At 65.1% G+C, this 57,111-nt stretch carries 48 protein-coding genes (1 of these 48 only partly in view); 15 read left to right on the forward strand and 33 right to left on the reverse strand.

Annotated elements, in window-relative coordinates:
• Positions 1–202: 202 nt before the first annotated feature.
• Both acnD and prpF read left to right on the forward strand, forming a co-directional pair.
• Positions 203–2,800, forward strand: coding sequence for a Fe/S-dependent 2-methylisocitrate dehydratase AcnD (gene acnD, locus AC1RWI_RS03625; RefSeq protein WP_043346710.1), 2,598 nt, complete (start codon positions 203–205; stop codon positions 2,798–2,800).
• An 80-nt stretch (positions 2,801–2,880) separates the two neighbouring features.
• Positions 2,881–4,071: a 2-methylaconitate cis-trans isomerase PrpF gene (prpF, locus tag AC1RWI_RS03630; RefSeq protein ID WP_492864604.1), complete on the forward strand. Its 1,191-nt coding sequence runs from the start codon at positions 2,881–2,883 to the stop codon at positions 4,069–4,071.
• A gap of 382 nt (positions 4,072–4,453) precedes the next feature.
• Here prpF and AC1RWI_RS03635 read toward each other — a convergent pair whose 3' ends face one another.
• Both AC1RWI_RS03635 and AC1RWI_RS03640 read right to left on the reverse strand, forming a co-directional pair.
• Positions 4,454–4,957 (reverse strand): PaaI family thioesterase, encoded by a 504-nt coding sequence (locus tag AC1RWI_RS03635; protein ID WP_492864606.1) that lies wholly within the window; start codon positions 4,955–4,957, stop codon positions 4,454–4,456.
• A gap of 37 nt (positions 4,958–4,994) precedes the next feature.
• Positions 4,995–5,432, reverse strand: coding sequence for a PaaI family thioesterase (locus tag AC1RWI_RS03640; RefSeq protein WP_043346715.1), 438 nt, complete (start codon positions 5,430–5,432; stop codon positions 4,995–4,997).
• A 120-nt stretch (positions 5,433–5,552) separates the two neighbouring features.
• Here AC1RWI_RS03640 and AC1RWI_RS03645 point away from each other — a divergent pair, with 120 nt between their 5' ends.
• Positions 5,553–6,155: a TetR/AcrR family transcriptional regulator gene (locus tag AC1RWI_RS03645; protein WP_043346717.1), complete on the forward strand. Its 603-nt coding sequence runs from the start codon at positions 5,553–5,555 to the stop codon at positions 6,153–6,155.
• 268 nt (positions 6,156–6,423) lie between these two features.
• On the opposite strand, the gene AC1RWI_RS03650 is transcribed toward AC1RWI_RS03645, so the two are convergent.
• Positions 6,424–7,182, reverse strand: a complete 759-nt coding sequence (locus AC1RWI_RS03650) for a FadR/GntR family transcriptional regulator (protein ID WP_330218475.1) — start codon at positions 7,180–7,182, stop codon at positions 6,424–6,426.
• 312 nt (positions 7,183–7,494) lie between these two features.
• Between AC1RWI_RS03650 and AC1RWI_RS03655 the strand changes: the two genes are divergently transcribed.
• The 4 genes from AC1RWI_RS03655 (at position 7,495) to AC1RWI_RS03670 (ending at position 11,469) form a co-directional block, all read left to right on the forward strand.
• The gene (locus AC1RWI_RS03655) at positions 7,495–8,313 is read left to right on the forward strand and encodes an NAD-dependent epimerase/dehydratase family protein (RefSeq protein ID WP_492864609.1); all 819 of its coding nucleotides are present in this window, start codon (positions 7,495–7,497) and stop codon (positions 8,311–8,313) included.
• A gap of 169 nt (positions 8,314–8,482) precedes the next feature.
• Positions 8,483–9,781 (forward strand): MFS transporter, encoded by a 1,299-nt coding sequence (locus AC1RWI_RS03660; protein ID WP_492864806.1) that lies wholly within the window; start codon positions 8,483–8,485, stop codon positions 9,779–9,781.
• A 201-nt stretch (positions 9,782–9,982) separates the two neighbouring features.
• Entirely contained in the window at positions 9,983–11,071 is a 1,089-nt protein-coding gene (locus AC1RWI_RS03665) for a porin (RefSeq protein ID WP_043346725.1), read from the forward strand.
• Between the two features lie 107 nt (positions 11,072–11,178).
• Complete coding sequence (locus AC1RWI_RS03670) at positions 11,179–11,469, forward strand: DUF1289 domain-containing protein (protein ID WP_492864611.1); 291 nt, start codon at positions 11,179–11,181, stop codon at positions 11,467–11,469.
• 46 nt (positions 11,470–11,515) lie between these two features.
• Here the strand turns inward: AC1RWI_RS03670 and AC1RWI_RS03675 are convergent, their stop codons facing one another.
• The 3 genes from AC1RWI_RS03675 to AC1RWI_RS03685 all read right to left on the reverse strand — a co-directional run bounded on the left by AC1RWI_RS03675 (position 11,516) and on the right by AC1RWI_RS03685 (position 16,359).
• Entirely contained in the window at positions 11,516–12,223 is a 708-nt protein-coding gene (locus tag AC1RWI_RS03675) for an MOSC domain-containing protein (RefSeq protein WP_492864613.1), read from the reverse strand.
• A 2-nt stretch (positions 12,224–12,225) separates the two neighbouring features.
• The gene (locus tag AC1RWI_RS03680; RefSeq protein ID WP_492864615.1) at positions 12,226–14,688 is read right to left on the reverse strand and encodes a penicillin acylase family protein; all 2,463 of its coding nucleotides are present in this window, start codon (positions 14,686–14,688) and stop codon (positions 12,226–12,228) included.
• Positions 14,689–14,925: 237 nt separating this feature from the next.
• Entirely contained in the window at positions 14,926–16,359 is a 1,434-nt protein-coding gene (locus AC1RWI_RS03685) for an aldehyde dehydrogenase family protein (protein ID WP_492864617.1), read from the reverse strand.
• A 205-nt stretch (positions 16,360–16,564) separates the two neighbouring features.
• On the opposite strand from AC1RWI_RS03685, the gene AC1RWI_RS03690 reads away from it, so the two are divergent.
• Positions 16,565–17,179, forward strand: a complete 615-nt coding sequence (locus tag AC1RWI_RS03690) for a hypothetical protein (RefSeq protein WP_492864619.1) — start codon at positions 16,565–16,567, stop codon at positions 17,177–17,179.
• Between the two features lie 173 nt (positions 17,180–17,352).
• Here AC1RWI_RS03690 and AC1RWI_RS03695 read toward each other — a convergent pair whose 3' ends face one another.
• From AC1RWI_RS03695 to AC1RWI_RS03715, 5 genes are all read right to left on the reverse strand, one after another.
• Positions 17,353–18,996, reverse strand: a complete 1,644-nt coding sequence (locus AC1RWI_RS03695) for a long-chain-fatty-acid--CoA ligase (protein ID WP_043346744.1) — start codon at positions 18,994–18,996, stop codon at positions 17,353–17,355.
• 134 nt (positions 18,997–19,130) lie between these two features.
• Positions 19,131–20,267, reverse strand: coding sequence for an acyl-CoA dehydrogenase family protein (locus AC1RWI_RS03700; RefSeq protein ID WP_492864621.1), 1,137 nt, complete (start codon positions 20,265–20,267; stop codon positions 19,131–19,133).
• A gap of 165 nt (positions 20,268–20,432) precedes the next feature.
• Entirely contained in the window at positions 20,433–21,356 is a 924-nt protein-coding gene (locus AC1RWI_RS03705) for a TauD/TfdA dioxygenase family protein (RefSeq protein WP_492864623.1), read from the reverse strand.
• 113 nt (positions 21,357–21,469) lie between these two features.
• Positions 21,470–22,771 carry an MFS transporter gene (locus AC1RWI_RS03710; RefSeq protein ID WP_492864625.1) on the reverse strand — a complete coding sequence of 434 codons (1,302 nt, stop codon included), beginning with the start codon at positions 22,769–22,771 and terminating at the stop codon, positions 21,470–21,472.
• Between the two features lie 121 nt (positions 22,772–22,892).
• Positions 22,893–24,317: an aldehyde dehydrogenase family protein gene (locus tag AC1RWI_RS03715; protein WP_492864627.1), complete on the reverse strand. Its 1,425-nt coding sequence runs from the start codon at positions 24,315–24,317 to the stop codon at positions 22,893–22,895.
• A gap of 153 nt (positions 24,318–24,470) precedes the next feature.
• Between AC1RWI_RS03715 and AC1RWI_RS03720 the strand changes: the two genes are divergently transcribed.
• Positions 24,471–25,391 (forward strand): LysR family transcriptional regulator, encoded by a 921-nt coding sequence (locus AC1RWI_RS03720; protein ID WP_043346755.1) that lies wholly within the window; start codon positions 24,471–24,473, stop codon positions 25,389–25,391.
• Between the two features lie 148 nt (positions 25,392–25,539).
• On the opposite strand, the gene AC1RWI_RS03725 is transcribed toward AC1RWI_RS03720, so the two are convergent.
• The 6 genes from AC1RWI_RS03725 to AC1RWI_RS03750 form a co-directional block, all read right to left on the reverse strand.
• A complete protein-coding gene (locus AC1RWI_RS03725) occupies positions 25,540–27,150 on the reverse strand; it encodes an ABC-F family ATPase (protein ID WP_043346757.1) in 1,611 nt (536 codons plus the stop codon).
• A 244-nt stretch (positions 27,151–27,394) separates the two neighbouring features.
• Positions 27,395–28,369, reverse strand: a complete 975-nt coding sequence (ldcA, locus tag AC1RWI_RS03730) for a muramoyltetrapeptide carboxypeptidase (RefSeq protein WP_492864630.1) — start codon at positions 28,367–28,369, stop codon at positions 27,395–27,397.
• Entirely contained in the window at positions 28,366–29,046 is a 681-nt protein-coding gene (gene tadA, locus AC1RWI_RS03735; protein WP_082054877.1) for a tRNA adenosine(34) deaminase TadA, read from the reverse strand. The genes ldcA and tadA overlap by 4 nt, the downstream gene beginning before the upstream one ends.
• 22 nt (positions 29,047–29,068) lie before the next feature.
• Positions 29,069–29,545: a 6-carboxytetrahydropterin synthase QueD gene (queD, locus tag AC1RWI_RS03740; protein WP_006159634.1), complete on the reverse strand. Its 477-nt coding sequence runs from the start codon at positions 29,543–29,545 to the stop codon at positions 29,069–29,071.
• Between the two features lie 67 nt (positions 29,546–29,612).
• The gene (gene queE / locus AC1RWI_RS03745) at positions 29,613–30,260 is read right to left on the reverse strand and encodes a 7-carboxy-7-deazaguanine synthase (protein WP_492864632.1); all 648 of its coding nucleotides are present in this window, start codon (positions 30,258–30,260) and stop codon (positions 29,613–29,615) included.
• A gap of 250 nt (positions 30,261–30,510) precedes the next feature.
• Positions 30,511–31,416 (reverse strand): LysR substrate-binding domain-containing protein, encoded by a 906-nt coding sequence (locus AC1RWI_RS03750; protein WP_492864634.1) that lies wholly within the window; start codon positions 31,414–31,416, stop codon positions 30,511–30,513.
• Positions 31,417–31,630: 214 nt separating this feature from the next.
• Between AC1RWI_RS03750 and AC1RWI_RS03755 the strand changes: the two genes are divergently transcribed.
• Positions 31,631–32,833 (forward strand): MFS transporter, encoded by a 1,203-nt coding sequence (locus AC1RWI_RS03755; protein ID WP_492864636.1) that lies wholly within the window; start codon positions 31,631–31,633, stop codon positions 32,831–32,833.
• A gap of 94 nt (positions 32,834–32,927) precedes the next feature.
• On the opposite strand, the gene AC1RWI_RS03760 is transcribed toward AC1RWI_RS03755, so the two are convergent.
• Positions 32,928–33,434 carry a DUF1993 domain-containing protein gene (locus tag AC1RWI_RS03760; RefSeq protein ID WP_492864638.1) on the reverse strand — a complete coding sequence of 169 codons (507 nt, stop codon included), beginning with the start codon at positions 33,432–33,434 and terminating at the stop codon, positions 32,928–32,930.
• A gap of 209 nt (positions 33,435–33,643) precedes the next feature.
• Between AC1RWI_RS03760 and AC1RWI_RS03765 the strand changes: the two genes are divergently transcribed.
• Positions 33,644–34,045 (forward strand): hypothetical protein, encoded by a 402-nt coding sequence (locus tag AC1RWI_RS03765; RefSeq protein WP_043346777.1) that lies wholly within the window; start codon positions 33,644–33,646, stop codon positions 34,043–34,045.
• Between the two features lie 468 nt (positions 34,046–34,513).
• Here the strand turns inward: AC1RWI_RS03765 and AC1RWI_RS03770 are convergent, their stop codons facing one another.
• The 11 genes from AC1RWI_RS03770 to AC1RWI_RS03820 all read right to left on the reverse strand — a co-directional run bounded on the left by AC1RWI_RS03770 (position 34,514) and on the right by AC1RWI_RS03820 (position 49,867).
• Positions 34,514–34,792, reverse strand: a complete 279-nt coding sequence (locus AC1RWI_RS03770) for a PAAR domain-containing protein (protein ID WP_459371012.1) — start codon at positions 34,790–34,792, stop codon at positions 34,514–34,516.
• Between the two features lie 18 nt (positions 34,793–34,810).
• Positions 34,811–35,467, reverse strand: coding sequence for a hypothetical protein (locus AC1RWI_RS03775; RefSeq protein ID WP_492864641.1), 657 nt, complete (start codon positions 35,465–35,467; stop codon positions 34,811–34,813).
• Positions 35,464–36,579 carry a DUF6708 domain-containing protein gene (locus AC1RWI_RS03780; protein WP_492864643.1) on the reverse strand — a complete coding sequence of 372 codons (1,116 nt, stop codon included), beginning with the start codon at positions 36,577–36,579 and terminating at the stop codon, positions 35,464–35,466. The genes AC1RWI_RS03775 and AC1RWI_RS03780 overlap by 4 nt, the downstream gene beginning before the upstream one ends.
• Positions 36,580–36,589: 10 nt before the next feature.
• Positions 36,590–39,190 carry a T6SS effector BTH_I2691 family protein gene (locus AC1RWI_RS03785; RefSeq protein ID WP_492864645.1) on the reverse strand — a complete coding sequence of 867 codons (2,601 nt, stop codon included), beginning with the start codon at positions 39,188–39,190 and terminating at the stop codon, positions 36,590–36,592.
• Positions 39,183–40,094, reverse strand: coding sequence for a DUF4123 domain-containing protein (locus AC1RWI_RS03790; protein WP_492864647.1), 912 nt, complete (start codon positions 40,092–40,094; stop codon positions 39,183–39,185). The genes AC1RWI_RS03785 and AC1RWI_RS03790 overlap by 8 nt, the downstream gene beginning before the upstream one ends.
• 9 nt (positions 40,095–40,103) lie before the next feature.
• Positions 40,104–42,578, reverse strand: a complete 2,475-nt coding sequence (locus tag AC1RWI_RS03795; RefSeq protein ID WP_492864649.1) for a type VI secretion system Vgr family protein — start codon at positions 42,576–42,578, stop codon at positions 40,104–40,106.
• Positions 42,579–42,813: 235 nt separating this feature from the next.
• Positions 42,814–42,990 (reverse strand): hypothetical protein, encoded by a 177-nt coding sequence (locus AC1RWI_RS03800; protein WP_492864808.1) that lies wholly within the window; start codon positions 42,988–42,990, stop codon positions 42,814–42,816.
• 67 nt (positions 42,991–43,057) lie between these two features.
• Entirely contained in the window at positions 43,058–45,217 is a 2,160-nt protein-coding gene (locus AC1RWI_RS03805; protein WP_492864651.1) for a PQQ-dependent dehydrogenase, methanol/ethanol family, read from the reverse strand.
• 25 nt (positions 45,218–45,242) lie between these two features.
• Positions 45,243–46,148 carry a transporter gene (locus AC1RWI_RS03810; RefSeq protein WP_492864653.1) on the reverse strand — a complete coding sequence of 302 codons (906 nt, stop codon included), beginning with the start codon at positions 46,146–46,148 and terminating at the stop codon, positions 45,243–45,245.
• A gap of 86 nt (positions 46,149–46,234) precedes the next feature.
• Positions 46,235–47,653 carry an aldehyde dehydrogenase family protein gene (locus AC1RWI_RS03815; protein ID WP_492864655.1) on the reverse strand — a complete coding sequence of 473 codons (1,419 nt, stop codon included), beginning with the start codon at positions 47,651–47,653 and terminating at the stop codon, positions 46,235–46,237.
• Positions 47,654–47,953: 300 nt separating this feature from the next.
• Positions 47,954–49,867 carry a sigma-54-dependent Fis family transcriptional regulator gene (locus tag AC1RWI_RS03820; protein ID WP_492864657.1) on the reverse strand — a complete coding sequence of 638 codons (1,914 nt, stop codon included), beginning with the start codon at positions 49,865–49,867 and terminating at the stop codon, positions 47,954–47,956.
• A 419-nt stretch (positions 49,868–50,286) separates the two neighbouring features.
• Here AC1RWI_RS03820 and AC1RWI_RS03825 point away from each other — a divergent pair, with 419 nt between their 5' ends.
• A complete protein-coding gene (locus tag AC1RWI_RS03825) occupies positions 50,287–50,493 on the forward strand; it encodes a DUF6494 family protein (RefSeq protein ID WP_492864659.1) in 207 nt (68 codons plus the stop codon).
• A gap of 146 nt (positions 50,494–50,639) precedes the next feature.
• Here AC1RWI_RS03825 and AC1RWI_RS03830 read toward each other — a convergent pair whose 3' ends face one another.
• Both AC1RWI_RS03830 and pedF read right to left on the reverse strand, forming a co-directional pair.
• Positions 50,640–51,533: a substrate-binding periplasmic protein gene (locus AC1RWI_RS03830; RefSeq protein ID WP_492864661.1), complete on the reverse strand. Its 894-nt coding sequence runs from the start codon at positions 51,531–51,533 to the stop codon at positions 50,640–50,642.
• 87 nt (positions 51,534–51,620) lie between these two features.
• Positions 51,621–52,100 carry a cytochrome c-550 PedF gene (gene pedF, locus AC1RWI_RS03835; protein WP_043346793.1) on the reverse strand — a complete coding sequence of 160 codons (480 nt, stop codon included), beginning with the start codon at positions 52,098–52,100 and terminating at the stop codon, positions 51,621–51,623.
• 261 nt (positions 52,101–52,361) lie between these two features.
• Here pedF and AC1RWI_RS03840 point away from each other — a divergent pair, with 261 nt between their 5' ends.
• Positions 52,362–54,401, forward strand: a complete 2,040-nt coding sequence (locus AC1RWI_RS03840) for a sigma-54-dependent Fis family transcriptional regulator (protein ID WP_492864663.1) — start codon at positions 52,362–52,364, stop codon at positions 54,399–54,401.
• Positions 54,402–54,429: 28 nt separating this feature from the next.
• Here AC1RWI_RS03840 and AC1RWI_RS03845 read toward each other — a convergent pair whose 3' ends face one another.
• Both AC1RWI_RS03845 and AC1RWI_RS03850 read right to left on the reverse strand, forming a co-directional pair.
• A complete protein-coding gene (locus AC1RWI_RS03845) occupies positions 54,430–55,365 on the reverse strand; it encodes an MBL fold metallo-hydrolase (RefSeq protein WP_492864665.1) in 936 nt (311 codons plus the stop codon).
• Positions 55,366–55,388: 23 nt separating this feature from the next.
• Positions 55,389–56,318, reverse strand: a complete 930-nt coding sequence (locus AC1RWI_RS03850; RefSeq protein ID WP_043346799.1) for an alpha/beta fold hydrolase — start codon at positions 56,316–56,318, stop codon at positions 55,389–55,391.
• Between the two features lie 85 nt (positions 56,319–56,403).
• Here AC1RWI_RS03850 and pqqA point away from each other — a divergent pair, with 85 nt between their 5' ends.
• Positions 56,404–56,478 carry a pyrroloquinoline quinone precursor peptide PqqA gene (gene pqqA / locus AC1RWI_RS03855; protein ID WP_006161450.1) on the forward strand — a complete coding sequence of 25 codons (75 nt, stop codon included), beginning with the start codon at positions 56,404–56,406 and terminating at the stop codon, positions 56,476–56,478.
• Positions 56,479–56,590: 112 nt separating this feature from the next.
• On the forward strand, positions 56,591–57,111 hold the 5' portion of the coding sequence (gene pqqB, locus AC1RWI_RS03860; RefSeq protein ID WP_043346801.1) for a pyrroloquinoline quinone biosynthesis protein PqqB. It continues 397 nt past the right edge of the window; the window shows 521 of its 918 coding nt (coding positions 1–521); it begins with the start codon at positions 56,591–56,593; its stop codon lies beyond the right edge, outside the window.

The following is a 57,111-nucleotide window of genomic DNA, read 5'->3' on the forward strand; positions in this document are numbered from 1 at the left end:
AGCAACGCATCGACAACAAGATCATCCGCCCCAGCGCCAACTACACGGGCCCGGAAAACCTGAAGTTCGTGCCGATCAAGGATCGCAAGTAATCTAGCCGGCTGCCGGTTTGCTCCCCTGCATCGCCCGTGGGAGAAGGGGGTAGTTGGCCGCAAAGCTGGGCCACTACCCCCTGATCATGACTCTCTTTCGTCCCTAAAAAATGAACACTGCAAACCGCAAACCGCTGCCCGGCACCCAGCTGGATTTCTTCGACACGCGTGCCGCGGTCGACGCCATCCAGCCGGGCGCTTATGACAAGCTGCCGTACACGTCGCGCGTGCTGGCCGAGAACCTCGTGCGCCGCTGCGACCCGGCTACGCTGACCGATTCCCTCAAGCAGATCATCGAACGCAAGCAGGAACTGGATTTTCCCTGGTTCCCGGCGCGCGTGGTCTGCCATGACATCCTGGGCCAGACCGCGCTGGTCGACCTCGCCGGGCTGCGCGACGCCATTGCCGCCCAGGGCGGCGACCCGGTCATGGTCAACCCGGTCGTGCCGACCCAGCTGGTGGTGGACCACTCGCTGGCCGTCGAGTGCGGCGGTTTCGATCCCGATGCGTTCGCGAAGAACCGCGCCATCGAAGACCGCCGCAACGAAGACCGCTTCGACTTCATCAACTGGACCAAGAAGGCCTTCAAGAACGTCGACGTGATTCCGCCGGGCAACGGCATCCTGCACCAGATCAACCTCGAGCGCATGAGCCCGGTGGTGCAGGTGAAAGACGGCGTGGCCTTCCCCGACACGCTGGTCGGCACCGACTCCCACACCCCCATGGTGGACGCGCTGGGCGTGATCGCCATCGGCGTGGGCGGCCTGGAAGCCGAAAGCGTGATGCTGGGCCGCGCTTCCTGGATGCGCCTGCCGGACATCATCGGCGTGGAGCTGACCGGCAAGCCGCAGCCGGGCATCACCGCGACCGACACCGTGCTGGCCCTGACCGAATTCCTGCGCAAGGAAAAGGTCGTGTCGTCCTACCTCGAATTCTTCGGCGAAGGCACCACCCACCTGACGCTGGGCGACCGCGCCACCATTTCCAACATGGCGCCGGAGTTTGGCTCCACTGCCGCGATGTTCTACATCGACGAGCAGACCATCAAGTACCTCAAGCTCACCGGCCGCGACGATGCGCTGGTCAAGCTGGTGGAAACCTACGCCAAGGAAGCCGGCCTCTGGGCGGACAGCCTGAAAAACGCCGAGTACCCGCGCGTGCTCAGGTTCGACCTGTCCACCGTGGTGCGCAACATCGCCGGCCCATCCAACCCGCACAAGCGCGTGCCCACCTCCGAGCTGGCCGCGCGCGGCATCAGCGGCAAGGTCGAGAACGAGCCCGGCCTGATGCCGGACGGTGCGGTGATCATCGCCGCCGTCACCAGCTGCACCAACACCAACAACCCGCGCAACATGGTGGCCGCCGGGCTGCTGGCGCGCAACGCCAACAAGCTTGGCCTCACCCGCAAGCCGTGGGTGAAGAGCTCGCTGGCGCCGGGTTCCAAGGCGGTGACGCTCTACCTGGAAGAAGCCAACCTGCTGCCGGAACTGGAGCAGTTGGGCTTCGGGGTGGTGGCGTATGCCTGCACCTCCTGCAACGGCATGTCCGGCGCACTGGACCCGGTGATCCAGAAGGAAGTCGTGGACCGCGACCTGTACGCCACCGCCGTGCTGTCCGGCAACCGCAACTTCGACGGCCGCATCCATCCGTATGCCAAGCAGGCCTTCCTGGCCTCGCCGCCGCTGGTGGTGGCCTACGCCATTGCCGGCACCATCCGCTTCGATATCGAGAAGGATGTGCTGGGCACCGATGCCGATGGCAAGCCGGTGACGTTGAAGGACATCTGGCCGTCCGACGAAGAGATCGACGCGGTGGTTGCCGCCAGCGTGAAGCCAGCGCAGTTCCGCAAGGTCTACGAGCCAATGTTCGCCGTGACCGCCGACACCGGCGAAAAGGCCAGCCCGCTGTACGACTGGCGCGAGATGAGCACCTACATCCGCCGCCCGCCCTACTGGGAAGGCGCGTTGGCTGGCGAACGCGCGCTCACCGGCATGCGGCCCCTGGCCGTGCTGGGCGACAACATCACCACCGACCACCTGTCGCCGTCCAACGCCATCATGCTCGATAGCGCCGCCGGCGAGTACCTGGCCAAAATGGGCCTGCCGGAAGAAGACTTCAACTCCTACGCGACCCACCGCGGCGACCACCTGACCGCGCAGCGCGCCACCTTTGCCAACCCCACCCTGAAGAACGAAATGGTGGTGGTGGACGGCAAGGTCAAGCCGGGCTCGCTTGCCCGCATCGAGCCGGAGGGCAAGGTCACCCGCATGTGGGAAGCCATCGAGACCTACATGGCCCGCAAGCAGCCGCTGATCGTTGTGGCCGGCGCCGACTACGGCCAGGGTTCCTCGCGCGACTGGGCCGCCAAGGGCGTGCGCCTGGCCGGCGTGGAGGCGATCGTGGCCGAAGGCTTCGAGCGCATCCACCGCACCAACCTGGTCGGCATGGGCGTGCTGCCGCTGGAGTTCAAGCCTGGTGTCAACCGCGCCACGCTGGGCATCGACGGCACCGAGACCTACGACGTGATCGGCGACCGCACGCCGCGCTGCGATCTCACCCTGGTGATGCATCGCAAGAACGGCGAGCGCGTGGAAGTGCCGGTGACCTGCCGCCTCGATACCGCGGAAGAAGTGTCGATCTACGAAGCCGGCGGCGTGCTGCAGCGCTTCGCGCAGGACTTCCTCGAATCGTCGAAGGCCGCTGCGTAAGCGCGCACAGGCGCATCGACCAGCAACGTGTTCGGGCGGTATGGCGACGTACCGCCCGCTTTCATCAGGACGAATTTTCCATGGCCCACGTACCCCAGATCAAGATCCCCGCCACCTACATCCGTGGCGGGACCAGCAAAGGCGTGTTCTTCCGCCTGCAGGATCTGCCCGAAGCCGCGCAGGTGCCGGGCGCCGCCCGCGACGCGCTGCTGATGCGCGTCATCGGCAGCCCCGATCCCTACGGCAAGCAGATCGATGGCATGGGTGCCGCCACCTCCAGCACCAGCAAGACCGTCATCCTCTCAAAAAGCAGCAAGCCCGATCACGACGTCGACTACCTGTTCGGCCAGGTCTCCATCGACCAGCCGTTTGTCGACTGGAGCGGCAACTGCGGCAACCTCTCCGCCGCCGTCGGCCCCTTCGCCATCAGTGCCGGCCTGGTCGACCCCAGCCGCATCCCGCACAACGGCGTGGCCATCGTGCGCATCTGGCAGGCCAATATCGGCAAGACCATCATTGGGCACGTACCCATCACCAATGGCGCCGTGCAGGAAACCGGTGACTTCGAACTCGACGGCGTGACCTTCCCCGCCGCCGAAGTCCAGCTCGAGTTCATGGATCCGGCGGCCGAGGAAGACGGCGCCGGCGGTGCCATGTTCCCCACCGGCAACCTGATCGACGATCTCGAGGTTCCCGGCGTTGGCACGCTGAAGGCCACCATGATCAATGCGGGCATTCCGACCATCTTCCTGGACGCGGAGTCCATCGGCTACAAAGGCACCGAGCTGCAGGACGCCATCAACGGCGACCCCAAGGCGCTGGCGATGTTCGAGACCATTCGCGCCCACGGCGCGGTGCGCATGGGCCTGATCAAACATATCGATGAGGCCGCCACCCGGCAGCACACGCCGAAGGTCGCCTTTGTCGCCAAGCCGGCCGACTATGTGGCCTCCAGCGGCAAACAGGTTGCCGCCGGCGACGTCGACCTGCTCGTGCGCGCCTTGTCCATGGGCAAGCTGCATCACGCCATGATGGGCACGGCCGCGGTCGCCATCGGCACCGCGGCGGCCATCACCGGCACACTGGTGAACCTGGCGGCCGGCGGCGGCGAGCGCAACGCAGTGCGCTTCGGCCATCCCTCGGGCACCTTGCGGGTGGGCGCCGAAGCCAGCCAGGTCGATGGCGAATGGACCGTGACCAAGGCCATCATGAGCCGCAGCGCCCGGGTGCTGATGGAAGGATGGGTGCGCGTGCCCGGCGACGCGTTCTGAGGCACGCTGACGTGGCGGCATGGGTTTCACGCTGGATTGCGCTTGACCGGGTGAGCCGTGCCCTTGGCTGCGTAGTTGCGTAGCTGCGTAGTTCCAGCCACGGCGCCGGCCACCGGGACTTGTTCGAAGCCACCTCCATCTGCAACGAGCCAGAGTGGACCAGCATCTCCCGCCCTGTCCGCGCCGCTTGAATGGCAGTCCGGTCGCGTAGCGAGCGGACTGCCATTTTCCATTCAAGCCTTACCGCTCGCCCTGCAGGCTCGCCTGGCCTGCCGAAGCCACGCGTGGCCCGAATTGCGGCACCCCATGAGACGGCACCGGTTGGGTCGTAGGGCGCAAATATCTGGCCGTTAATTGCACTAATGATGCCGAGCCAGGAATCTCAATCGTGGGGCACAGGCAGCTTGGCGGTCTGCGGCTCGACAGGCACGAAGATGACCTCGCCCGAGGCCACCAGCCGAAGCGCGCCGCCGGCCTGCTCCGCGAACACTTCCGCCCTGGCAAACACCTGCCGCTTGCCGGCCTTGGTCACGCTGGCCCGCGCCACGAACGCCTGCCCCACGGCCGGCGCCATGCAGTTCACCGAATAGTGGGAAGCCATCACCGGCCCCCCTACCGTGGTGGCCGCGAATCCACAGGCGGTATCGACCAGGGCGCCGATCACGCCCGCATGGAGGAATCCCGCGTATTGCGTGGCTTGGTCGTGCCAGGCCATGCGCAGCTCCGCCGCCCCGCCCTGCGCGCTGATCACCTCGAAGCCCAGCCACCGGTTGAAGGCGGCGCTCTGGTTGACACGCTTGACCGTGTCCAGCGAATAGGCGCCGTTGGTGTTCGCGCTGGTGGTCGCGCTGGTGGCCGCGCTGGTGCTGCTCGTATCTGCTGTCATTGCATTAGCCTGCCTGATCAAGATCCAAGGAAAAAACTCACTGCATGGCCCGGAACGTCGCGTTGGCCCTGGCGCAAGCCACGCCGTCGGCGGTGACGAAAGCCTGGGCAAAGCACAGCGTGCCGCCGACCTTGGTGAATGACGTTTCGAACATCAGCCACTGCCCGATCCTTGCGACGTTAAGGAAGTCGATCGACAGGTTCACGGTGACCAGGCTGCGCGGCTCGGTGAATTGCATGCCGCACGACAGCCCCATGGCGTTGTCCGCCAGGGCCGTGATCAGTCCGCCATGGGCAAAGCCGCGTGCGTTGGTGTGAGCCCGGGCGAGCTTTACCGCCAGCACGATGGCCTGGTCCGTGCGTCTCGAGTACAGCGGCTCCCAGGGGTCGGTCAGCGGACTATGGCGAAAATGTGGCACGAAGCCCGCGGGAAGGTCGGCGGGAAGGTCGGCACGTTCGGCCGTGGCGCTGGTCATCGTGGTGTCTCCTGGTTGCATCGTTGAGGCTGTGATGGCTCAACCACTATTTTTAATGTAGACCAGTCTATATAATTCCAGCAGGATATCAACCCCTCCCACGACCGAGGACTTCATCACATGGCCGCTCAAGCCAAACATCGGGACAAGATCGTCCGCGCCGCTGCCGTGCTCTTTCGCCGCTATGGCTACGCCGCCAGCGGCACCAATGACATCGTTGCGTTGAGCGGCGCGCCAAAGGGCTCGCTCTATCACTACTTCCCGAAAGGCAAGGAGCAGATCGCCGAGGAAGTCATCGTGTACGCCGGTGAACTGGTGCGCGCGACGCTCGCGCAGCTATGCGCGGAACACGACTCGCCGGGGGCGATCGTGCGGGCCTATGGCGTCTTGATGGCCGGCTGGATGGCCCAGTCCGACTATCGTGATGGCTGCCCGATCTCCACCATCCTGCTGGAAATCGCCCCGGAGGCCGAGGGCGTGGCATCGGCAGGCAACGCGGCCTTTGCCGCATGGGAAGCCGTGCTGGCCGATGCCTTCGCGGCGCGCGGGATCCCACGGGTACGCGCCACCGAGCTCGCGGGGCTGGTGATCTGCGGCTGGCAAGGGGCACTGACGCTTGCCAAAGTGGCCAGGAGCGGCCAGCCAATCCGGCGCGCGGTGGATGAGCTGGCGCGACAACTCGACGCCGAGCCGCGGAACATCGCCCAGGGGCAGCCCGGCTGATGCGGCTTTCGCGATCGGCGCGTCACTCTTCAGCCCAAGACACATGATGTCCTACAACATAGGGAGCATCGAGAACCTCATTTGTGCCAGCCTGCCATCTGAAATTGGTGCCGAAGCACCGTGATTCGTGACGGCACCTACGAAAGACGACCGAGCTGCCGGACTTAGGCAAAGTTGCCATACAACATCGAGCGAGCGAGCGCCCCAACATGGGTCAGCACGGCCCTGCCGCACCTGGACAGGACGCGCGCCGGCTCACGACCATGAGTCAGGCGCCCTCGAAGATTCGACGCCTGGCATTCTCGATATGCCGGCGCATCGCGATCGAGGCTTGAGTCGGCGAGCGCTGCGCAATCGCCTCGATGATCGCCAGATGCTCGGCCTGGACCTGCTCGAAGCGCGTGGGATTGCGCGTCTGCCCCAGGTTACGGGCCAGTTCCATGCACTGGCGAATCGGGCCGAGCGCATGCTCGACCGTGGGCACGAAGAACGGATTGTGAGATGCCCGCGCAATGGCCAGATGCAACTGCAGATCCTCCTCCACGCCCGACGTCTCGCTTTCCTGCGTGCGGTCCAGCGCGGCGTAGGCGGCGCGAATGGCGTCGATGTCGGCATCGGTGCGCATCTGCGCTGAAATCTCAGCCACGCCGACTTCCACACAAAGGCGGAATGCATAGTAGTGCTCGATGTCGGCGATGCTGGAGATCTGGGGCGTGACCGGCTGCCCGCGTACCGGCATGCGCTGGATATAGCTTCCGGATCCCCGCCGCGAGACCACGATGCCTTCGGATCGCAAGCGCGACAGCGCCTCCCGCACGGTTGTCCGGGATACCGCGTAACGGCTGGCCAGATCGGCTTCCGTCGGCAGCTTCTGGTCTGCGGAAAACTCTCCCCGCAGGATCGCTCCGATGATCAGCTTGCAAACCTGCTCCGAAAGACTGGCGCTGTCGGTTGCCGTCAATACCAATTCGTCCACACCTTGCTCCTGCTGCTCCGCCGGCTGGCCGGCGTATGGGTTGTTGCGCAAGCTGTCAGACTAACATACTGGATGTGGGGTCCATCAACCGTTCGGCACGCCAATTTCCTTTTTAAATATGGTCATTACGTCATCTACGGTTGGGGGTAAACCCGATTTCCCCATCGTTGTCGTTGACAAGCCTTTGAAATCCTAAGAAAGTTGTCCTACTTTACTTGCACTTGTCGGACAAATAAATTTAACTCATGTTGTATGACATCCCATGAATGATTGCGATGCCAGTTCCGCTGGCACTCTTCATGGGATCAGAGCGCGAGCGCTCCATACGCCAGGCCAAACCAAACAAGACGGAGATTTCATATCGTGACCAAGATTGCATTAAGCGGCGCCGGTGGCCAGTTGGGCACCGTGCTGCGGACCGCCCTGCTGGCGCGAGGCTATGACCTGCGTTCGTCGGGCAACTCGCAGTCGCTCGCACCGGTCGCCGAGGGCGAAGAGGTAATGCGTGGCGACTTGTGCGACCCGGCCGTGGTCGACCGCCTGCTGGACGGTGTCGACGTGTTGATCCATATGGCTGGAACGAGTGTCGAACGCCCCCTGCCGGAGATCATCGACAACAACCTGCGGGCGCTCGTCGAGGTCTATGAGGGCGCGCGGCGCCAGAAAGTCGGCCGCATCGTGTTCGCCAGCTCCAATCACGCCATCGGCATGTATCCGGTGGACCAGCAACTCTCGACCGACTGCGAGTTTCGCCCGGATGGCTTTTACGGCTTGAGCAAGATGTGGGGCGAAGGGCTTGCCCGTCTGTACTGGGACAAGCACGGCATCGAGAGCGTCTGCGTGCGCATCGGCAGCTGCGTGGAAAGGCCGCAAGAGTTTCGGCATCTGAGTACCTGGCTGGGACACGAAGATCTCGTGCATCTCATCGAGCAGGGCATCACGGTTCCTGACCTTGGCTTCCTCGTCGTCTGGGGCGTCTCCGCCAATGCGCGCAGCTGCTGGAACAACGATGGCGCGGCGCGCCTGCGCTACCGGCCCAAGCAGAATGCCGAAGATTTCGCCGAAGAGATTCTCGCCGGCCCGAACCCGCTCGATGCCATCGGCCGCCAGTACCAGGGCGGCAGTTTCGCGAGCATCGATTTCACGCCAGAGGCGCGGCGCCATGGCGGCGCGCACAGGTAACGCGTAAGCCAGGAAGCTTGATTTCCAGCCCCTGCCCCACGCCGAGGATCAATGGCCGCTTGCTTTGGCCGGCTGACCTGCGTGGATTGGCCCTGGGGCCAACCCGGATCGGGAACGACGCAAAGCGTCACACGGCTTTGCCGCGAACCCATAAATACAAGGAGACATGATGAAACACATAAAGGGCATGCGCTGGTGGATGGTCAGCCTGGTCACGATGGGCCTGATCGTCAACTACCTGGCGCGCAATACGCTATCCGTTGCCGCACCGACAATGATGTCGGAGTTGCATATGACGACACAGCAGTACTCCTATGTGGTCGTGGCCTGGCAGGTCTGCTACGCCATGATGCAGCCGGTCGCCGGCCTGGTACTGGACGCCATCGGCACCAAGATCGGCTTTGGCATCTTCGCGCTGGCGTGGTCGCTGGCATGCGCCGCCGCCGCATTGGCCTCAGGCTGGCAAGGCCTGGCGTTCTTTCGCGGCCTGCTTGGCCTGGCCGAAGCCGCAGGCATCCCCGGTGGCGTAAAGGCGACGACGGAATGGTTCCCCGCCAAGGAACGCTCGATCGCCATCGGCTGGTTCAACATCGGCTCGTCGATCGGCGCGCTGTGCGCCCCGCCGCTGGTCGTGTGGACGATCCTGAACGGCGGCTGGCAACGGGCCTTCATCATCGTCGGCGCGCTGGGCGTGGCATGGACCGTGCTTTGGATGCTCTGCTACAAGCATCCGAAGAACCAGCAGCGCCTGTCGGACCAGGAACGCGAGTACATCCTTGCCGGCCAGGAGGCGCAGCACAAGGATGCCAACGTGGCCAAGGCAAGCTGGCTCGAGATCATGCGCAGCCGGAATTTCTGGTCGATCGCGATTCCCCGTTTCCTGTCGGAGCCGGCCTGGCAGACCTTCAACGCCTGGATTCCGCTTTACATGGCAACCGAGCGCCATATGAACATCAAGGAGATCGCGATGTTTGCATGGCTGCCCTTCCTCGCCGCCGACATCGGCTGCGTGCTGGGGGGCTATCTCAGCCCGTGGTTTCACAAGCACCTCAAAGTGTCGCTGTTTACCTCGCGCAAGCTGGTCATGCTGGTCGGCTGCCTGGCGATGATCGGTCCGGCCTGCGTGGGCCTGGTGGACAGCCCGTACAGCGCCATCGCGCTGTTGTGCGTCGGCGGCTTTGCCCACCAGACCTTGTCGGGCGCGCTCTACTCGATCACGTCCGACGCGTTCGGCAAGAACGAAGTGGCGACAGCCACCGGCCTGGCCGGCATGAGCGGCTACCTGGGCGCGACCCTGTTCACGCTGCTGTTCGGCATCGCCGTCACGCATATCGGCTACAGCCCGCTGTTCGTCCTGCTGGCAGTGTTCGACCTGATCGCCGCCGCCATCGTCTTCCTGATGGTGCGTGAACGCGCTGCGCCCGGCGCGGCGGCTGCCAACCTCGGCTCCCCCGCGCTCCACTCCTGACACCTGACGAAACACAAGCCGCGTCAAGCCTGCCGGGCCCGAACGCACACGCGTTCGTGGCCCAGGCGAAGTGCTGCCCACGATTGGCGGATGCACGCCCACCGGCACGGCGCACGGATAGCGGCTCGCGGTTGTGCAAGAACATCGGCACGGGACCAGCCGTGCTCGAAAAATCCAAGAACCTTAGAGGAGATCGTTGAAATGAGAATGAAATTGCTTGCGGCCACAATGGCTGCCCTGGCCGCTGGCGGCGCAAATGCTCAGTCGAGCGTGACGCTGTATGGCGTGGCGGATGCCGGCCTCGAATACACGAACAAATCCTCCGCGACAGCCGCTGGCGCTCCCGGCGGCAACGCTTATCGGCTGACCTCGGGCAATCAGTCCGGCTCGCGTTGGGGCATGCGCGGCGTCGAGGATATCGGCGGCGGCCTGAAGGGCATCTTCGTGCTGGAAAGCGGCGTGAACTTCGACACCGGCTCGTCGGGGCAAGGTGGCCGCCTCTTCGGGCGCGCAGCCTATGTCGGCCTGCAAAGCCCGTACGGCACGTTCACCCTGGGCCGCCACACGACCCCGTTCTTCGACTTCGGCCTGCTCTACGATCCGATGGCGATCTCGACACGCTACGGCATTACCTCCACCGCGCCGGAATTTGGCTCGCGTGCCGACAACAGCGGCAAGTACACCGGCACGTTCGGCGGCCTGACCGTGTCCGGTCTCTACAGCTTCACCAACAATGGCAACGAGGTGGCGGGAGCCTTCACCAACGGGCGCGAATACAGCTTCCTGGCCAGCTACGCGGCGGGTCCCTTCGCGATGGGCGCGGCTTATGACCAGGCGAACAACACCGGGGCTGCCAGTGCGCAGATGATTCGCCGTGCCACCGCGGCTGGCTCGTACACGCTGGGCGTTGCCAAGGCATTCCTGGGCTACCGCTGGGCAAAGGCTTACAACGGCGCCTCGCTGCCCGGCGGCCAGTTCACCAACGGCGGGTCGAACCTGTACTGGGCAGGCCTGGCCTACCAGCTGACCCCGGCATTCTCGCTGACAGGCGCCGCGTACTACCAGGACTTCCGCAATAGCGGCGCCGACCCTTGGGACTTTGTCGCGACAGCGGACTACGCCTTGTCCAAGCGCACCGACCTTTACGCTTCCCTGTCTTACGTCAAGAACAAGGGCAACTCAAACCTGAGCGTGAACGGCTTCAACAACAACAGCCCGACCGATAGTGCGTACGTTCAGGCTGGCGCGAACCAGTTTGGCGCAACGCTCGGCATTCGCCACAAGTTCTGATCCGGTGCGAGACGCCGGCATCCTGACCGATGCCGGCGTGGCGGCGGCCAAGGCCGGCGCGGCCAGCCGTTTATAATGAGCGCCCATCCGCCCCGCCACCCAGCCGCATGCCGTCAAACCCGCAAGACTCCTGCCAATCCGCCCAGCCAACCGAAGGGCAGCCGGAGTCACAGCCGAATTCACAGCCGAATTCACCACGCGGCGACGAAAGCCTGTTCGACCGCCCGGACAGCCCGTGCATCGGCATCTGCTCGACCTTGTTCGACGAGATCTGCCAGGGTTGCGGGCGCAGCGCCATGGAAGTCAGCAACTGGGTCTTCATGGACGACAAGGAAAAGCAGGCCGTGTGGGAACGCATCACGCGCGAGGGCAAAGGCAAGCGCTTCCGCCAGGGCTGAGCCAGGGCCGGCTCTTGCGCCCACGGTGGCCGGCTTAAGCGTAGCTTCAGCCGCCTGCCAGCCGCGGCTCCATATCCTCCACCTCGCGCCGCTCCAGCCGCTGGCGCGCAAGCTTGCGCCAGTTCTCGGCCAGTGCCGGCAGCGTCGCCATGACGCACAGGGCGCCCGCATCCAGCCGATCCACATAGAGCACGTGCAGCAGCCGCTGCAGGCTCCAGTCCGGATACGGCCGCTCGACCAGCACCAGGCTGTCGCCCCGCTCCAGGCCGCCCTCTTCCAGCACCCGGTAGTACCAGCCCGTGCGCAGGCTTTGCTGGACCGCGCGCGCCATGCCGGCGTGCCCGAACCGATGGTTCAGCTTCCAGCATGGCTGGCGCGCCTGCGACACCTCGACCAAGGCCCCGCCCAGGCGAAAACGATCGCCAATGCAGACATCGGCCTCGGTCAGGCCAGCGGTGCTCACGTTCTCGCCAAACGCGCCGGGCCGTGCCAGTACCTCGGCCGCCTGCGTGGACAGCGGCGAGAGTTCCTCGCGCCAGGCCGGATAGTGATCGAAGGCGTAGTGGTGAATGGCCTTTTCCGGGCCGCCATGGTGCCTGGGGTCGCCCTGCCCGTCTCCAGCCAACCCCAGCACGGTGACGCGCACCGCCCCGTCCACCGCCTGCTTGTCGATGCCGCTAGGCACCCCCTTGGACCCAAACGGGCGCACGGTGCCCAGCAACACGCAGCCAATTGGAATGGACACCCCGGTCATCGTCATCGCCTGCCGGCCGGTTGCAGCACCAGCGTGTCGAATGCCTCGTTGCCCGGCGCGCGGCGGCCCGGCGCCATGGTGATGTACTGCACCGCGGCCCACTTGTCGGTCCAGTCGCGGTAATGGGTCGATGTCACGTTGCCCGATTGCCCGGTCGAATCCATGAAGCGCGACTCGGCCAGGTCCGACAGGTCGTAGATGGCACGCAGGCTGGCCGCGTGCACGCTCTCGAACGGCGCCGCCTCGTCACGCAGGTTGTGGCGCCCCACGTTGACCGTATAGGTGTCTCCGCCACTGGGCACCTTGACGTTGAACAAACCCGCCAGGTAAGGCTGCTTGCCGAACGGCTTGTGCTCGGAGCGGGCCGCGTGCGCCTGGCCCCAGCGCCAGCGCTCAGGCTTGTCGCCGTAGCGCCGTTCCAGATCGGCAATGGCGAGACGCCAGGCTTTGGCCACGGCATCGTCGCAGCTCTCCGTTGCCGGGGTGGTGCTGTCGTCGCACCAGAACGTGCCTTGCCCCCGCGGATTACGCAATACGTTGAGCATGGGCTGCTGCACGTTACGCTGCTCCCACAGACGGTTGAACAGCGTATCTCCGACCTTGTCCTCGAACAGCACGCGCGACAGCTCGCGCAGCCATGCGGTTGCGACCAGCGGCTCGGACAGCCCGGGCTGCATATCGCCATCCCATTTGCGCAGCGATGCGATCAGCGCGCGCTCGCGCTCCGGCAGCGCCGGGTCGCTGGCAATGGGAGATGCCAGCAGCAGCGGCAAGGCATCGCGCACGGCAAGCGAGAGCGTGTCTTTCTGGATCGCGCCAAAACTGTCCAAGGTGTGCCGCTCGGTGGCGTCGATCAGCGTGCGGATGCGCTGGTAGCGATACGGCACGGTCCATTCGCTGGTCAGGAAGTACGGGTAGTCGTCCTCGACGATCTTCTGGTTGGCAGTGGCGATCACGCCCTCGGGCGGATTGAAGCTGCGCGGCAATTGCTCGAAGGGGATGAAGCCGCTCCAGTCGTAGCGCGCGTCCCAGCCGGGGGCCGGCGCCAGCCCTTTCAGGTCATTGTCGGCGCGGCGCAGCGGCACGCGGCCCGGCGCGATAAAGCCGATGTTGCCGTCGACATCGGCGTAGACGATGTTCTGCTGCGGCGAATGGAAATCGCGCAGCGCCGCCAGGAAGCTGGCCCAGTCGGTAGCGCGGTTCAGCGCCAGCCCGGCCTGCACGGTCCGGTCGTCGGCACGCAGCGCGGTCCACTGGAAGGCCACCACGTACTGTGCCCCGAGCGGGGCCGCGGCGGTCGCCACCGGCTCGGCCCCATCCGAAATCACCGGGCCATGGCGCGTCTCGCGCACGTTCAGCGTCACGTCGGGTGCGCCCTTGACGTGGATGGTCTCGGTGCGCGTGACGAACTCAGCCCAGCCGTCCGGCGTCTGGTAACGCTGCGTGCTGCCAGGCTGCAAGCGCTCGATATAGAGATCCTGCACATCCGGCGCGGTATTGGTGAAGCCCCAGGCGATGCGCTGGTTATGCCCGAGCACCACCGCCGGCATGCCGGGCAGCGTAGCGCCCGTGACATCCAGCCCGGGAGCCTGCATCTGGGCGAAGTACCACAGCGCCGGCGCCTGCAGCCCGAGGTGCGGATCATTGGCCAGCAGCGGCTTGCCCGAGCGGGTATGGGCGCCCGACACCACCCAGTTGTTCGAGCCCATGCCCTCCACATAGCCCGCCGGCGCCTGCTGCTCGACTCGCGCCATGGCCGTGGCCAGCGGCGCCAGGTGCCGGTAGAGATTGCCGTAATCCATGGTACGCAGCGGCCGCTCGCCAGGATAAGGCGCCAGCAGCTCGTTGATGCGCGACACCGGCAGCACCTGCGCCAGCCGCATGCGCAGCGTCTCCTGGGTCCAGTTGCCGCCCAGGTCCCACGCCATCATGGTCTGCCAGGCCAGCGTATCGGCCGGCTCCCAGTGCTCGGGCCGGGTACGCAAGATCAGGAACTCCGGCGGCAACGGCCCCTTGCGGCCATCGATACAGGCATTCACGCCATCGGCATAGGCCTGCAGCATGGCGCGGGTCTCGGCGGAGGATTGGGCCAGGATGGCTTCGGCATTGCGCCGCACGCCCAGGGTACGCAGGAAACGGTCGGTATCCAGCGCGCTCGGCCCCAGGATTTCCGCCAGCCGGCCGGACGCGATGCGCTTGTTCATCTGCAACTGCCACAGCCGATCCTGCGCATGGACGAAGCCGAGCGCAAAGTAGGCATCCTGTGCATTGGCCGCCTTGATATGCGGCACGGCATGGCGGTCCCGCACGATCGATACGCTTTCGCGCAAGCCGGGCAGCTTCAGCGTGCCCGCGGTCTGCGGCTGCGATGCCTGCCGATACCAGACATAAGCGCCAAACGCGCAGACCAGCAGCAGCACCGCCAGCGTCAATACCAGCCAGGTCAGCCGTTTCAACCAACGCATCGATCCCTCTCCCCGCGTGGCGTGTCGCGCCCGCGCCTTTATTTATGTTTTTGGTCCCACGCCTCTTGCCCCGTGCGCAGGTCCGCGTTCAGTCCCGCGTTCAATCCTGCTGGCCGGCCAATGGCACTCCGGCATTATCGCCGAATCATGCCTGCAGCCAACGTGAATCGAGCCAGCGAACCCACCCATGAAAAATGCCCGGACCAGCCGGGCATCGTTCCTCGCCAACCGCCGGGCTCAGGCAGCCGGCTTCTTCATCTGCAGCGACTTGTACTCGAGGAATTCCTCGAGCCCGTACTTGCCGGCCTCGCGCCCGTTGCCGGACTGCTTGTAGCCGCCAAACGGCGCCTGCATGTTGAACGGGCCACCGTTGATGTCAACCTGGCCGGTGCGGATCCGGCGCGCCACGCGGATGGCGCGCGCCTCGTCGCCCGACCACACGCCGCCGCCCAGCCCGTAGATGCTGTCGTTGGCGATGCGCACGGCATCTTCCTCGGTGTCGTAGCAGATGATCGACAGCACCGGGCCGAAGATCTCTTCCTGCGCCACCGTAGCCTTGGGATCGACGTTGCCCAGCACCGTCGGCTTGACGAAAAAGCCCTTGTCCAGCCCTTCGGGCGCCTCGGGGCCGCCTGCGACCAGCTCGGCGCCCTCGTTGATGCCGCGCTGGATATAGCCGGTCACGCGGTCCTTCTGCGCGGCCGAAATCAGCGGGCCAAGGCGGCTGGTTTCCAGCAACGGGTCGCCCACGGTATAGCCCTCGACCACCTTCCTGGCAATGGCCTTGACCTCGTCGTAGCGCGCGCGGGGCACCAGCATGCGGGTATGCGCCGAGCAGGTCTGCCCGGAGTTGAGAAAACAGGCGCCCACGGTACCCTTGACCGCGGCAGCCAGGTCCGCGTCGTCCAGGATCACCGAAGCGGACTTGCCGCCCAGCTCCAGCGCCACGCGCTTGACGCTCTGCGCGCCCAGCTCCGACACCCGCTTGCCGGCGCGCGTCGAACCCGTGAACGACACCATGTCGACTTCCGGGTGGCTGGCCAGTACCTCGCCCACCACCGGACCGTAGCCGGTGACCAGGTTGAACACCCCCGGCGGCAGCCCTGCGGCTTCGATCACCTCTGCCAGCACGAAGGCATTGAGCGGCGCCACTTCGGATGGCTTGAGCACCACGGTGCAGCCGGCGGCCAGCGCCGGCGCCACTTTCAGCGTGATCTGGTTGAGTGGGTAGTTCCACGGCGTAATGGCCGCGACCACCCCCACCGGCTCCCGAACCACCAGGGAATTGCCGACCTCTTCCTCGAACGCGAAGGTATCGAGCAGCTTGGCGGCCTGTGCCCAGTTGTAGACCGGGCCGCCCACCTGAATGGCGCGCGCCATCTTGATCGGCATGCCGACTTCGCCGGCGATCAGTTGCGCCAGTTCCTCGCTGCGCGCCTTCAGGCCCTCCGCAATCTTGCGGATATAGCCTGCGCGCACGCTGGGCGGCGTGGCCGACCAGCTGTCGAAGGCGGCTCGCGCTGCCTGGATAGCATCCTCGGCGTCGCGCGCGTGGCCTTCGGGGATGCGGCCCATGACGGCTTCGGTCGTGGAGTGGATAACGTTGATCAGGCCGGTACCGTGCGGGGCAACCCACTTACCGTTGATAAAGAGTTTGTCTCGTTGTTGCATGGCCACAGTTTTCAGTTGGGTGAATAGGCGGGTGCAAATTTTGTTACTTTTATGGTGCATCACATTGTAGTGCGCTTTGGCGACTCGTTTTTTTGCAGCGCGCCAGCAGCCACAAACAACGTGGCGATAATCGGCCGGCGCGCCGCATGACGCAAAGTGCGGTATACCACACTACGCTGCTCGGCCTATCACAATGGAGCGAGACATGACCGATCCGGTTTTTCATAAGACCGAGCAAGGCCAGGACGAAATCCGCACGCGCGCGCGCAAACTGGACCATAAGCTGCGCGCCTTGCTGCTGATCGTCAATGGCGAGCGCCGGCGCAGCGAGCTGCTGGCACAGACCGGCGGCATGGGCGTGGGGCCGGAAAGCATCGACGCCCTGCTGGCCGCCGGCCTGATCCGCGCGGAGCATGCGCCACAGCCTGCGGCAGCGGCGACCAGCCCCGCAAACCCGGGCGCCAGCGTGGATCGCCACGGCGAGGCCAAGGCCGACAGCCTGTTTCCTATGTACGGCATGCGCGGTGCCGACGTGGCGTCATGGGACGACGCCTTGCCTGCGCCAGCCTCACCGCAACCCGCGGGCGGCACTTACCAGCAGCTTTATCACTTCTACACGGATGTCATCGGCCATCACCTGGGCCTGCGCGGCTACCTGCTGCAAGTCAAGGTGGAAAAGGCCGGCAGCCCGGCGGAACTGGCGGCGCTGCGCGACCCGCTATACAGTGCCCTGCACAAGGCCAAAGGGGAAATCACCGCCGGCGCCATCATCGACCAGCTCGACAAGATGGTGCGCGACGACGGGCATGCATCGGCCTGAGTGGCCTGGGTGGCCGCAATGGATCCCTGCAGGGTGCACCACAAAAGCAAGAAGGGCCGCACATGGCGGCCCTTCTTGTTCGCTCGGCTGGCGCTGCGGCTTAGCCGTCGATACCCTGCGACTCCAGGTACTCGTCATACGTAAACACGCGGTCGTGCGAGACGAGCCTCATATCAGCCCGGAAGCGGGTAGTCCTTGAATGCCTGGCGCAGCCCGAGCTTGTAGAGCTTGCCGGTCGCAGTGAGCGGCAGGGATTCGACGAACACCACGTCGTCCGGCGTCCACCATTTGGCGATCTTTCCATCCAGGTAGGCCAGTACCGTTGCCTTGTCTACCTCGGCGCCGGGCTTCTTCACGCAGATCAGCAGCGGGCGCTCCTGCCACTTCGGATGCGGCAGCGCAATCACGGCCGCCATCGCGATGCCGGGGCAGCCTACCGCCGCGTTCTCCAGGTCGATCGACGAAATCCATTCGCCGCCGGACTTGATGACGTCCTTCGACCGGTCGACCAGCATGACGTATCCGTCCGCGTCGATCGTGGCGATGTCGCCGGTATCAAAGAAGCCTTCGCTGTCCAGCAGGCCGCCGTCGCCCTTGAAGTAGCGAGCGACGATCCACGGGCCACTGACCATCAGCCGGCCGCTGGCCTTGCCGTCATGCGGCAGCCGCTGGCCCTCCTCGCCGACGATCTTGAGCTGCACGCCGTATACCGCACGGCCTTGTTTCATCTGGATGTCGTAGCGCTGCTCCGCGGACAACCCGGCGTGCTTGGGCAGCAGCCGGCAGACCACGCCAAGCGGGCTCATTTCGGTCATGCCCCAGGCATGCAGCAGGAACGTGCCGAAGTCCCGGTCGAAGCGCTCGATCATCATGCGCGGCGCGGCCGAGCCGCCTACCACCGCGTCTTTCAGACACAGCTCTTCGCGTGGCTTCAGGCCGTTGGCATCGACATACTGGAACAGCATCTGCCAGATCGTCGGGACACCGGCCGCCAGCGTGACCCGCTCGTCACGCAACAGCGCGTAGATGCTCTCGCCGTCCAGGTGCGGGCCCGGCAACACCAGCTTGGCGCCCGTCATTGCCGCCGCATACGGCAGCCCCCATGCATTGACGTGAAACAGAGGCACCACCAGCAGGATGGTGGCGTCGGCCGATGAACCAAGGGAGTCGGAAAGGCTGATGACCTGGTTATGCAGCACCGTCGAGCGGTGCGAGTACAGCACGCCCTTGGGGTTTCCAGTCGTTCCCGAGGTGTAACACAGCGTCGATGCCAAGCGCTCGTCAAACTGCGGCCAGGTGAAGGAAGGATCGGCGGGCGTATCGGCAAACAGGGTTTCGTAGCCAGCGAAATCGCGAATGGCGGGTGCCACCGCCTCTACCGATTCCTGGTCGCCCAGCGCGTAGAAGCGCTTGACGGTCGGCAAGCGCGATTGCAGCTTTTCGACCGAGGGCGCAAAAGCCAGGTCGAAGAACAGCATTTCGTCTTCCGCGTGGTTGACGATGTATTCGAGGTGCGCCGGCGACAGGCGCGGGTTGATCGTGTGCAGCACGGCGCCGATGCCCATGACCGCGAAATACAGTTCGAGATGGCGATAGGTATTGGTCGCCAGCGTCGCGACCATGCTGCCCTGCCTGACCCCTTTTTTCTGCAAGGCAAGCGCCAGGCGGCGCGAACGTTGACCGAGCTCGCGCCAATTGCAGCGATGGATGGGCCCTTCGGCCGTCCTGGTGACGATCTCGACGTTTGGGTGGAAGCGTTCCGCGTGCTCGAGTAACGATGAAATCAGCAGCGGCTTGTCTTGCATCTGGCCTAGCATGTTGTCTCCTGTCTTATCGGAGGTCGAATTGCCTCGATGAATCGAATGAAGGTCTATCTGGTCGCGATCGCGACTTGCGCCAACACCTGTTTCGTATGCTCGCCGACGGCCGGGATCGGCCGCGCGTGCAGTCCTTACAGGTTGCGGCTGATCAGTTCCTTCATGATCTCGTTGGCGCCGCCGTAGATGCGCTGCACGCGGGCATCGGCCCAGGCGCGCGTAATCGGGTATTCCCACATGTAGCCGTAGCCGCCGTGCAGCTGCACGCAGCGATCGAGCGCACGGAACTGCATCTCGGTGGTCCAGTACTTCGCCATTGACGCAGTGGCGGCATCGAGCTTGCCCTCCAGCACCAGTTGCAGGCACCGGTCCACGAATACGCGGCCCATCTCCAGCTCGGTACGGATGTCCGCGAGCGCGTGGGCCACCGTCTGGAATTCGCTGATCGGGCGCTTGAACGCCTTGCGGTCGCGCGTGTAGGCGAGTGTCCATTCGAGCCCGGCCTCGACCGCCGCAACCGCGGTGATTGCGATCTGCAGGCGCTCCCACGACAGCTCCCGCATCAGGTAGCCGAAGCCCTGGCCTTCATCGCCGAGCAGGTTGGCGACCGGCACGCGCACGTTGTCAAAGAACAGCTCGGCCGTGTCCTGTGCCTTCATGCCGGCCTTCTTCAGGCGCTTGCCCTTGGAAAATCCCGGCATCGAGGTGTCGACCACGAACAGGCTGATGCCTTTCGCCCCGGCCTGCGGATCGGTCTTGGCCACGACGATCACGAGGTCGGCATGCCAGCCGTTGGTAATGAAGGTCTTGGAGCCGTTCAGCAGGTAATGGTCGCCGTGGCGCACGGCCGTCGCCTTGATGCCTTGCAGGTCGGATCCGGTACCCGGTTCGGTCATCGCGATCGCGCCGATCATTTCGCCGGCGGCCATCTTTGGCAGGTACGCGGATTTCAAGTATTCACTGCCGTAGTGCTCGATGTACGGGGCAACGATTTCCGAGTGCAGGCCGAAGCCCAGGCCGGTACAGCCGGCGCGCGCCTGCTCTTCCATCAGCACCACGCTGTACAGCTTGTCGCCGCCAGCGCCACCGTGCTGCTCGGGCATGCTGGCACACAGGAAGCCGGCCGCGCCGGCCTTCAGCCAGACGTCGCGGTCGACATAACCCTGCTCCTCCCAGCGCTCGTGGTGCGGGGCCACCTCCGTTTCCATGAAGCGGCGCGCGGCGGTGCGCAGCATCTCATGCTCTTCTGTAAATAGGGTGCGGGCTATCATGCGGTCACTCCAGTCTTGTCAACAGAAAAAGGGGGTGCGTCGTGACGCCTGTCATGACGCCTCCTTTGTCCGGCATGGGCAGCGCCTCAGTGCGATTTGCGCGCATTCGGCCTGCCTCCTGCGAGTTGCGAGGGATGGCTCAGGACCTGGCGCGCGTGCGGCGCCTCAGAACGGCGCGTCGCCGATGATGGTTGCGCGCAGCATCCGGCGGCGCGCGGGGAAGTAGTCCTGGATCGCGTAGTGCTGGGTGGAGCGGTTGTCCCAGAAGGCGATCGTGTTGTGGCGCCAGCGCAGGCGAACCTGGTATTCCGGCGCGTTCGCCTGGCGAAACAGGTATTGCAGGAGGTCCATCTCCTCGAGCCGGAAATCGAACCCGAATCGATATTGTCCTTCATGCTTTTCCAGGTAGTCCGCCAGATGCGTCGTGAAGGCCTCGTTCACATACAGGATCTTCTCGCCGGTCTCGGGGTGAATGCGAACGACGGGATGCGTTGCCGCGGGAAACTCCTGGCGACGGGCTTCACGCTGCTGGGCATTCATGCGCGAACCGAAGGCCGGCAGGATATCGTGGACAGCATGGAGGCCGGCAATCCGGTCACGCACCGCCGCAGGCAGGCCCGCGTGTACCGCAACCATATTCACCCAGAGCGTATCGCCTCCGACCGCCGGACATTCGAGGCAGCGCAGGATCGACCCCATCGAAGGCAGCTTGCGCCAGCTCACGTCGGTGTGGAAGATGTTCTCGCGTGCCGCCTGGGCGCTATCGCCACCCAACACCACGAGTTCCCGGTGGTCGGGATGATGGGGAAACACGGGATGCACCTCCAGCTCACCGAATCGGCTCGCCAGCGCGACCTGCTGCGCGGCACTGATGTCCTGGTCTCGAAAAAAGAGCACCTTGTGCTTCAGGAGTGCCGCGCGCAATGCAAGATACTGGTCGTCATCGAGCGGCATCCGCAGATCGATGTTGCCGATCTCCGCGCCGAGGCACGGCGCGATGGGGTCCACCGTGAAGGAGGTCTTCCGCACACCCGACCGGATGATGGCTGGACTCGTCAGATCAGCCGCCCACGTTTGTTGTTCGCTCATTCCATTCTCCTTTTGAGGCAGGCGGTACGGCGCTACCCGGACCGGCTCATTGAAATGACTGCTCTCGTTTGATGAAATCGGTTGAAGGTCAGTGTCGTTGTTTGCTTTGCCTGTCAGTGACTCGAGGCAGGTGCCTGGCCGGCATAGGCGCAACCAACCGTCGCACGCCGGCGGACCGACAATGCGGCCCTGGCTGGATCGATGGCCACAGCGCCCGCCAGAGCGCCGGCAACCATCAACAGCCCGCAGATGGCGAAGCCGGCCTCGTAGCCCTGGCTCCCCGTCATGCCTTGCACCAGGAAGCCGGTGACCAGCGGCGCCAATACACCGGCAAACGATGCGATGGAATTGTCGATGGCCAGGATGCCGCCGCGCTGGGAGACCGGCACCACTTCGGCCAGGATGGCGGGCCCCACCGCATACATGATTTGCGTCAGGCCGAGCGTGAGGCCGATCAGCGCTGCCCGCCACAACGGCGGCAATCCTCCCAGCCACACCAGCATGCATGCCACGCCACCGATGGCGACGACCGTTGCGGCCACGCGGCCACGCGCAGTCCTCGACGACACGCCACGCGCCAGGAGCTGGCGCACCAGCCACGATCCCGCGACACTGATCGGCAAGCTCGTCGCGATGAGCCCTGCATACAGCCGCCCGGATTCGACGGCGCCATACCCCAGGCCTTTCTGCAGATAGGCCGGCAGCCAGGTCAGCGTCAATGCCAGCCCCCAGTAGGAGACGAACTTCATGGCGATGCACGCCGCGACCGTTGGTTCCACCAGCAGCGTGCGGTAAGGCACGTGCATGGTCTCCCTTTGCTCGCTATTCTCAGCTTCGGCGCCCCTGCCCTCCTTGCCAAAGGCGACCCAGAGCAGCGTCCACGCGAAGCCAATCACGGCCAGCGCGTAGAAGTTGGCGCGCCATCCCCAGTGTGCCGAGACCAGCGGCATGGCCATGCCCGCCAGCAGTAATCCGATGGCCCCCCCTTGTGCCAGGCAGGCCACCGGCAACTCTCGCTTTTCATTGGGGAACCACTTGTAGCAAGCATGTACCGCGACCGGCCACGCCGGACCTTCGGCAGCGCCCAACAGCACACGTGCCACCACCAGCACGGCCAGGCTGGACGACATGGCCATCGGTACCTGCAACGCCGACCAGGCAAGTGCCATGACAAGAAGGATGCCTGTCGTGGGCAGGCGGTTCGCCATGAAGCCGCCAGTGATGCCGCCAATAGCGAAGAGCCAGAAGAAGCTGCTGCCGATCAGCCCGAACTGCGCGGGCGACAGGTTCAGCTCCGTCATCATCGGCACGGCTAGCAGGCCGACCGCAATCTTGTCTGCGAAATTGATGACCATGTAGACGACGAGCAGCAAGGCTGTGCGCCAGGCCATGACCGGTTGATAGGAGGGCGTCATGCAATCTCCAGCAGGGTGCGAGTACCCGGGCGGGCCACGTCGCAAGCGGCCGCCAGGGAAAACGGAAGGTGGGCTGAGTGGAATGCGGCGCAGGCCGCGCCGGACTGCGTGCGGCGCCGTGTCAGGGCGATGTCACGGTCTTGATCTCGAGGAATTCGGCCAGTCCTTCTGGCCCGCATTCCCTCCCGTTGCCGGAGGTCTTGCATCCGCCGAATGGCGCGGCGATGTCCAGCATGGCACCGTTGAGGAGGACGGTGCCCGCGCGAAGACGCGCCGCCACGCGGTGCGTGCGGTCGGCGTCCGCGCCCGCAACGTAGGCCGCCAAGCCGTAATCGGTGTCGTTGGCAATGGCGATTGCCTCTTCCTCGCTGTCGTATGGGATCATCACGAGTACTGGCCCGAAGATCTCCTCGCGCGCTATCGCCATGTCATTGTGGACGTCGGCGAAAATGGTCGGCCTGGCATAGAAGCCAAGCTCTAGCCCCTCCGGCCGCCCGGGCCCGCCTGCGGCCAACCGTGCGCCTTCCGCCTGGCCAACGCGGATCATGCGCTGCACCTTCTCATACTGGGCGCGGTTCGAGACTGGACCCATGTCGGTCTGCGCAGCGGCGGGGTCGCCCACGCGGATGCCGTTTGCCGCAGCAGCAGCCATGGTCACCGCCTCCTCATAACGCTGGCGCGGCACCAGGATGCGCGTGGGCGCGATGCATGTCTGGCCCGCGTTCAACATGCCTTGCGCCACACTGGTCGCGACTGCCGCCTGCAGATCGGCGTCATCGAGGATGATTAAGGCGGACTTGCCGCCCAATTCCTGTGCGACGCGTTTGACGGTGGCGGCTGCGTTGCGGGCCACTTCCACACCGGCGCGTGTCGATCCGGTAATGGAAATCATGTCCACGTCGCGATGCGACGACAGCGCGGCCCCGACCACCATGCCATCGCCGAACACCATGTTGAACACACCCGCCGGCACGCCGGCCGCATGCAGAATTTCGGTGAACAGCACCGCATCCAGCGGAGCGATCTCTGACGGCTTAAGCACCATCGTGCAGCCTGCGGCGAGCGCCGGCGCCACCTTTGCAGCGATCTGGTTCAGTGGCCAGTTCCATGGGGTGATCAGCGCCGCCACGCCGATCGCCTCGCGGCGGATCCGGCTGCGGCCGCGCTCGCCCTCGAACTCGAAGCCACGCAACGCCTCCGTGGTTCCCTGGATCTGGCCAAGACCGATAGGCACCTGAAGCATGTTGCAAAGGGTTGCTGGGGCCCCCATCTCCTGCCGCACCGCATCGGCCAGCTCGCCGAAGCGCGCCTGGTAGCACGCCATCACGCGCTCCAGCAGCGCGATACGGGCCTCGCGCGTGGTCTCCGACCACGCGGGCAGCGCCGCCTTCGCGGCCTGCACCGCGAGCCCCGCGTCCGCGGCGCTCCCCATGGCAACCTTACCGATCGCCGCCTCGGTCGCAGGGTCGATGATGTCGACGTACGTTGCGCCCGCGGACGGCGCCACCCATTCGCCATTGATGTAGAACCTGTCCAGCACCTTCATGTTGTCTCCATATTTATTCGTCTCGCCGCTTGACGGTTGTCGAGGCGTCCCGTTCGTCGCCGGAACTTGATGCGCTCACTGTAGAATTCCCGTCTTGATTCGTCCAATGCATAATCTACATCCACTCAATGCGCTAGACACATCGGACCCCGTATGGATCTTCGTCGCCTTAGCCACGTCGTAGCCCTCGCTGAGGAGTTGCATTTCGCGCGCGCTGCCGCGCGCGTCCACCTCAGCCAACCGGCGTTCAGTCGCAGCATTCAGGCCATCGAAGCGGAACTCGGTCTGCGCTTGTTCGAGCGCGGCGACGCCGACGTCCGCCCGACGCCAGCGGGGCAATTTGTGATCGAAGGTGCGCGCAAGCTCCTGTTCGACGCCCGTTGCCTGCAGCGAGACATCGGCCTTTATCGGGACGTGGAGTTGGGCGACACGGCCTTCGGCGTCGGACCGTTCCCGGCAGTCACACTGATGCCGGGCGTCTTGTCTGAATTGCGAAAACGCCACCCCAAAGTCCGCTTGCGGGTGGAGGAAAGCAACTGGGAGCAGTTGCTGGAACGGCTGCGCGCGGAAAGTATCGAGTTCTTTGTCTCTGACACCAATGTGCTTCCCGATGAAGCCGCGCTAACTATCAGGCTCCTGCCTGCGCAGCAAATCGAGCTCTACGCTCGCGCGGGTCATCCGTTGGCTGGCAGCCGATGCACTTTTGCTGAGATCTGGCAATTCGGGCTGGCATCGGCTACGCCCCCGGCCACGATGAGGGCTGAGCTCGCGGCAGCCTTGCAACTATCTTCAAGCGCCACGGTGCCAGCGCTGGAATGCGACAACTTCGGCATCCTGCGCACCGTGGCGCTCAGCACGGATTCCGTTCTGGCAAGTCCTCACGCACTTGTCGCGGCCGACGTCGAAGCCAACGCCTTGGTCAGGCTTGAGGTGACGGATGCGCCGACGCTGATCGTGCGCCCGGGGATCGTTTCGCTGACGGGACGAACACCTTCGCCCATGGCCAGATGCGCCATGGAATGCATAGAACGGGTAGCGAGCGGCTCGTCGGAATCCGCCGCCGGGCAGGCATGACGCGACGGCGACACCGCGCCTGACGCTGCACGCCCTGCATGACATCAGGAATGGGACAACTCGCGTTCGCCCTCCGCAGCGAGATGCGCAAAAGAAACAAAAAGGGCCGCCCGAAGGCAGCCCCATTTGCTTGCAGAGAAATGACTGCTTAGCCGTCGATGCCTTGCGATTCCAGGTACTCGTCGTACGTACCCAGGTAGTCGGTCAGCGTGCCATCGTTGCGCACTTCGATCACGCGCGTGGCCAGGCCGCTGACGAACACGCGGTCGTGCGAGACGAAGACCAGCGTGCCGGTGAACTTGTCCAGCGCGATCTGCAGCGATTCGATGGATTCCATGTCCATGTGGTTGGTCGGCTCGTCGAGCGCCAGCACATTGTGGCGGCCCAGCATCAGCTTGCCCCAGATCATGCGGCCCTTCTCGCCGCCGGACAGCACCTTGACCGACTTCTTGATGTCGTCGGCCGAGAACAGCAGGCGGCCCATGGTGCCGCGCAGCGACTGGTCGTCGTCGCCGGCCTGGGTCCACTGGCTCATCCAGTCGATCAGGTCGCGGTCGACCGGGAATTCCTCGAAGGTGTCCTGCGGCATGTAGCCGACATTGGCGTTCTCGGCCCACTTGATGGTGCCGCGATCGACTTCCACGCCGCCCTTGACGGTGCTGCCCAGCAGGCTGCGCAGCAAGGTGGTCTTGCCGGCGCCGTTTTCGCCAATGATGGCCACGCGCTCGCCGGCCTGGATCGCGATCGACAGGTTGTTGATGACCTTGCGATCGTAGGTCTTGGTCACGCCCTCGGCTTCCACGGCCAGGTTGTGCAGCTTCTTGTCGAACTCGAAGCGGATGAACGGGTTCTGGCGCGACGACGGCTTGATGTCCTCGACCTTGATCTTGTCGATCTGCTTCAGGCGCGAGGTCGCCTGGCGGGCCTTGGACTTGTTGGCCGAGAAGCGGCGCACGAAGTCCTGCAGCTCGCCGATGCGCTCCTTGGCGCGCGTATTGGCCGCCAGCTGGCGCTCGCGAGCCTGCATGGAGGCTTCCATGTAGTCGTCGTAGTTGCCCGGGTAGACCTTGAGCGTGCCGTAGTCCATGTCGGCCATGTGCGTGCACACGGAGTTCAGGAAGTGGCGATCGTGGGAGATGATGATCATGGTGGAATTGCGCTCGTTGAGCACTTCTTCCAGCCAGCGGATCGTATTGATGTCGAGGTTATTGGTCGGCTCGTCGAGCAGCAGCACGTCCGGGTTCGAGAACAGGGCCTGTGCCAGCAGCACGCGCAGCTTCCAGCCCGGCGCCACGTTGCTCATGGTGCCCTGGTGCTGGTCGGTGGGGATGCCCACGCCCAGCAGCAACTCGCCGGCGCGCGCTTCGGCCGTGTAGCCGTCGTACTCGGCATACTTGGCCTCCAGCTCGGCGGCCTTCATGTAGTCTTCGTCGGTGGCTTCCGGGTTGGCGTAGATCGCGTCGCGCTCGGCGGCGGCGGCCCACATCTCGGTGTGGCCCATCATGACCACGTCCAGCACGCGCATGTCTTCATAGGCGAACTGGTCCTGGCGCAGCTTGCCCAGGCGCACGCCCGGCTCCAGCATGACGGTGCCGGCGGACTGTTCGAGGTCTCCGCCGAGGATCTTCATGAAGGTGGACTTGCCGCAACCGTTCGCGCCGATCAAGCCGTAGCGGTTGCCCTCGCCGAACTTGACCGAGATATTCTCGAACAACGGCTTGGGGCCGAACTGCATGGTGATGTTTGCGGTAGAAAGCACGTCTGGGACCTTGTATGGATGATGAGGCGCGGGACTTGCCGCGCTTGCCTCGGGCTGCCGCCCTGCTGATGGCTGTGCAAATTGCGGATTGCGTAGTGCTGATCGCTTGATTTGCTTCGCTGCGTGGACGGCGCAAAGCCAGGCATGGCAACCTGGTGGCGCGTTGGCGCGAGGCCCGGGCAGGGAATTCGGGAAACAACCCGCGATTTTACCACTGGCGGGCAAAGGAACGAAGCGATAAGCCTCAGATGTGGGCGCAAGGCGCCGCTTTCAACACCGGGTAACCCGACAGCGACAGCGAAAATCCATCCGCACGTGCGCTCAACTGCGCCTGCCCTCCTACCGGCAGGGTCAGCTTGCGCGGGCAGTGGCCGAACGGCAGGCCGGTGAGGACCGGCACCGGCAGGCGCTCCTGCATGTATGCCACCACGGCGGGCAGGTCATAGCCGTTGTCGTAATCCGTCACGCGGTAATTGGAAAAGTCGCCCAGCAGGACCGCGCGCTGCGCGCCAAGCACGCCAGCCTGGTCCAGCTGCAGCAGCATGCGCTCGACCCGGTAAGGCGGCTCGTTGACGTCTTCCAGGAACAGGATGCCGCCCTGCACCGCCGGCATGAACGGCGTGCCCAGCAAGCTGCACAGCATCGCCATGTTGCCGCCCCACAGCGTGCCCGACAAGGCGCCCGTGAAAGGCTGGCCGCCAGCCTGCGGCGCATCCACGTCGATGGAGTACGCCGGATCGCGCAGCACGCCGTTGAAGTGCTGCCACATGAACGGGTCGACCACGTCCGCGCCAAAATCCGCCAGCAGCATCGGGCCGGCAAAGGTGACGCCACCGGTGGCCGCCAGGTACGCGAGCTGGAAGGCCGTGAAATCGCTGTGGCCGACGATGGGCGTCTGGCTGGCGCGCGCCTGCTCGGCGATGCGGGCAAAGTCCACCTGCTCCAGCAGCCGCGCAATTCCGTAACCGCCGCGCACAGCCAGCGTCAGCTCGTGCGGCGCGCCGGTGCCGATGGCATGCAGGTCGGCCAGCCGTTCGGCATCGCTGCCGCCAAAGCGCAGGTAGCGGCGCGCCAGCACATCCGGGTTGCCGACATGAAAGCCCTGCCCCTTGAGCCAGGCGCAGCCGCGCGCGGCGATGGCGACGTCGTGCGGATAGCCGGAAGACGCGATCAGGCGGACTTCGGTGGCTGGCGTGGGCGTAGGCGTGGGCTGGCTCATGCGTCGGGGTTCTGGCTTGGATCGGTGTCGGTGGCGGCAGCGGCGCAGTGCGCGCAGGCAGGCGCGTCGCTTGCCCGCGCAACCTGCGCGGCTTCTTGTACGGCTTCTTGTACAGCCTCTTGCGCGGCTTCTTGCGCCGCTTTCTGCGCGGCCTTCTGCGCCCGGCGCCTGCCGCCGAAGAAATCCTTCAGCATGCGCGAGCACGCGTCGGCCATCACGCCGCCGGCAATGGTGGTCTGGTGATTGAGCTGCGCCTGCTCGAACAGGTTCAGCACACTGCCCGCGGCGCCGGTCTTGGGATCGGTGGCGCCAAACACCACGTGACGAATCCGCGCATGCAGGATCGCGCCGCTGCACATCACGCAGGGTTCCAGCGTCACGTACAGCTCGCACTCCGGCATGCGGTAGTTGCCGATCACGCGGGCAGCGGCGCGCAGCGCCTGCATTTCAGCGTGCGCGGAAGGATCGACCGAGCGGATCGGCAGGTTGTGGCCGCGCGCGATGATGGTGTCGTTCCACACCACGACCGCGCCCACCGGGACTTCGCCGGCGGCTTCGGCCAGGCGCGCCTCGTCGAGCGCGGCCTGCATATAGCGGCGGTCGCGCTCCAGGGCGGGGTCCATGGACAGATCCGGGCTTGCCAGGCTGGCCTCGGGCGGCAGGGTCGGCTCGGTCATCGCGGCTGCATCATGCGGCGAGTCAGTCCTGCGCCGGCAGGCTGAAGGCAGCGCTGACCTCGGCCCAGCAGTTCGGGGTCTCGAACAGCACCAGGCGGGTGAGCTGCAACTGGTGCCCGAAGCAATCCTTGAACACCGGGGCAAGCATGTCGAAGGCGATCTGGGCCAGGTTCTCCACGGTCGGGATGGCATCGAGCACCACCGTCTTGTGCCCGTCCATGGTCTGCAGGAAGTTCAGCAGCGCGGTATCGCCGCGATGGATCAGGAAGGCGTGGTCCCACTTGGACACCAGGTGCTCCGTGGCCAGCGCCTTGATATCGCTGAAGTCCAGGATCATGCCCTCATCCGAGGCGCCGGCGCGATGCAGCACCTCGCCTGACAGCGTCAGGTCCAGGCGATAGCGGTGGCCATGGATGTTGCGGCACTGGCCACCATGGTTGGGAATGCGGTGGCCGGAGTCGAACTCCAGCCGGCGGGTAATGGAAACTTGCTTGTTCATGTGGGCCAATGGGTGCCGAGGTGTGCCGGCGCGTACCGGCGCTATTTGCGCGATTTCCGCGATTTGCTTACCGGATGCCGAGCAGCTTGTGGGTCTGCAGCGAAAGGCGCCAGAGCGGACGGCGCTGGCAGAATTCCACCGCCAGCGCGGTATTTTGCCGTGCCAGCGGGCCATCCATGGCCTGCACCAGGAAATAGCGGAAATCAAGGTGCTCGTATGCGGCGAAATCCTGGCCATCCTGCGGGATCACCACCTTGAGTTCGTCGCCGCGCCTGACCACCAGTTCGGAACCCATCTTGGGGCTCACGCAAACCCAGTCGATGCCCTCGGGCACCGGCAATGTGCCATTGGTCTCGATGGCGATCTCGAAGCCGCGTGCATGCAGCGCGTCGATCAGCGGCGCATCCAGCTGCAGCAGCGGCTCGCCGCCCGTGCAGACCACCAGCGCATGCCCGGCGGCGTTGCCATCCACGGCCTGCGGCCACTGGGCCGCGATCTTGTCGGCGAGCGCCTCGGCGGTGCGGTACTTGCCGCCCTCGGTGCCATCGGTGCCAACGAAGTCCGTGTCGCAGAACTGGCAGACCGCGCTGGCACGGTCTTCCTCGCGCCCGCTCCAGAGATTGCATCCGGAGAAGCGGCAGAACACGGCTGCGCGGCCCGCGTTGGCGCCTTCGCCCTGCAGTGTGTAGAAGATTTCCTTGACGGCGTAAGTCATGCTGGCTGGTAAAGCTCTGGTAGCTTTTATAGGTGGTGCTGTGGGTGGTGCAGTGAGGCAGCCGGTGCACGGCGCGCGGCGAATGCCGGGCTGGCAACTGGCGACGAGTGGCGGCTGAGTGGCGACTATTGGCCAGGAAACTGCGGCGAACTCGCTATTTTCGCACAGGAGCGCAATCCGCTCCAGCCGCCTCCTTGATTTCCCCTATTGCCAAGGCCACGCCGAGGCGCTGGCCTTGGCCCGCGCCGGCCTAAAGTTGCGCCCAAGCCGCCTCGCGCAGCCTGCCGCCCACAAAATCCAGGAAGCTGGCGATGCGCGCCGAGAGCTGGGTATTGAGGTAGTAGACGGCGTTGATCGACTGACGCTCGTCAATGGTGTGCGCCATCAGCACCTGCACCAGGTCGCCGCGGCGCCGGTCCGCGTCGGTCATGAAATCCGACAGGCAGACCAGGCCCTCGCCCGCCAGTGCCAGCTGGCGCAGGGTTTCGCCGCTCGATGCCGACAAATGCGGCGTGATCTGCACCTCCTCGCCCACGGCGCCGCGCAAGGGCCAGCGATTGAGCGATTCGGGCTGGTTAAAGCCGATCAGGCTGTGGCCGGCAAGATCCGCCACGCTTTCCGGGCGGCCCCGCGCCTTGAGATAGGCCGGGCTGGCCAGCACGCGCACACGGCTGCTGGCCAGCGCACGCGCATGCAGGGTGGAGTCCCGCCGCGTGCCGATACGGATCGCCACGTCGGTACGATGTTCGAGCAGGTCGATGATCTGGTCGTTGGTATTGAGCTCCAGCTCGATTTCCGGATACGCCCGGCGGAATTCCCCGATCAGCGGCACGATCACGTGCAGCATGAACGGGGATGCCGCGTTGACCCGCAGCCGTCCCGCCGGCCGCTGGCGGCGCACGGCCATCTGCTCCTCCGCCAGTTCCACCGAAGCCAGGATCGCGCGCGCGTGGGCCAGCAGTGCCTCGCCCTCCTCGCTCAGCGCCAGCCGGCGCGTGGTCCGGTGCAGCAGGGTGGTGCCCACCTTGTCTTCCAGGCGGCTCAGCGCACGGCTGATGCCGGAGACGGTCTGCCCCAGTTGCTCGGCCGCAGCCGTGATGGAGCCGCTGTCCACGACGGTGGCAAAAGCCTGCAGTTCTTCAAGAGTGATCTTCATTGTTGAATATTAAGCAAACATTCAACGAAAATCTCGCCCGGCCCTGCAATAAAGGCCGTAGCCGGCGACTTGCGGCCTGCCGGCGCGAACCACCCGTCCCGCGAGCCGCTCTTGAATATTTATCAAGTATCTTATCCAGATACCCCACTTAATCAGCAAGAAAGACAGCGGCAAACTGCGTCCATCCCAATTCCGGACGCTCCTGGAGCCCACCATGCCCATTGCCCTGTTCGCGCTGACCATCAGTGCGTTTGCCATCGGGACCACCGAATTCGTCATCGTCGGCCTGATCCCCACCATCGCCGCCGATCTGCACATTACCCTGCCGTCGGCCGGCCTGCTGGTCAGCCTCTATGCGCTCGGCGTGGCCATCGGCGCCCCCTTGCTGACCGCCCTCACCGGCCGCCTGCCGCGCAAGGCGCTGCTGCTGTCGCTGATGGCCCTGTTTACGCTGGGCAACCTGCTGGCGTGGAAGGCGCCCGGCTATGAATCGCTGATCCTGGCGCGTATCCTGACCGGCCTCGCCCACGGGGTGTTCTTCTCGATCGGCTCCACCATCGCCACCAGCCTGGTGCCGAAGGAGAAGGCCGCGAGCGCCATCGCCATCATGTTCACCGGCCTGACCGTGGCGCTCGTCACCGGCGTGCCGCTGGGCACCTTTATCGGCCAGCATTTCGGCTGGCGCGAGACCTTCCTCGCGGTGTCGGCGCTTGGCCTGGTCGCCTTTGTCGGCAGCCTGATGTTTGTCCCGGCCAACATCCGCCACGGCGCCCCCGCCTCGTTGCTGCAACAGGCCAAGGTACTGGCCGAACCGCGCCTGCTGCTGGTCTACGCCAAGACCGCGATCGGCTATGGCGGCTCGTTCATCCCCTTCACCTTCCTCGCCCCCATCCTGCAGGACGTGTCGGGCTTTAGCGCCGGCGCGGTCGGGCTGGTGATGCTGGTGTACGGCGTATCGGTCGCGGCGGGCAACATCTGGGGTGGCCGCCTGGCCGACCGCCATGGCCCCATCGCCGCGCTCAAGATCGTGTTCCTGCTGCTGTCCATCGTGCTGTTCGCGCTGACCTTCACCGCGCCGCACCGCTGGCTGGTGGTCCTGACCGTGCTGGCCTGGGGCGCCGTCGCCTTCGGCAATGTGCCGGCGCTGCAGGTCTATGTGGTCAAGCAGGCGCAGCGCTATGCGCCGGGTGCCGTCGATGTGGCATCGGGCCTCAATATCGCCGCGTTCAACCTGGGCATCGCCGGCGCGGCCTGGGCCGGCGGCCTGATCGTGACCCATATCGGCCTGATGCATACGCCGTGGATTGGCGCGCTGGTGGTACTGGCGGCGCTTGGCCTGACCGTGTTGAGCGGGCGGCTGGACCGGCTGGAGCAACACCCATTGAGCGAGCGCAAGCTGGCCGCCACCCGGGCTTGACCCCTGCGCATCACGCCTGTTCCAGCACGGATGCGCCGCCGCGCCGCTTCGGACCCAGACAAGGCAAGGCTTGATGTCCCGATTCCCCGCCAGATCAGGACAGGCCGAGATAGTCGCGCTTGCCCACCGGCACGCCCTTGTGGCGCAGGATGTCGTAAGCCGTGGTCACATGAAAATAGAAGTTCGGCAGCACAAAGCCCAGCAGGTAGGACTTGCCATCGAAGGTGACGGGCTCGGGGCGCAGCTTGAGCTCGATGGTGCGCGTTTCGCTGCCCTCGAGCTGGGCGGGCTGGATGGTGTTCAGGAAGGCCACCGTCCTGGCGATGCGCTCCTGCAGTTCGGGGAAGGTGGTTTCGGTGTCCGCAAAAGACGGCATCTCGATGCCGGCCAGCCGCGCCGCGCAACCCTTTGCGCTGTCGCTGGCGCGCTGCACCTGTGCCGGCAGCGGGTCCATGTCCTCCACCAGGCGGGTCTGGATCAGCTCCGCCGGGTCCATGCCCTGCGCCTGCGCGAATGCGGCGCCCTTGTCCAGGATGGCCGACAAGCTGCCGAAAGCCCGGATAAAGGCCGGGATCGATACTTCATACATCGAGAGCGACATGGGTGTGTCCTTGAATGGTGATTGCCAGGCGCGGCATCCCGCCAGCGCGCGAATCGCGCCGCAGCCGGTTGCGCGACACGGCGAGGATAAACCTTCCGGCGGTTTCTCGCCGGCCGCCGGTTCCATCCCGGCAAGGGCCAGCGCCCGGCGGGGCTCTTGATTTAAGATATCCCCTCCCCTCCGGATGAAGCGCACATCGCCTCGACTCCATGAACGCCCCCTTTCCGATTCGCAAGGAGTGTCCGCCAGGCGCCTGCACATGCGGTCGCGAAGCGCTGCTGGACGACCCGCAATCCGACATGCGGATCCTGCGGCTGACCCGGGAAGAGGAAAAGCGACTGATCGCCCGCCTGGAAAGCCTGTCGAGCCTTGCCGAGCTCAAGGACATGGAAAAGCGCATGCATGCGCAACTGGGCATCGTGCTGACGATCACGCCCAGCATCCACGAAGTGCGTACGGTGCGCGGCATCAACATCCAGGTGGAAGAGCAAACCGGGTTGTGCCGCAAGACCAGGCAGGCGATTCCCGCGGCGATACGCCGTTGCCTTGAGACAAAGCCGGAACTAGCGTACGCGATCCTGAATGCGCACGACTTGCTGGGCGGTGCCTGAGGCCTCTGCCCACCTGCCATTGCGCCACGATCTTCCTGTCGCTGGCGATGTGCTTGCACTGTCGATCGGACTCCGGCGCTCCCCGAGTGTTGCCGAGGCCTCACATGCCAGCAGGAAGGGAAAGAGTGCGCCGACAGCCCGGCCGAAGTTGTAGCAAAAACCCTAGCCGGAGCCACGCACCCGAGTCGGGACTCGACACGTCCTTTCGCGTTACCAGGGTAAAACGAGTACTTGCTCAAGGTGCTACAGCCGATCGTCGCATGGGTGCTGCCGGTCAGCTTGCAGCCACATTCGCACCCGTCAGCCTCCAGCGCGACGGGTGCGGACCCGACCTTCGGCCCGGAAGCCTGGATATTTTAATTGCATCCATGGGGCTACCCGAGCGGGGGGTACGGAGTGAACCTCAGGCACACCGCACATGGCATCACCCGGCGAGTTTCGCCAACAGGCATGCGCCACCGCCTGCTTCTAACCCGCCGATGCATCCGAACTGGCAATCAGCATGCAGCCGCACTCTGTTCCGTCGCCCTCGCAGGCGGCTTCACCGCCATCCAGCATCAGATCCGAGCTGGCCTCGATGATCTTGTTGATACCGTGCGGCCGGCCATCCGGGTACTTGGCCGGGCAGTCCACCAGGTCGCCCAAGCGCGCGATTGGCTCGCCGTCCAGCAAGTCGTTCTCTGAGCCGGTGATAACTACGCCGCCATGCGTGGTCTTGTCGCCCTTCTTGATGAGCTTCTTTGCCATAACATTTCCGCCTTCTGGTTATTCCGCCGTCTCGCCACCGACCGCCTCGCGCGAAACGCATGGCGCAAAATGCCATGCGCCAGCCTCTGGATCAAACACGGCAATCTGGTTCATGTCGCGCACATCGATATCACTTCGGAAATCCTTTGCCGACCGACACATTTCTTTCACCGTGCGGTGGTACCGCTCTGCATCCCACATGCTCTGGCTGGCAACGGTTTCCTGCCACGCAAACAACCCCGTGCACTCGAAGATGAGATCGACCTCTCTCCAAATGTCAAGATTGGTGCGCAGCGATACACTCTCCCCAACTGGGTAAGCATGACCAGCATCAGGAATGTTATATGCCTGCAACCCGCCGTGCGGTCCCATGATCAGATGCTCATCCTTGGCGCAAAAGCCGCAGATAACCTCCACACGTACAAAACCATCCGCACGGGCTAGCCTGAGCCAACCCGGGTCAAGATGATCCAGCCGAACGTGGGTGTGCGTGCTTGACGACGCCTTGCCGCTGCGCAACGAGTGCAGCATGGCATCGAGCGGCGACAGGTAGGTCGTCAGCATGATTTCACCTTCCCATTGCATCGCCAGCAGGCGCGCATTTTCATTGCCGTTGGCCAATCGGTCCGAGACACGCACGCAATAAAGCGTAGGCGGCGTTGTGATGGTCGTCATGCTGTGGCCTCCGTCTGCTGCCGGATCAGGTCTTCCGCCTCCTCGCGCGTCAGGGCGCCTTCGCGCCTGCGCTGCGGCTCCAGCCTCCACACCCGTTCCATGTCTTCCCGCGATGGCTTGGCATCGGGTCCACCTGGTACGCCAATGTAGTCGTCGGCATACGGTCGGGCGTAGGGATCGTTGGGCTCTGGTTTGCAAGCTGCCTCAATCTCCGGCGGCCACACCGGGTTGCTACACGTAACGAGCACGAGCCAGCGGGCGAAGGCGTCGAGCAGGGCGAAAGGCGCAAAAATGACGTCTGTCAAGCTCAAGAACAGCCCGGACGATTTCCCCCCTGCGCAAATCTTGTAGCCCTCCCAGAACGTTTCCCGTGCTGCCCAGAAATGATACGGCTCAGGCAGATTAGCGGGGCCGTCCTGCATGTAACGCCGGTAGTACTCCCATTGCGCGTAAGCTTGGTCGAGCGTGAAGACGAACTTGCCGAGCACGAAGGCCCGCACCACGTTGCCTTGCGCATCAAGTTGGTAGTGCCGGATGTCGTACATATCATAGGCGCGCGAGAGTCCGCCCATGCGCCGATGACCGACGCAGAAAAACTCGTCCTCGCTCCATGGCACCTCCCACATGCCATCGCGGTCCTTGGTGCGCATGGCATAGATGCGGCGGGTCTTCCGGTTCAGCCGGATGGGACGCCGCTTCAGGGTGAACAGGTTGCGGCGCATCGGATCGAAGGCCAGCAGGCCAAAGAAGCCGGCTGCACCAAGCCCAAGTAAGGATCCCACTATTGTGGTAAACCAATACCCATTTTTGACAATCATGTCCGCGGGGTCTCTTAACGGACTTGTCGCGAACAACAGTCCGAAGGAAAGAGAGGCTATGGCGAACACTGAGCAAATGATGCAGAGCATCCCGACATTCTGCATACGCATCTGCGACTCATCGGTGATCTCCAGGCATGTCGAATCAATCCGATAGACATTGCCGCACTCCATCACGTCCTCACTGGCTGGCTTGTCAATGAACAGTCGGTGTTCCAGCTCCCACTTGCCTAGCGGTTTGCCCTTCTGCCGGAAATAGAAGGGTGTACGTTCATCCTTCGTCGGAAATTTCATGGTGCGATCCCTACTTGATGTCCTTGAGGCCCAATTGCACAAACTCCGCTGACTCTGCCTCCAGGCTGCTATAGCGCTCACCGGCAGGCGCCTTGCCAAAGTGGCAGCGTTTTGCCCACTTGAGAGTGGCAGGGTCATCGAGAACCAGGATGCCCACGTTCACGGCGAACAGGACCAGGAGGAACGGCCAGCTTGGCACGCCAACCAGGAAGGCGAGAAATTCTTCCGTTGCGAGGGGTAAGACTGCCGCAGCCCCTCCGGACATGGCTGATCCTGCATAGAGAATGGCTAGACCACGATTGCCCTTTGCATACTCATCGTAGGCATGATCGGCATCCCACCCCACACCCACCACCGCCCCAGCAAAACCGATCCAGCGCCCTTTGACAGCGAGTTTTTCACCAGTTCTGACCCATTCCGCCTTCGGTGGCGAACGCATGATGCGCTGAACCAGTGGATGCGTAGGTGCCTTTTCCAACGCAACACCCGCCTGTTCGGCGACGGTGCCGGCCATGGCCACCAGGCCGCCGATCAGCTTGGTGCCTTTTTCCCCCTCATCGAATTCGCCGGCGGCGCGGAAGGATTGCGTGGCGTGGTAGAGCGCCAGCCCTTGCAGGATGCAGGCGACCGCGCCAACGTTCACGAAACGGGAGCCCAGGACTGCCTTGACTTGTCGCACGCCGGGTACGTCGTTTTCCGTGTGCAGCCTGAGCGCGCCAAGTTCAGCATTACTCGCCAGATCCTCGGTCCTGAACCAGACCAGGCTCGCGCTTTGCCTGAGCTTGCTGCTGGCCCGTCGCGCCCAGGCCGCAGCTTCCTCGCGGCGCTGGGTTCGGCCTAATTGCTTGTAGAGCGCTGGGTTGAGGGCCTCAAGATCCGCCAGCACCATAGCGCGAATCTGCGTGAAACTCGCGGTACGGGAAACCAGCCGCACGCCACTGAACAGGCTCATTCCATACAAGGCCAACCGGGCGGACGTTGAGCCCGCTTTGTTGGCCAGCGTTGGAATAATCTGATCAGCAAGCATCCACGTCAGGCGTGGCACCAGGCCCATCTTCGCCAGCGCTTCCGGTAGGGTTAGGCCCTGCGCCATGACGTCCATCTTGTCGATGCCGCTTTTCAGGATACCGAAGATGGCCCCATATCCCTGGTCGGTCGGGTCCGGCACGGTGTCGATGATGGGCTTGTGGTCCAGCATCAGCGCACGCGCCAGCAGATTGCTGTGGTTCTCCGGATTCGCGTCGTTAAACCAGCGCTGGACCACCCTGCGGCATTCCACGGTATCCAGCGCATTTTCCAGGCATCGGGTCAGCGACTCGTTGTAGACATAGCCATGCGGCAGCTCCAGCTTGTCATGGCGGTGTTGCATGTAGGCGGCAAGCTGGAGGCTCACGAGCCATTGTGCGAGGGAAGCCGCGATAGGTGCGAGCACATTCTCGTTGAGTGCCTTGAGCCGTGGCGCCAGGTCCTGGTGGCGCTTGCCTGGCACCAGTTCATCTTCATAGGGCTTCCAGGCGGCGTCGCTGGCGGCCTTCAGTCTCCCAAGGCGCGTGGCCTCCCGCGCGGCGTCTTCGCGCTTCCAGCGCTCGGCCGTCGCCTTGCCGTTGAACACAGCCTGGAAGAGCTCGTAAGCTGGAAATCCGTCTGGTGTGGTCGCCGTGCGCTCCGCCTTAGCAGCGGCCGCCTCGGCCTCCTCCGTGTGCTGCGCCTCCGCGTTGGCGCGAATGTTCTTTTCAAGCGTATTCAGGAACAGATCGGTTGCCTTATCCCGGATGACGCCATTGTTGGCCTTCGGATGCAGCTTCGGATTGGTAAGTTTGCCCAGGTCCTCCGCAATGCCGAGCGGATCGTTGAAGGCCAGCATCATCGCGTCACCGGGCGAGGTGCGTTCCATGGCTTCGTTGAGGATGGCGCCAGGTGTGGCGCCGATCAGGTCCACCGGCTTCCCGGCACCTGTCCGCGGTGGAGCGCTCAGATACCGGAACGCCTCTTCGTAGGGCTGGGGTTGCATGGCAAATGTTGCAACGCTCTTGCCCAGTTCTGTGGTGCGCGCCGCATGCGCCTGGCTATGGCTGCCCATCCATGCCTTCACATCCAGAGACTGCATGTGCTTGCTGCGCAGGTCTGGCTGGTTCTTGTTGTCATCCAGTTGCGCCTGGGTCCACTGCACATGCGAGTAGGCATACCAGACGGTCGTCGCGTGCTTCGGGCCGGGAATCGTGAAGTACATCGACGTGTAGACGTGACCAAAGCCCACGCTGCAGAAGAATTCGGTCGGCGTCCTGGGCGGCGCTGGGCGCTCGGGGATGATTTTCCACAGGTGCCCGCCATTCAGCACGAGATAGCAATCCCAATGTTGCAAGGCTTCGTGGAACACGTACAGAAAGCCCGGCCGCATGACACGCAGCGTGTACTGCGCACCGCCGCCAAGCTGGGCCGGCGCATTCTCGATCTTGAAATTGCCAGACAAGGCGGGGGCGCCTTGCTTGCCCTCCGGGCCGACCACGGCATACCGCACCGGCAGAACTGCCAAGCCGGGCAGATGGTCGCAGAACGAACAACCCTTGACGGGCGGCGTAAATTGATCCACAAAATGCTTGGCGTTATCCATGGTGTGAGGTGCCTGCGGTCTTCCTGGCGGTTTCCGCCATGATTTTCATGAGTTGCCAATCGTCGGAGGACAATTGGGCCAGCGCCTGGCGTAGGGTCATCTCGCCGCTGGCGACGACCGGCCACAATGCCTGCAATTTCGTGTGGTTCTCGAAGGGCTGACCCAAGGCAGCGGCATAGGTGGCGTAGTGCCGGCGGTCCAGGTCACTTGACACATGCAATTCCGCGGCTGCAAATCGCAGCAGCCGGTCGACGTTGGGTGCCTGCGCAATTGATGGCCTGGCGTTGCCCGCCAGACGGAGCAACACTTGTTCGATAGCGGTGGTCTGCACAACCGTCGGCCATTGGATCGCATCCGGCCACCAGGGCCGGGGATCGGCACTATCTGGGTGTGCCTGTGATTGCGGCCTCTCGAGTTCGTACCAGCCGCCCGCCCAAACAAAGCTCCACGTCTCGCACGGACCGAACAACGCTTGTAGTTGCGCCGGACGCAGCAGCCAGGCCATGTGCATGAAGACGCGCGGATCGTAGAAGCGCCAGAGGGCACGTCCCTCGGCGTGGTCGGTGCCGGTCAGGCACGCCGCAAAATGCCTGGCGACATCCTTCACGGCCGCTGGCCCTCGCAGCCACGCACAAACGACGGGCGGGTCGCCGCGCTGGACCGCTTGCCAGGTATGCAGCAGCAATGCGTGCCGAGCCTCGTGCCGGATCTGCGTTAGGTCCAGCAGCAACGGCATGAGGTGCGCGTTGTCGCCGATACCGGCCGGCAGGCACTCCTGCAAGGGGAGTTCCGACAGGTCCAGCGTCGCCGGATCGTGGTTCAGCAAGTCCAGGACCAGTACGCCGGACTCCCAGATACGCGGCCAAGGCTTCGCGACCAGATGGTCGGTCGTGTATTTCGCCATGTCCGCCTCCTAATGAAGCGGCACGGTGCCCGCACCGCTGGCGGCCGCTCCCGCTGCGAGGTGGGCGCAAATCTTGGTGGTAGGCATCGCATAGGACGCCGGCTTCGGCCCGGTCAACAGCTTGCTGCCCGCGTACACGGCCCATTTGCTGTCCGTCAGGTTCTCGATGCCCTCCGGCGTGATACGGATTTCGCTGCTTCCCACGTTCAGGCGAATGCCTTTCTTGCCACTGATTTCGACCCAATCGGTGGTGGACAGGATGCGCAGCACCTTCTGTGCGATCAGATCCAGGCCGTCCGATTGGGCCTGCACCTCGACCTTGCCCCTGGCGGCGAATAGCTTGATGCCGCCCTGCTGCACGAACAGCGAGAAGCGGTCTATCGCTGTCGCGTAGATCCCGCCACCGGTCGAGAACGACAGGTGCTGGCCGCTGGTGAGCGCGATGTGTTCGCCGCTGGCAATATGCGTGCTACCCGGCGCGGCGGTCAGGATGCCGGCCTGGCTGGCGACGGTGATATGGGGCTCGCGGAACTCGGCCAGCTTTACGCCGCCCTTGACGGCATCGGCCTGCTGGTGCAGGGCCTTGGCAACCTCTTGCTGCTGGCCAGTTTGTGCCTGGCCGTTGACCGCGCTCCTTGCTAGCGAGTCGGCCAGCGTCAGCGCCTCCTGCATGAGCCCGATCACGTCCTCGACGCTCATCATGCCGCCTTCGGCCTTGTCGCGGCGGTAGGTGGTGAGCAACAGGCCCAAGGCCGCGCGCAAGGCAGCATGGCCGTCAGTGCGCGCTTCCAGTCCCTCGCCGCGCTTGTCCTGCCGCCCGGTGTTGTCAGGTATCCCGGTGAGATACCCCATGCTGATTTGGGAGGTCAGGTGGTCCGATGAAAGCTGCGCCTGAATCTGCCCCTTGGTGTCATCGAGCACGAGGTGGTTGCTGCGCGAGCCATCATGCTCGCGGCTGCGGATGCCGGTCAGTGCGTGCTGATCCGGCAGTCGCCACGGCGGCATGTTCGAACTATTGGCAAGGGCCGCTGTGATGATCGGCTTGTCGGGATCGCCGCCGTCCAGGAACGACACCAGCACTTCAGAGCCAATGCGCGGAATGCTGATCTGGCCATGCTGCGAACCGGCCCACGGCGTGGCGACCCGCATCCAGCAGGCCATCTTGTTGAAGCGGTCCCACGGGAACTGCACGCGCACGCGGCCATAGACATCGACATGCGTGACGTGTCCCTCTGGACCGACGACGGTCGCGCTTTGGGGGCCGCTGACGACCGGCCACGGAATGCTCAAATCGGGCCGGTAAATCTCCTGCGCCGGATGGCATTCGAACTCCACGCGGCAGTGCCAGCGCTGGCCTTCCCCGGAGGCTTGCGCGATATCCTCCAGCTTGAGCGTCGCGTCGAGAATCACATACTCGCGGTTGGCCGCCTGCTGGGGGTGGCCCTCGATGACCGTAGTACAGCCCGGTATTACCGAGCGCAAATTGCCTGCGCCGAAACAACGCAGCCCCTTTGAGCGGATCGCTTCCATGCGGATGCGCGCGATCATGTCGCCTTCGTCCCACGGGCGGTTGTCGGTGCCAGGCTGGGCGTGCTCGCTCGGGAAGTCGTAGACCTCCTGATGCAGGTCTCCGGTGTTCCAACCGGTCTCGCGCGGGTCCGAACTGCTGGCGGTCAGGTTGCCGCGCGGCTGCGTGAAGCTGTAGGCATTGGTGGTGTACTTGCCTGCGACCACGGCGTCCACCACGGTGAAGCTGTCCAGGTATTCTTCGTCAATCTTGACGCCGGGCGGGTGAATTTCGAGTGTTTGATAGGCTTCGCTCGGGTTGCGGTAGTAGCCCCCCGGCATGTCGGCCAGAATCAAGCGGTGTTTGCCTTCTGAATGCTCGAAGAACCACGAGATCCCCCAGTGCTGCATGAGACGGGCAATGAACGTGTAGTCGCTTTCGTCGCATTGGGTGCGATAGGTGCGTCTGGGATATTTCGCCCCGTCCAGCCTGCGCTCGACGGGGAAAGAATAGGCCGACAGCACCTCCTCGATGACCTCGATATCGGTCTTGTTCTCAAAAATGCGGCTGTTCCTGTTCTGCAAAGCAATCCACAGCCAGGGACGCAACGTCAGCCCATAGACGAAGTGCCGCCCCTCTGCGCGCAAGTACCTCGCCCTGTCCACGATGCCACTGATCTCGCGCGTCCCTGCACCAACGCCGCCCGCCATGCCGGTGCCCATGCCGTCCAGTTCGATGTGCACGGTCAACTCGCGTCCGTTCATCTGGCGCAGATCGAAGTTGCCTTCGGGACCGCGAAAGTTGTAGTCCTTGTCGGCGGTCTTGAGTTCGATCTCATATTCGAACAGGTCGCAAAGGGCTTCCTTGCCCTCCATGCGCACAAAGGTGAAGGGGGACTGTCCAAGAAACTCCGGCAAGGCGGGGCCGGAGACAGTAACAGTACGAGCGGAAAACGGCAGGTTGTCGCGGATACCCATGCGGATGGCCTCCTGAGATGAGGATTACCGCAGGGCACCCGTGATACGCGCGAAGCACCTTCTGCGGAGCGGAAAGCGATGTTATCCGCAAAAAGTGCTTCACAAATGCAAACTATTGACAAATTTGTCGATATAGATACATTTTCAGATAAATCCTAGTCATCATGCGGCACATTTGACTCACGCCAGTCGTGGCGATGGGGCGTGGTCCAGTGTTGGCGCATCCAAGCGCTCCTCACAGCGAATCGTCTTCTTTGGATTGCAATTCCTGCAGGGGCCGCAGCGCGGCGAGCAGCCGCTCGAGCATCATCACCCAGTCTTCCTGTTCCTCAATGACGCAATCGGCCAGTTCCGTCAGCGTCATGTCGTCAGTCGAATACGACAGGCTCGCGCCGTTGATCGCGCTGGCCAGCGCCCGGAGGCAGCCTCCAGCCTTGCGGCTGGCGGCCTTCCCGGGTGTTTTCGCGCCCCGATACGGCTCAGGGCTTCTTTGGCCGTACTGCGTCCGCCGTACCCTGGATGAAAGCCTGAATCTTCACCACGTCCTGCTCGGTCAGCTTGCCGGTGAAATCCGGCATGCCCTGCTGCACGAAGGGACCGTTGAACACGATCTTGCCCAGGTTCTCGATCAGCCCGGACCCGACGTAAGCCAGATTGGGGATATTGCCGCCCTTGTCCACCCCCGGCACACCATGGCAGAACACACAGTTGTTGACGTACAGCTTCTGCCCTTCCTGCACATGGGCGGGGTTGTACTTGACGCCGGACAACAACTCGGCCATCGGATACGCTGGCGCTTCGGCGGCCTTTGCCTTGCCGCCCACGGCAAACGTGTAGACCGTGCCGGGTGCCTTGCGGTCGGTGGCGCGCGCGCTCAGGCCGAACACGCCACCCCACCCTACGGCAATCGACACGTACTGCTTGCCGTCGGCCAGGTAGGTGACCGGCGGGGCCACAACCCCCGTACCGACCGGCGCCTCCCATAGCTTTTCGCCGTTAGCCGCGTTGTAGGCGATGAAGCGGCCGTCCGCGGTGCCCTGGAACACCAGGTTGCCGGCCGTGGTCAGCGTGCCGCCGTTCCACGGCCCCGTATAGTCCTGGTGCCAGGCCGCCTTCTGCGCGATCGGGTCCCATGCGATCAGCCTGCCGAACGGCTTGCTCGCCGGTGGCTCGGCATTGACCAGCATGCCGAGGTTCCATCCCACCCCGCTGTGCGCTTCCTGGGAGTCCTTCTGGTTGCGCGCCCACGCCTTGTCGTCCGCCAGGGTCAGGGGCACGTGCTGCGCCGGAATATAGGCCAGGCCGGTGCGCGGATTGAACGACATGGCATGCCAGTTGTGTGCGCCGAACGGCCCAGGCACCACGTCGACCGGCTTGAGGCTGGTATTGGCAAGCGGACTCTCGACCGGCCGCCCATCCTTGTCGTAGCCCGTGGCCCAGTTCACATCGACGAAGTTCTTCGCCGAGATGAACTTGCCGTTGGTGCGGTCGATCACGAAGAAGAAGCCGTTCTTCGGCGCGTGCAGGATCACCTTGCGCGGCTGGCCGTCGATCTTGAGGTCGGCCAGGATGATGTCCTGCGTCGAGGTGTAGTCGGAATTGTCGCCCGGCGTTTCCTGGTAGTGCCACACGTATTCGCCGGTATCGGGATTGAGCGCCACCACCGAGGCCAGGTAGAGATTGTCGCCGCCGCCGGGGCTGCGCAGCTTGCGGCTCCAGGGCGCGCCGTTGCCGGTGCCGATATACATCAGGTTCAGTTCGGGGTCGAAGGCCATGGTGTTCCACACGGTGCCGCCGCCGCCATTGAGCCAGTATTTGCCGCTCGGGTCCCAGGTGCCGGCCGCGCGGGCCATGGCCTCGTTCTCGAACGGCTTGGCGGGGTCTCCCGGCACCGTGAACCAGCGCCACCGCTGCGCGCCGGTCTCGGCGTCGTAGGCGGTGATGTAGCCGCGCGCGCCGTACTCCGCCCCACCGTTGCCGATGATGACCTTGCCCTTGTACACGCGCGGCGCGCCGGTGATGGTGTAGGAGAACTTGTGATCCACCACGGTGTCCTGCTCCCACGCCTTCCTGCCGGTCGCGGCGTCGATGGCCACCAGCCGGCCGTCGAAGGCACCGACGAAGACCTTGCCCTTGTAGACCGCCACGCCGCGGTTCACCACGTCGCAGCAACCCTTGTAGCCGAGATTGCGCGGCACCTTGGGATCGTAGGTCCAGAGCCGCTTGCCGGTGCGTGCGTCGATGGCGTGGACCACGCTCCACGGCGCCGTCACATACATCACGCCGTCGACCACCAGCGGCGTGGCCTCGACCCCGCGCGTCGATTCCAGGTCATAGGACCAGGCCAGGCCCAGTTTCGCGGCATTGCCGGTGTTGACCTGATCGAGCTGGCTGAAACGCGTTTCCGCGTAGTCCAGCCCGTAGGAAGGCCAGTTGGCGGTGCCGCGCTCATTGGCGCGGATCGCCGCGCCGTCGATGCCGGCGGTAATGGCACGCACCTTTTGCACAGTGAGTGCCCTGGCGGGCTCGGCGTCGGCGCCGAGCGCCGCGCCCGCCGGCGATGCCAGCGCAACCACCGCGGCCGCTCCCAGCCACAGCGCGGCTGCCCTGTCCTGCTTGCTCCTGCTTCTTCTCGTCATGGTCTGCTTTCCTTGTCAGGTCTGGTCAAAATACTTTGAGCACGCGAAGATTGAAACGGCTGCCTTCCATCGGCCCGTTGCGCACCGAGATGTCCTGCCCATAAGTGCCCAGCACCTGCACGGTCGGCGTCGGGAACCACGCCATCCCCAGTGAGAACTTGGAACTATTGGTGTTGTCGTTGCGCGAGACGCCGTTCACCTTGCTTTCACCGCCGGCCGTCCAGGACAACCCGCCGCGGATATCGAAGGTATCGGTGACGTTGTAGCGCAGCCAGCCCTGCCCCTGGAACAAGGGGGCCTGCTTCAGGGTGGCCGAGGCCGCGCCAAACTTGTTGTTGTCGCCATAGAAGGTCACGTCGGCGATCAGGTCGAGGGTGAGCTTGCCGACCAGGGGCGTGATGTAGCCCGCCTGCAAGGCGAACTTCCAGCGGTTCTCGCCAAGGTTGAGTGCCCGTTCCTTGTCGTAGCTGCCAACCGGCACGTAGAGGAACGGCGTAATGCCGAAATACCGCTTCTGCTGCGGCTGGTTGACCAGCCATACGGTCGCGGCCAGGATCGGATCGCCCATGCCGCCACTGCTGCCGAGCCCGCTCAGCTGGTCGCGCCCGCGCAGGTTGCCGAACGGCAGCAGGATCTGCGGGTCAACGGTGAAACCAGCGATGTCCATGAAATGCACATAGCGCGCGATGCCGATATCCGAGTTCAGGTTGCCGCCGGCCACCTGCCTGCCGCTGGCGTAGACCTTGTCGCGCTCAGCGTGCTGGTAGTAAAGCAAGCCCAGGTTGGTGCCCGCCGGCAGCGCGGTATAGTCACCGGCGTCCACGTCGATGGCGTGCGCGGGCGCTGCCGCCAGCACCAGGGCCGCGATGGCGCCGCCATGGCGCAGGGCCGAACGCATCCCCCGGCGCATGGCCGGTCCTTGTTGTTTCATGTCTCCTCCATCTTTTTGTTGTGTGCCCATGCCGCGACACAGCCAGAAGGCCGTGCCAGGTCTGACGGGCTGAATGCCGCAGGCGCTCAGGCTGCCTGCTGGCGCGCGATATTGATCACGCTCAGTTGCGCATATTCGGCCAGGCCCTCGGCGGCGAACTCCACGCCCACGCCGGACTCCTTAGCGCCCACCAGAGGGATGTGCGGGCCGAAATGCAGGTGATGGTTGACCCACGCAGTGCCCACGTCGAGCCGCTGCGCCACGGCATAGGCACGCGCCTGGTCGGACGACCAGACCGAGCCGCCCAGGCCGTAGGGCGAGCCGTTCGCGCGCGCCACGGCATCGTCCAGGTCTTCGTACCTGAGCACCGGCAGGATCGGCGCGAACTGTTCCTCGGCGACCAGCGCATTGGTGTCGGGCAGGTCGCGCACGATGGTGGGCGCGATGAAATAGCCGTCGCCCTTGAGCGCGGCGCCACCGGCCAGCACCTTGCCGTCGCGCCGGGCCGCGGCCAGGAAGCGGCCCGCCTTGTCGAACTGCATGGCGTTCTGCAGCGGCCCGAGGGTCACGCCGGGCTCGGCGCCGTTGCCGACCACGGCCTGCCTGGCCAGTTCGGCCAGCGCATCGCAAAGCGCGTCATGGATGGAGGCATGCACGTAAAGGCGCTTGAGCGCCAGGCATACCTGCCCGCAGTTGTAGAAGGCGCTGCCGAAGATCCTGGGCGCGATTTGCGCCACGTCGGCGTCGTCGAGCACGATGGCACTGTCGTTGCCGCCAAGCTCCAGCGTGATGCGCTTGAGTCGGGGCCCGGCGCTTTCCATCACTTTCTTGCCCGTCGCGGTGGAGCCGGTAAACGAGACCTTGGCCACGTCGGGATGCGATGTCAGCAGGCCGCCCAGATCGTTGAGATCGGTGATCACGTTGAGCACGCCTGCCGGGAAGATGCCGTTGGCGATGGCGCCGAGCTGCAGCGAAGCCAGCGGCGTGGTCGGCGCGGGCTTGAGCACCACGGTATTGCCCATCAGCAACGCGGGCGCGATCTTGTAGGCGGCGATCAGCACCGGGAAATTCCACGCGGCAATGGCGGCGACCACGCCCAGCGGCTTGTGATGGACTTCGATGCGATGGGTGGCATCGTCCTGCACCACCGCTACCGGCAACGCCATGCCGGCGATATGCCGCACGAACGCCAGCGCGAACTGCAGCTCCTGGCGTGCCTCGGCCAGCGGCTTGCCCTGCTCCAGCACCAGCGACGCGGCAAGGTCTTCCGCGTTGGCCGCCATCTCGTCGGCCAAGCGCAGCAGCAAGGCGCGGCGCGCTGGCAGCCCGAGCGCCGCCCAGCCCGGCTGGGCCGCCTTGGCCGCGGCCACCGCCGCGTGCGCATCGCGCTCGGTAGCGCGGGATACCGTATTGAACACCTTGCCCGTGGCGGGATTGATCACGTCCAGCAGGGCCCCGCCCTCGACCAGCTTGCCGCCGATCACCAGTGCTGCATTGCTTGGCATATTCTCTGTCTCCTTTGTCTGTGCAGGTAGCGCTCATGCGCTCGTACTGCTAACTGCAAAGGGCGTGCCCGGCGCATCGTGCGCGCGCTCGCTTGCCGTCGCATCCACGCCATCCCGCGCGTTGCGGCCGCTCCCCAGGCCTGATGGATGCAGGTGTGCGTGCAAGCGGCGCCGTGTTGCTGTCTCAAACTGCGCCGGTGTCTCGACACAACTGAGACAGGCAGCGAAAAGAAAAAGCCCCCGATAACCGCGCACGCGATCATCGGGGGCCCTCAGGACACTGATCTGGTCTGCCTGCGATCAGCCGGGGTTGTGGCGCGCCAGCTTGCGATACAGGGTGGCGCGCGAGATGCCCAGCGCGCGCGCGGCTTGCGACCGATTGCCGCTGAGCTGAGCCAGGGTCCTGAGGATCAGCTCGTTCTGCACATCCGCCATGACGGTGGAGTGGCCAAGGGCTGGCCGCGCCGCCAGCGCCGGTGTGCCGGTCGCCGCCGCCGCCGCCGCCGCCGCCGCCAAGCAGTCATCGAAATGCTCGCGCCGCACGATTTCGCTATCGCCGGACAAGGCAATGGCTGCGCGCAGCACCTGGTGGAGTTCGCGTACATTGCCAGGCCAGTGGTGCGACATGACCAGGGCCATGGCATCGGCGTCGAGCCGCTTGGACCGCCCGCGCGCGAGCGACTGCAGCACGCACGCCACAAGCTCGGCCATGTCCGTGCGCTCGCGCAGGGCAGGCATGCGCACCGACATGCCGTTCAGGCGGTAGAACAAGTCCTCGCGGAAGGTGCCCTGGCGCACCAGGTCGGGAAGATGGCGGTGGGTCGCGCAGATCACGGAGATATCGACCGGCACCGGCTTGCTGCTGCCGATCCGGGTCAGGCTGCGCTCCTGCAGCACGCTCAGCAGCCGGGTCTGCAGCGCCAGCGGCATGTCGCCGATCTCGTCCAGGAAGAGCGTGCCATGATTGGCCTGCTCTATCTTGCCCGCGCTGCCGCCCTTGCGGCTGCCGGTAAATGCACCGTCGGCATAACCGAACAGTTCGGCTTCGGCCAGGCTTTCGGGAATCGCCGAGCAGTTGAGCGAGACGAACGCTTCGCCCGGCCGGCTGGCCTCGTGCAGGGCGCGCGCCAGCATGCTCTTGCCGGTGCCGGTCTCGCCCAGCAGGATCACCGGCACCTGCTCGCGGATAACAGTCACGGCCTTCTCGACGGCGCGGGACAGCGCCGCATCGGCAATCACGCTTGACCCGCTGTCGGCCGGCTTGCCGCCATCGCTGCCATGCGGTTGACGCCCGCGCCTCGGCGCAGCCTGGTCGAGCGAAACAAAGAAGCGCTCGCCGCCAAGCGCGCTCAGCAATCCATGGGTGGATGCCGCCGTGCCATGCAGACCGCTGGCGAAGACCTGGCGCAACTCGGTACCGGCACCGTCAGTGCCGCGCAGTTTCAGCATCTGCCGCGCGGCGCGGTTGGCGGCCACAATCACGTCATCGCCCGAGATCGCGACAATGCCCTCGGCCGGCGTATGCAGCATGCGATGGTCATGATGCAGATGCAGGATGCGGCAGCCATGCAGCCTGGCGTACAACCGGTTCTCGATCGACATGGCGGCCGACTGCACGAGGCTGAGCGCGTAGCTGGGCAGGTCCACGCCGAAACCGGTGATGTCGATCACGCCGATCAGCTGGTCGTGGCAGTCGTAGATCGGCGCTGCCGCGCATACCACGTCGACAAGCTCATTGAGATAATGCTCGCCACGCCGTATCTCCACCGCCCCGCCGCCTTCGATCAGCACGCAGGCTGGCGCGTTGGTGCCGAGCGAACTCTCGCACACGCGCTTGCCGCCCCGGAGCACGGCCGCGGCAGCCGGGCCGACGCCAGCGCGGGTACTTGCGTTGGAACTGACAATCATGCCGTCGGCGTTGGTGCAGAACACGAGCCAGTGCTGTGCGGGAAACGCGCGCGCCAGAATCTCCATGTCCTCGCCGCAGGCTTCGATCAGCACCCGATGTTCATCCTCGATCCATTGCAGCTGCGTGCGCGAGACAGCCGTGCTGAACAGCGCCTGATCCTCGGGCCGCATGCCGGCGTTGGAGGCACGTTGCCAGCTCCTGGCAACCAGGTCGGATACGGTCCCGGGAGGAATGTGCTTCCCTTCGAAAAAATTCCGTCTCGCAAGCTGCACGTCCGTTGCCAGGCCAATCGATCCATGCCTCATTCAGTCGTCTCCGTACGGTCTTGTTCTGATGGCGCTGACTGCCGCTAACTGCCGTTGCTGCCGCTGCTGCCGCGGCGGGGCGCGCGCGCTGGAGAGGAACTGTAAGTGAGGCACCCCCCGTTTTCAAGCGCATGACGGTGCGGAACATGGTTTTCACCTAGCGCGCAAGCACGAGGCCAGCTCCCCTGCTACGAAACGAGCGGCACACCGTCTCAATTTGAGACAGTGCTGGCCAATGCCGCCAGGAACGCTACAGGTACGGCCGGCACACCAGACCCGCTTTGCCAGCCGCCAATGCGCCAGGTAGTCTCCATTTTGACGTGGCCTCATGGTTGGCCACGCCGGCCGGATCCACTTCAGGCAGCAAAAATGCAGCCCAGCGCCTAGTCTTTCCTTGTGGCAGCAGCCAGGAGAGCGCAATGAACGAAGAAACCTTCAACCTCAGCATCCGCAAGTTCCTCAAAGTCGTCGGCGTGAGCTCCCAGCGGGAGATCGAGCTGGCGGTGTCCAGGGCGATTGCCGCAGGCACCATCAGCGGAACCGAACGCTTCCCGGTCGTGGTCACGCTGGAACTGGCCGCCTTGCAGGTCAAGGTCCGGTTCGACGGCGAGATTCAGCTCGAATGAAGTCACTTGCCAATGCACTGTGGCCCTGTTGCGAGAGCGCCCAAGAGCCGCCATCAGCTGGATGATCCCGCTCGGCGGGCGAAGCATAACGAACCGGGATCGTCCATGCAGATCGCGCTCAATGCCGATACTACGGCTGCAGAACCTTACGGCGTTTGCAGCGACACCCCGTACTGCGCAAAGATCTGCTGCAGCTCGCCGCTGCGGCGGATCGCGTCCAGCGCGTTCTGCAGTGACTCGGCGAGTTCGCTCTCGTCGGACTTGACCGCCATGCCTATGGCCCAGCCGCGCGCCGGCAGCAGCGGCGAGGCAACGTCCACCGCGGCGAAACGCGCGGCGGACTGGCCGGCCGCCTTGAGCGCGCTTTCGTATTGCGAGCGCGTGACCATTGCCGCGGCAATCTCGCCGGCAAACAGTGCGCGCAGCGTTTCGTCTGGCCCGGCATAGATCTTCACCTTGTCGCGCAGCGCGCCCTGCGCCCCGGACAACAGGGCATTGGCACCGGCGGAGCCCGCTTCCGCGCCGGTAGCCTGCCCGGCCAGATCCCCTAGCTGCCGGACCTCGGAGACACGCTCGCGGTCGTGTACCAGCACGAACATCTCGCGGTGATAGGGCGCAAAGATCAGCGCCTTGTCGTTCGCGCGCATGAACGCACGGTCCACCGGCACATGCAGCATCACATCCGCCGGGCCATAGCCCAGGTAGTGGCCACGCCAGACCATGTTGCGCAGGTCGTCGGACATGTTCTCGTCGCCATCGAACGGCAGCAGCGACACCGCCAGCCCCATCTGCTTGCTCAAGGCCTTCGCCAGCGCCACGTCGATGCCCGGCAACGGGTTGCCCGCGGCCGTGGAGAATGGCGGCAGGCTCTTATAGACGGCCACCTTCAAGGTCCCGCTCTGGCGGATCTTGGCCATATCGGCCAGCGACGGCTGGGCGCAGGCGAGCGCGGCCACCGCCAGCAGTGCGCTGGCCAGGCGACGGGGGCCAGCCGGGACTGGCATGGAGCGCGCAAGGCCGCGCAAAGAGCTGGCGTGCATGGGAGGTCTCCTGTTTTTTTGATCTTTGTGGTTGTAAATCCGGGGGAACGGGAATCCGGGGAAGCGCGTGCAGCCCCCCTCCTCCCCTCATTCGTGGCGCGACTCGAGGTAAGTCTTGATGGACCAGACGGCTTCCTGGCTCAGCACGCCGTCGAACGGCGGCATGTAGACCCGGCCGTCGCGCGTACGCCCCTTGCGCACGGTGGCGGTGAAGTATTGCGAGATCTCGCCCATGCATTCCTGCTTTTTCTTCGCGTTGGCCAGCGCCGTGCAATCGCCATCGAGCTTGCGCAGGTCCGGCGCGATGCCGCCGGACACCGCTTCCAGCCCATGGCAGCGCGCGCAGTTCTGGTTGTAGGCCGAGGAGCCGATACGCAGTGCTTCCTGCTGCGCATCGCCGGTCCTGTATGGATTATCCGGACGCCATTCCTCGCCGAGTTGCGGTAGTGTCTTGGTGTCCACGGCTTGCGGCGTGACGTCGCCATGCGCCGATGCGGCTTGGGGTAGCGCTCCGGCCAGCAGCGTGCAGATGGCAATCAGGGCAAGTGTGCGGCGTGGTGTTTTCATCAGTGTCACCTCCAGTTGTTGAACGCGTTTTGAAGGTGACTTCCGCAAAAGCCATACCAAGCGCAAAGTGGGCCATAAACCGGGCTGCCCCCCGGAAAATGGCTGGCGTGTGACACAGCCTGCCAATGCCAGTGCCCTGGAATGCAACACCCTGGCAAGCGTTTTGCTTCATGACGCAACACTTCCGGGCCATGTCGGTCACGCCAGGACTCGGAGCGACTCGCGCACAGATCGCGGGCGACTTCCACAGGAGACAGAAAAATGACATTCCAAGCGGCCGCTGGCCCGCATGTACCCGGCGTCTCGCCGGCGGTAACGGGCAACCCGGCGGAGGGCGACCGGCCTGACCTGATCGCCCAGGCCCACCAGCGCTCCGAATCCTATGGCTTGCGGCCCTATGAATCGCCGGACTTCTGCCCGGTGCTGCAAAACGAGCTGAAAACCCAGATAGAGCGCAGCCAGTCGCTGTTCACCTACGCGCTGCCGGTCATGGAGACACTCTATGACCAGATCGTCAACACGCAGAGCATGGTGATCCTGACGGACGCCGCCGGCCTGATCCTGCACTCGCTGGGCGACGACGATTTCCTGGCCAAGGCCAGCAAGGTGGCCTTGCAGCCCGGCGCGCTGTGGTCCGAGGAAAGCCGGGGCACCAACGCCATCGGCACCGCGCTGGCCGAGAACAAGGCCACGCTGGTCCACGGCGCGGAGCATTTCCTGGAAGCCAACCGCTTCCTCACGTGCTCGTGCATGCCCATCCTCGATGCCTACGGCAAGACAGTCGGCGCGCTCGACGTGACGGGGGACCAGCGCGGGTTCCACAAGCACACCATGGCGCTGGTGCGGATGTCGGCGCAAATGATCGAGAACCAGCTGTTCGCCAATGCCTTCCAGGACATGGTGTGTGTCCGGTTCCACTCGCGCGCGGAGTTCATCGGCACCCTGGTCGAGGGCATCGCCTCCTTTACGCCGAGCGGACGCTTCCTGTCGGCCAACCGCAGCGCGCAGTTCCAGCTTGGGATGTCGGTCGCCGCCTTGCACGCGCACACCTTCTCCTCGCTGTTCGGCCAGTCGCTATCGCAGTTGTTCGACGCCGAACGCAAGGCCCCGGGCGGCGTCGTGTACTTGCCGCTGCCAAGCGGCGTCAAGGTCAGCGCACGCATCGAGTGGAAAGCGCCTGCCGCTAGCGTTCCGGCGGTGGCCATCGACCGTGGCAGCGCGCAGGCGCAGTCCAGGCCTGAAGCCACCTGCCTGCCCCACCGTGCAGCCACGCAGCCGACCCAGCCCGGGCTGGACGACCTGGACACCGGCGACGCCCAGATCCAAGGTGTCATCACCAAGCTGCGCAAGGTGATCGGCAAGGATATTCCCGTCATGGTGCTGGGGGAAACCGGCACCGGCAAGGAATTGCTGGCCCGCGCCATCCACGCCGACAGCCCGCGCCATGCCGGGCCCTTCATCGCGGTCAACTGCGCCTCGATACCGGAGACGCTGATCGAATCCGAGCTGTTCGGCTACGAGGAAGGCGCCTTTACCGGCGCCCGCAAGAAGGGCGGTATCGGCAAGATGCTGCTGGCCAACGGCGGCACCCTCTTCCTCGATGAAATCGGCGATATGCCCTTGCACCTGCAGGCGCGCATGCTGCGGGCGCTGCAGGAGCGCGCCGTTACGCCGCTGGGCAGCAGCAAGGTGATCCACGTCGATGTGTCCGTGATCTGCGCCACCAATCGCAATATGCGGGAACAGGTGGCCAATGGCTTGTTCCGGGAGGACCTTTACTACCGCCTGAACGGCCTCGTGGTGCGGCTGCCGGCCTTGCGCGAGCGCAGCGACCTCGATGTGGTGGCCAACAAGCTGTTGCGCGAGGGCCAGGCCAGCGGGGGACCGCGCATCAAGGACTCGGTCATGGCCATGTTCCGCAGCTATCACTGGCCGGGCAATATCCGCCAGCTCGGCAACCTGCTGCGCACCGCGCGGCTGATGGCCGAAGGCGAGGCGGAGATCACCGAGGACCACCTGCCCGACGACTTCCTGGAAGACCGGCTGGCGCGCCAGGCCACCCACCCCGCGCACGGCGCCACGGTGGCACCAGACGCCGCACCGGACGGCGAGCGCGCCGCGGGGGCGGCGCCCCGCGCGCAGCCCACCCGCCTGGCCGACGTCGAGGCGCTGGCCATCGTCGCCGCGGTCAAGGCGCACCACGGCAATATTTCCGCGGCGGCCAAGGCGCTCGGCATCTCGCGCAATACGGTGTACCGGAAGCTGGACGAGGCCAACGCGCTGCCGCAGCAGGATGGCTGAGACGGCAGCCGTGTGCGCCGGCTGGCGCTCAGGCCAGCGGCTCGCCGTTCATCCACAGGTCTTCCAGTTCGCGCCAGGCGTGCTGCACATTCAAGGGATGGCGCGAAGCGAAATAGCGCCAATGGCGGTACGGCCCGGCGGCGGCCGGGCTGAGCACGCGCGCCGCATCGCCCCCTGCTTCCAGTGCGGCGGCGACACCGCCGGCCAACGCGTCCAGGTAGGCCAGCGTGGGCGCCAGCGTTTGCGCCGGCGTGCCCGGCGCGGTGCCCACCACGATATCGGCGGGTAGCGCAGACACGGCGCGCAGCGCGCGCCGCCAGCCTTGCAGGGAAGCCTCCTGCATCTCCGGAACGCGGTCGCGGTAGGCCAGGCCGCCCACGCATAACAGCCGCCGCCGTGGCGCATACAGCACAGTATCCGCAGCGCTATGCGCCCCCGCGTGGACCTGCACTTCCCATGCGGTGGCGCCGGTCTGCAGGCGATCGCCATGGCGCAAGCCGGGTTCAGGCAACACGATCCGCGTGCCGCGCATCGCGGCTGGCCCCAGTTGCGCGGACAGCCGGGCCAGGCACGCCTCGCAGCGCTGCCGCATCAGGCCAGCGGTGGCGGCAGAGGCCAGGAACGCGGGGCGCGGCCGCAAGCGAGCGAACGCCGCGTTGGCCAGCACGTTCTCGGGATGCGCATGGGTGTTGACCACCCAGCGCACCGGCTCGGGCGTCACCGCCCGGATCGCCGCCAGCAGCCCGTTCCCCCAGGCCAGATGCGGGCCCGGGTCGACCACCAGCACCCCGGCTCCGGTCACATGGACCAGGGTCGGCACCACCTCCCCGGCATTGGCCCGCGCCACCTCGGCGTTGGCTGCGCTGGCCACATACACACCAGGCTGCAACCTCGCCAGCACCACGCGGCCCAATGCCGCGGCCGGTCCGGCGCCGCCGAGCGCCATCGCCAGCAGGGCGCCCATGAATCCGCGCCGGGCGGGATCCGTCACCGCTGCCGGCCCGCCGCGCGGATGGCGGCACGCAGGGCCTCGGCCATGGCACCGGCGGGCACGTGTCCGCCAGGCACCCAGACCAGCCGCGCCCGGGGCATGACGGCCTGCAAACGCAGAGCGTTGGCCGGCCGGCAGACCGCATCGGCACGGCCATGCAGCAAGGTCACCGGCACGTCCCGCGCGCCGATCTGCGCCGCCGCCTTCAGCAGCGCCGGCTTGCCCAGTCCGGCGCGGCGGCGCAGGTAATGCGCCTGGACCCGGTATTTGTTCACCGCTGCCATGCGCTCGCGCCACGGCTGGCGCACCGGCCGCGTCCGGCCAAGACCCAGCATCCGCCGTTCGGCGCGCTGCCACTGTCCGGCAGTGTCCAGTTTTTGAACAGTCGTACCACTTTGCAACACTTGCGACACAGTGAGCAGGCGGGCCCGGGCATCGGACGACCGCACGCCCCTTGCCATGACGCGCCGCAGCATCGCGCCGCCGCGCGGGGAAAAGAGCCGATGGATATCGTCGCGGCCAGTCAGGAAAGCGCCCCGCAGGACCAGGGCCGCCACCGCATCGGGATAGCGCGCGGCATAGGCCAGCGCCAGCGCTGCTCCCCAGGATCCGCCCACCACGCCCCAGCGCTGGACGCCAAGCGCCTGGCGCAGCTGCTCCAGGTCTGCCAGCAGCACGCCCGCCGTATTCCGGCGCAGCGTCCCGGCGGGCCGCGAACGGCCCGCGCCACGCTGGTCGGGCATCACCACGCGGTGCCGCAACGGATCGAACCACGCCACCATCGACGGGCTGCAGCCGCTGCCCGGCCCGCCATGAAGCACCAGCCATGGATCGCCCGTGGCCGGCCCCGCCTGCCGCACATGCATGCGGTGGCCATCCCGCATGCGGAGGAAAGAACAGTGGGACGGCGGCGGCGCTGCGGGCATGGATGTTGCCTCGGAAAGAACGCGGCGATGTCCGCCGCAAGACCACACGCTGCATTCACTAACTATGCCACCCCGAGGAGGAGACATGAACTGGACCACCCCCGCCTACAAAGAACTACGCCTGGGTTTCGAAATCACGATGTACATCGCCAACCGCTGAGCCTCTTTGCCTGAACGCGCCAACCTGGCAAGGCCCGCTCCCCGCGGGCCTTTTTTCTCGCTGGCGGGCTTTTTGCTCTTCGACTCTGTCACGAACCCTATCGATACGCGTCATGACAATACTCCGGGTCCTGGGATCGGCCGCAGGCGGTGGCTTTCCCCAGTGGAACTGCAACTGCCGCCATTGCGATGGCGTACGCAACGGCACGCTGCGCGCCACGCCGCGCACGCAGTCATCGATCGCCTTACGCGACGCAGGACAGGACTGGGTGCTGGTCAACGCCTCGCCCGACATCCTCGAGCAACTGCGCCAGTCGCCAGCGCTGCAGCCGGCGCGCCAGCCGCGCGACACCGGCATTGCCGGGGTGGTGCTGATGGATGCGCAGATCGATCACGTGACCGGCCTCTTGATGTTGCGCGAGCATCGGCAGGCGCTGCCGGTCTACGCCACCGCGGCGGTCCTGCAGGATCTCGCCACAGCATTCCCGCTGACACGCATGCTGTCGCACTACTGCGGGCTGGACACGCACACGCTGGCCCTGGACGACGCGCCCTTCACGGTGCCGCCGCTCCATGGCGTGATGCTGACGGCGGTGCCGCTGGAGAGCAAGGCGCCGCCCTATTCCCCCAACCG

It is taken from the genome of Cupriavidus sp. MPR-AND1C (genome assembly GCF_058809705.1).

What these genes read in the sequence shown, in the direction of transcription:
- AC1RWI_RS03690 (WP_492864619.1), top strand. Translation starts at nt 16,565, where the DNA reads ATGACCGATCCGGTTTTTCATAAGACCGAGCAAGGCCAGGACGAAATC.
- prpF (WP_492864604.1), top strand. Translation starts at nt 2,881, where the DNA reads ATGGCCCACGTACCCCAGATCAAGATCCCCGCCACCTACATCCGTGGC.
- AC1RWI_RS03850 (WP_043346799.1), bottom strand. Translation starts at nt 56,318, where the DNA reads ATGCCCGCAGCGCCGCCGCCGTCCCACTGTTCTTTCCTCCGCATGCGG.
- AC1RWI_RS03695 (WP_043346744.1), bottom strand. Translation starts at nt 18,996, where the DNA reads ATGCTAGGCCAGATGCAAGACAAGCCGCTGCTGATTTCATCGTTACTC.
- AC1RWI_RS03660 (WP_492864806.1), top strand. Translation starts at nt 8,483, where the DNA reads ATGAAACACATAAAGGGCATGCGCTGGTGGATGGTCAGCCTGGTCACG.
- AC1RWI_RS03830 (WP_492864661.1), bottom strand. Translation starts at nt 51,533, where the DNA reads ATGCACGCCAGCTCTTTGCGCGGCCTTGCGCGCTCCATGCCAGTCCCG.
- AC1RWI_RS03710 (WP_492864625.1), bottom strand. Translation starts at nt 22,771, where the DNA reads ATGACGCCCTCCTATCAACCGGTCATGGCCTGGCGCACAGCCTTGCTG.
- AC1RWI_RS03770 (WP_459371012.1), bottom strand. Translation starts at nt 34,792, where the DNA reads ATGGCAAAGAAGCTCATCAAGAAGGGCGACAAGACCACGCATGGCGGC.
- AC1RWI_RS03680 (WP_492864615.1), bottom strand. Translation starts at nt 14,688, where the DNA reads ATGCGTTGGTTGAAACGGCTGACCTGGCTGGTATTGACGCTGGCGGTG.
- pedF (WP_043346793.1), bottom strand. Translation starts at nt 52,100, where the DNA reads ATGAAAACACCACGCCGCACACTTGCCCTGATTGCCATCTGCACGCTG.
- AC1RWI_RS03635 (WP_492864606.1), bottom strand. Translation starts at nt 4,957, where the DNA reads ATGACAGCAGATACGAGCAGCACCAGCGCGGCCACCAGCGCGACCACC.
- AC1RWI_RS03780 (WP_492864643.1), bottom strand. Translation starts at nt 36,579, where the DNA reads ATGAAATTTCCGACGAAGGATGAACGTACACCCTTCTATTTCCGGCAG.
- AC1RWI_RS03795 (WP_492864649.1), bottom strand. Translation starts at nt 42,578, where the DNA reads ATGGGTATCCGCGACAACCTGCCGTTTTCCGCTCGTACTGTTACTGTC.
- AC1RWI_RS03700 (WP_492864621.1), bottom strand. Translation starts at nt 20,267, where the DNA reads ATGATAGCCCGCACCCTATTTACAGAAGAGCATGAGATGCTGCGCACC.
- AC1RWI_RS03765 (WP_043346777.1), top strand. Translation starts at nt 33,644, where the DNA reads ATGAACGCCCCCTTTCCGATTCGCAAGGAGTGTCCGCCAGGCGCCTGC.
- AC1RWI_RS03670 (WP_492864611.1), top strand. Translation starts at nt 11,179, where the DNA reads ATGCCGTCAAACCCGCAAGACTCCTGCCAATCCGCCCAGCCAACCGAA.
- queD (WP_006159634.1), bottom strand. Translation starts at nt 29,545, where the DNA reads ATGAACAAGCAAGTTTCCATTACCCGCCGGCTGGAGTTCGACTCCGGC.
- acnD (WP_043346710.1), top strand. Translation starts at nt 203, where the DNA reads ATGAACACTGCAAACCGCAAACCGCTGCCCGGCACCCAGCTGGATTTC.
- AC1RWI_RS03810 (WP_492864653.1), bottom strand. Translation starts at nt 46,148, where the DNA reads ATGAAACAACAAGGACCGGCCATGCGCCGGGGGATGCGTTCGGCCCTG.
- queE (WP_492864632.1), bottom strand. Translation starts at nt 30,260, where the DNA reads ATGACTTACGCCGTCAAGGAAATCTTCTACACACTGCAGGGCGAAGGC.
- AC1RWI_RS03840 (WP_492864663.1), top strand. Translation starts at nt 52,362, where the DNA reads ATGACATTCCAAGCGGCCGCTGGCCCGCATGTACCCGGCGTCTCGCCG.
- AC1RWI_RS03705 (WP_492864623.1), bottom strand. Translation starts at nt 21,356, where the DNA reads ATGAGCGAACAACAAACGTGGGCGGCTGATCTGACGAGTCCAGCCATC.
- tadA (WP_082054877.1), bottom strand. Translation starts at nt 29,046, where the DNA reads ATGACCGAGCCGACCCTGCCGCCCGAGGCCAGCCTGGCAAGCCCGGAT.
- AC1RWI_RS03760 (WP_492864638.1), bottom strand. Translation starts at nt 33,434, where the DNA reads ATGTCGCTCTCGATGTATGAAGTATCGATCCCGGCCTTTATCCGGGCT.
- AC1RWI_RS03645 (WP_043346717.1), top strand. Translation starts at nt 5,553, where the DNA reads ATGGCCGCTCAAGCCAAACATCGGGACAAGATCGTCCGCGCCGCTGCC.
- AC1RWI_RS03750 (WP_492864634.1), bottom strand. Translation starts at nt 31,416, where the DNA reads ATGAAGATCACTCTTGAAGAACTGCAGGCTTTTGCCACCGTCGTGGAC.
- AC1RWI_RS03825 (WP_492864659.1), top strand. Translation starts at nt 50,287, where the DNA reads ATGAACGAAGAAACCTTCAACCTCAGCATCCGCAAGTTCCTCAAAGTC.
- AC1RWI_RS03720 (WP_043346755.1), top strand. Translation starts at nt 24,471, where the DNA reads ATGGATCTTCGTCGCCTTAGCCACGTCGTAGCCCTCGCTGAGGAGTTG.
- AC1RWI_RS03815 (WP_492864655.1), bottom strand. Translation starts at nt 47,653, where the DNA reads ATGCCAAGCAATGCAGCACTGGTGATCGGCGGCAAGCTGGTCGAGGGC.
- AC1RWI_RS03675 (WP_492864613.1), bottom strand. Translation starts at nt 12,223, where the DNA reads ATGACCGGGGTGTCCATTCCAATTGGCTGCGTGTTGCTGGGCACCGTG.
- AC1RWI_RS03805 (WP_492864651.1), bottom strand. Translation starts at nt 45,217, where the DNA reads ATGACGAGAAGAAGCAGGAGCAAGCAGGACAGGGCAGCCGCGCTGTGG.
- AC1RWI_RS03685 (WP_492864617.1), bottom strand. Translation starts at nt 16,359, where the DNA reads ATGCAACAACGAGACAAACTCTTTATCAACGGTAAGTGGGTTGCCCCG.
- AC1RWI_RS03755 (WP_492864636.1), top strand. Translation starts at nt 31,631, where the DNA reads ATGCCCATTGCCCTGTTCGCGCTGACCATCAGTGCGTTTGCCATCGGG.
- AC1RWI_RS03790 (WP_492864647.1), bottom strand. Translation starts at nt 40,094, where the DNA reads ATGGCGAAATACACGACCGACCATCTGGTCGCGAAGCCTTGGCCGCGT.
- AC1RWI_RS03785 (WP_492864645.1), bottom strand. Translation starts at nt 39,190, where the DNA reads ATGGATAACGCCAAGCATTTTGTGGATCAATTTACGCCGCCCGTCAAG.
- AC1RWI_RS03715 (WP_492864627.1), bottom strand. Translation starts at nt 24,317, where the DNA reads ATGAAGGTGCTGGACAGGTTCTACATCAATGGCGAATGGGTGGCGCCG.
- AC1RWI_RS03665 (WP_043346725.1), top strand. Translation starts at nt 9,983, where the DNA reads ATGAGAATGAAATTGCTTGCGGCCACAATGGCTGCCCTGGCCGCTGGC.
- ldcA (WP_492864630.1), bottom strand. Translation starts at nt 28,369, where the DNA reads ATGAGCCAGCCCACGCCTACGCCCACGCCAGCCACCGAAGTCCGCCTG.
- AC1RWI_RS03640 (WP_043346715.1), bottom strand. Translation starts at nt 5,432, where the DNA reads ATGACCAGCGCCACGGCCGAACGTGCCGACCTTCCCGCCGACCTTCCC.
- AC1RWI_RS03775 (WP_492864641.1), bottom strand. Translation starts at nt 35,467, where the DNA reads ATGACGACCATCACAACGCCGCCTACGCTTTATTGCGTGCGTGTCTCG.
- AC1RWI_RS03820 (WP_492864657.1), bottom strand. Translation starts at nt 49,867, where the DNA reads ATGAGGCATGGATCGATTGGCCTGGCAACGGACGTGCAGCTTGCGAGA.
- AC1RWI_RS03845 (WP_492864665.1), bottom strand. Translation starts at nt 55,365, where the DNA reads ATGGGCGCCCTGCTGGCGATGGCGCTCGGCGGCGCCGGACCGGCCGCG.